The following is a 57,671-nucleotide window of genomic DNA, read 5'->3' as shown; positions in this document are numbered from 1 at the left end:
AATCATATCGGAGTTGGGCAATAACTCCAGCCCTCCATCTGCAACCACGTAGATCCCCCCGGTGGCTTGCAGCGCACCAGGTTCTACCGCAGCAACGGCAAAACGATACCAGTTATCGCCCAGTTCCGGTCGTGGCAGGCCGAATATTTCAACGGCTACGCCAAATTCAAAAGTACATAGCCCGTCATAAGCCAGTGCAACGACCAGCGGACGTTGTAATGTTGTCATCATTTTGCTCTTTTCTGGCATATCGGAAGGCGGTCAGTGAAAAGTAGATTGGTTACATTATTGTTAACACAACAAACCAAAAGGAAAAAGCACTATGCGTTATGTCACTGAATTTACCACCGCGAAGCCGGAAGTTGCTGAGGCGCATTTTCTCGCACGCTTGAGTGTCGAAACGGATTGCGCCGATGTTCATGACTCTCTGGCTTACATTGGCGATGATTTCGTTCTACTTCATGTGGTTGGACGTGAAGAGGACTTTGCGCGTCGGCATATTCCTGGCGCGATCCATCTGCCCCATAAGCAAATGACCGCAGAGAGAATGGCCGAATGGCCGGGCAATACTCTATTTGTGGTGTATTGCGCGGGGCCACATTGTAATGGCGCAGATCGTGCGGCGCTCAAACTAGCTCGACTCGGAAAGCCGGTTAAAATCATGCTCGGCGGGGTAACCGGCTGGGAAGATGAAGGCTATGCCTTTGCCTCAGAATAATGATTAGCAAAGCCGTGCCAGTAGTGGCACGGCACGTCCGTCAACAGAGTGCTGGCTGCCCCTGGGGTCTGGCGTTAATACCTTTTAACATCAGCGCCCACGCGGCAATGATGACTAACGCCAGGATGATAAACAGCGAGGAAGACGGGAGGGTGGTAAGCACAACACCACTCACTAATGGATTTACCGCTGCACCCAACCAGCCTAATGACTGAGCGGAAAAATAGCTGGCTTTCATTCCAGGCGGCGCAATATGGTCAATCAACATATACTCGCCAGGAGCATAAATAATTTCACCAACAGTAAATACCGCGGCTGAAATTCCCCACAATAGCAGGCTGTTTCCGGAAAAAATAAAACCGACCAAACCGATGACAAAACAGAGTGTGCCTACCGTCATTAGTGCGCGGATGTTGGTCGGGTTAATACGCCGCCCAACGGAATACTGCAACGTAACCACCATCGCGGCATTAACAGGCAGGACCACTGCGACCACTTTTTCAGCAAAGCCACTATCTGCTATGACCATCACATATTGCGAGATACAAGAGGCAAAGGCACCGCTCACGAAAGAAGCCAGAAAGGCAGAGCAGGTGAACCACAGCAGCGCTTTATCCCGTAACAAAACCTTTGGCGACCAGACGCTGCCTGTTTCTGTGGAGATGATTTTCTCGCTGCGCTTTACCCAAATTTGAATGAAAAGCATGGGAAACGCAGAGCAGATAGCTGCCAGCCAAAAGGGCAGATTGATGCTCTGCATGACCAACAGCGTGCCGAGTGGCGGGCCGACGGTCCAGCCAATGTTGAGCATGGTGTAGTTGATCGAGAAGATCTTCGTTTTGCTGGTGGATGAAAGATTGTCGGCAAACCAGGCTTTCAATACGGTGGCAAAAACGGAATAGGCGCAGTTGATGAGCGCGAAAAACAGCACCACCAGCGTGACGCTGTCTACCAGGGGAATGACAATAAAACCGCTGGCGAAGGCCGTAATTGCTAGTAACATATAGCGTTTCTTGTCGAACTTATCCGCCAGAATACCAAAACCGAGGCTAAAAACGACGCCAATAGTGAGCGCAATTGTCATCGCATAACCAATGAGATCGACACTCAGGCTGTACTGGCGACTCAAGTAAATAGTCATAAATGGCAGCGTGGCGCCGCGTCCGATAGTTAATAACAACGACGAGGCGAGAAGGGCGCAAGTAGAGCGTCTCAGAGATAAGTTCATTTGGCTGTCCGACAGTGCATTTCGTTATGTTTTGTTTTGGAGATGTAAAGAAATAGCATGGCAAAAATCCGAAGTATAGTGACTTATTTGCCATTAATGCCGTGGTAAACGGTGATTAACGAATGAACTGTTAAAGAAAAGTAAATTCAGCTAAGTTGATTGCTGACAAAAAATGAAAATTCATAGGCGGGAAAATGTCGCGGAAAGATGGGTTGTTGGCGCTATTAGTCGTCGTTGTATGGGGGCTTAATTTTGTGGTCATCAAAGTGGGGCTCCATAACATGCCACCCCTGATGCTGGCCGGTTTGCGTTTTATGCTGGTCGCCTTCCCGGCAATCTTTTTTGTAGCACGACCGAAAGTACCGCTGAATTTGCTGCTGGGGTATGGTTTAACCATCAGTTTTGCGCAGTTTGCCTTTCTGTTCTGCGCCATTAACTTCGGTATGCCAGCAGGTCTGGCCTCGCTGGTCTTACAGGCTCAGGCATTTTTTACTATCGTGCTCGGTGCTTTTACTTTTGGCGAACGGCTGCACGGTAAGCAACTGGCGGGGATTGCGTTAGCGATTTTTGGCGTACTGGTGTTAATCGAAGATAGCTTTAACGGTCAGCATGTGGCGATGCTCGGTTTTATTTTGACCCTGGCAGCAGCATTTAGTTGGGCGAGTGGCAATATCTTCAATAAAAAGATCATGTCTCATTCATCCCGTCCGGCGGTGATGTCACTGGTAGTGTGGAGCGCATTAATCCCAATAATTCCGTTCTTTGCTGCCTCGCTCATTCTCGATGGTTCCGCAACAATGATTCACAGTCTGGTCACTATCGACATGACCACCATTCTGGCGTTGATGTATCTGGCATTTGTGGCGACGATAGTTGGCTACGGGATCTGGGGTACGCTGCTTGGACGCTATGAGACATGGCGTGTCGCACCATTATCATTACTGGTACCGGTAGTCGGTCTGGCAAGTGCAGCGATACTGCTGGATGAACGCTTAACAGGTCTGCAATTCTTAGGGGCCGTGCTCATTATGACCGGACTGTATATCAATGTGTTTGGTTTGCGGTGGCGTAAAGCGGTGAAGGTGAGAGGCTAACAAGCCCCGAGATATCGGGGCCAGAATTAACTACATAGCGTGCTGATTATAATAGGGCACGCCCAGCGCATCCGACTTATCACTGCCTGTACCCATGTGATTTAAATCGAACGGTGGTTGTTCCTGCGATGGGGGAACAATCACTTCATCACCACAGGGAATAACGACCGGCTGCGTGGTTTGTTCCGCAAAGCCCTGCGCAGAAAAGACCATAAGCGCGGTTACCATTGCGGATAAAAGTGGTTTCATGATTGCCTCTGTGACGTTGTCATGTTTCAACTAGCTGTTGTAATGATTCAATGGATGTAAAAAGCGCGATTCGCCCTGAATATTAGCCATCCGGTATTTATGCGGCGGAACATCAAAGTAGTTTTTGAAGGTACGAGTCAGCGTTTGCTGTGACTCGAAACCATAACGTTCTGCCAGATAGAGGATTGGCTCGTTGCTTTCTTTTAGCTTTTGCGCGATTTCTGTCATCTTACGGCTGCGGATGTATTGACCTAATGAATGGCCGGTTTCTTTTTTAAACATCCGTTGCAGGTGCCATTTGGAATAACCTGAACGCTCTGACACTTTCTCCAGTGAAAGTGGTGATTCCAGGTTGTCCTCGATCCAGTCCAAAATGCTATGAATGGTAATAGCGTCAGTGTTGCGTCTGGACATCGTCATACCTCTTTTTTTTGTTTACGGCAGGACTTTCTTAAGCAAATGCTCAAGCGTTGCCACTTCGTCCGCCGTCAGGTTTTTTGTTAATTCTTGATGCAGGTCCTGGCCAACCAGTTGATGGCATTGTTCACAAATCGCTGCGCCGCTGGTGGTGAGCTTTACCAGCACGCCGCGCTTGTCATTTGGGTTCGGCAACCGCTCAATCCAGCCTTTGCAGACCAGGCGATCCAACATGCGGGTCAGCGCGCCAAGATCAACCGAAAGGACCTTTTTCAGCTCAACTGGAGTAATGCACGCAGCGCAGCGGATAGAGCAGAGCACCTTAAACTGTGCCGCGGTGATATCCAGTGGTGACAGATACTCGTTAAGCAGACGGTCTTTCTTCTGATTAACCATATGGATTAAGCGACCTAATGGGATGATTTCATTGAACAGGTCACTGGTACTTTTCACAATGGTTGCCCTGGCAAGTAATTAGTTACTGGCGATAATATTGCCCAGGCAAGTATAAGTCAAACAAATGAATCCCTGGATGCCACTATTTGCTAAATCGGTTCAAGTATTGCGCAGTGTGGTACAAGATTAGTTAAAGAGTGAAACTTTCTCTTTGTTTACCCTTTATACTTTTCGCAGATAACTAGCGACACAGGATGACAACCACCAATGTTAGAATTGTTTAAAGCGATAGGCCTGGGGCTGGTGGTGTTATTGCCGTTAGCTAACCCGTTAACTACCGTAGCGTTGTTTCTCGGGCTTGCGGGAAACATGAACACCGCCGAACGTAATCGTCAGTCATTAATGGCCTCGGTATATGTTTTTGCCATCTTGATGGTGGCGTACTATGCCGGGCAACTGGTGATGGACACATTCGGGATTTCGATTCCCGGTCTGCGTATTGCTGGCGGCTTAATTGTCGCTTTTATTGGTTTCCGCATGCTCTTCCCCCAACAAAAAGCGATTGACTCACCTGAGGCGAAAAGCAAATCCGAAGAGCTGGAAGACGAACCCAGTGCCAACATCGCCTTTGTTCCACTGGCAATGCCAAGTACCGCCGGACCGGGGACCATTGCGATGATCATTAGCTCGGCGTCCACAGTACGTCAGAGTTCAACCTTCGCGGACTGGGTATTGATGGTTGCGCCGCCGCTGATCTTTTTTCTGGTTGCGGTTATTTTGTGGGGAAGTCTACGTAGCTCTGGCGCAATTATGCGCCTGGTGGGTAAGGGGGGAATAGAAGCGATCTCCCGCCTGATGGGCTTCTTACTGGTGTGTATGGGGGTGCAGTTTATTATTAACGGCATCCTGGAAATTATTAAAACTTACCATTAAAAAAGCCCGAATGGGTCTGAGACAGATGACAAACGCAACATTGCCTGATGCGCTGCGCTTATCAGGCCTACGTAATCTCTGCAATGTATTGAGTTTGCGTACTTTTGTATTTACCGACCCGAACAAAGCGGCCTGTTCGGGTCTTTAAACTACCGTGTTTGTTCTTCGAGTTTCACAGGCCAGCGGCGGAATATGACGATTGACCATATTAACGCAGCGAGAGCAGGCACCGCGCCAACATAGCCAATCATCGACATCGACCAGTGCAGACTCACCTGATTACCCACCAGCGCCCCGGCGCCGATACCAATGTTAAATATCCCGGAAAATAGCGCCATCGCAACGTCAGTAGCATCCGGTGCCAGCGCCAGCACTTTTACCTGCATCCCAAGGCCGATGATCATCATCGCAATCCCCCAGAAAACGCTCAGTACGCCGAGGTGCATCTCACTGTTCGCCGCAGGTAACAGTAGCGTCAGACACACCAGTAACAGCGCAATCGCCGTACTCACCAGCGTAGACGCATACTGATTGCCGAGCTTGCCAAATATGACGCTACCAATAATGCCTGCGCCTCCGAGCATTAACAGCAATGCCGTGGCAAAATTGGCGCTGAACCCAGCTACGTTTTGCACAAAAGGCTCAATATAGCTGTATGCCGTGTAATGCGCGGTAACCACCACTACCGTCAACAAATAAATGCTCATCAATGCCGGGCGGCGGAACAGTTGCGGAAGACTTTTCAACGACCCGGAATGCTCGCTGGGGAGTAATGGAAGCAACTTGATCAGGCATAACAGGGTGATAAGCGCCCCAACACCGATGGCAAAAAACGTAGTTCGCCAACCGAAATATTGCCCCACAATTCGACCAATGGGTAAGCCTAATACCATTGCCAGTGCTGTACCGGTAGCGATTAAACTCAACGCCTGCGCTCGTTTACCTGCAGGCGCCATGCGAATCGCCAGAGACGCCGTTATCGACCAGAAAATAGCATGTGCGAAAGCCACGCCGATTCGACTGATTACCAGAACGGTAAAGCTCCACGATAAAAACGACAGCACATGGCTGGCGATAAACACCACAAACAGGCAGATCAGCAATTTGCGACGTTCAACCTGACTGGTCATTAGCATAAAAGGTAGCGACATCAGCGCCACCACCCACGCATAAATGGTCAGCATGATACCCACTTGTGCGGTTTGCATATGGAAACTTTGCGCGATGTCAGAAAGCAGGCCAACAGGGACAAACTCAGTAGTATTGAAGATGAAGGCGGCTACTGCCAGCGTAACTACCCGTAGCCACGCCACTTTGCGGGAAACAGTGTTTGTTGTCATAACAGATTATCGGGTGAGTTGCGAAAAGGTGATGAAATGATCTTAAAACGGTTAATGATGTGAATACAATGACTTTGTGATCTACGTCTCATTTTGCCGTTTCATGCTGTTCCAGCGACGTGTCCAGGAGTGCAATAAACGCCTCAAGCTGACGAGTCTTCGCGCCACGACGCCAGACCAGCCATGTTGTTAACCAACGCCATTGCTCACTCAATGGCCAGGCTTCAACCTGATGATGCCCCGGCATACTTTCCAGCATGGAACGGGGAATAAGCGCAATTCCTGCCCCGGCGATTACACAGGCCAGCATACCGTGGTATGACTCCATCTCATGAATTGTCCCCGGCGCTGCGCCGTCGGCATGAAACCAGCTCTCAAAGTGGCGTCGATATGAGCAGTTAGCGCGGAAGGCATAGATATTACAACCATTAACCTGACTGGCGCGGGTAACGGGTGTATGCCCTTGCGGCGTAACGATCATCAACTCCTCGCGGTACACCGGCATCCCGTCAATGGCTGTATGGTTAATCGGACCATCAATAAATGCCGCATTCAGTTTTCCCTCAAGTACACCGTCCAGCATAGTTCCGGAAGGGCCGGTGGAAAGGGAAAACTGAATTTTCGGATAACGACGGTTAAATTCTGCCAGTGTAGCTGGGATGCGTACCGCTGCGGTGCTTTCCAGCGAACCGAGAGAAAACAAGCCTTGTGGTTCATCGCCAGCAACAACATTTCGCGCTTCGTCGACCAATGCGAGAATTTGTTGGCTATAGCGCCAAAAATTATGCCCGGCAGGAGAGAGACGTAAACGCTGATTCTCGCGAATAAACAGTTCAACGCCGAGTTCTGTTTCCAGCTGGCGGATGCGGGTAGTCAGGTTAGATGGCACACGATGCACTTTTGCTGCCGCCTGGGTAATGCTGCCTGCTTCGGCAACGGCGTTAAACATCTCCAGCTGGGTAAGATCCATGGCATTCTCGATTCGTGAACAAGTGACTTAATATTATTCATTTTCACGAAAGAGTAAATCTGCGTATCTTCACACCATAACTCATGAAGGAGATACCCGGATGACCATTACTCCGCTTACCCATGCCATTTCAATAAATCCAGCCAATGGCGAACAACTTTCTGCGCAGCCCTGGGCTGGTGCTGACGATATTGAAAACGCACTTTGGCGCGCTGCGGAAGGCTTTCGCGACTGGCGCGTCACAAACGTAGATTATCGCGCAGAAAAACTGCGTGATATCGGTAAGGCTTTGCGCGCCCGTAGCGAAGAGATGGCGCAAATGATCACTCGTGAAATGGGGAAGCCGATCAAACAGGCGCGCGCCGAAGTGGCGAAATCGGCAAACTTGTGCGACTGGTATGCAGAGCATGGCCCGGCAATGCTGAAGAGCGAACCGACGCAGGTAGAAAATCAGAAAGCGGTTATTGAATATCGTCCTATGGGGACGATTCTGGCGATTATGCCGTGGAACTTTCCGTTATGGCAGGTGATGCGAGGAGCTGTTCCCATTATCCTGGCTGGCAATGGTTACTTACTTAAGCATGCGCCAAATGTGTTGGGCTGTGCACAGTTAATTGCCCAGGTCTTTAACGATGCAGGTATCCCACAAGGTGTATATGGCTGGCTGAATGCCGACAATGACGGAGTAAGTCGGATGATTAAAGACCCGCGCATTGCTGCGGTCACAGTCACCGGAAGTGTCCGGGCGGGCGCAGCCATTGGCGCACAGGCTGGAGCGGCACTGAAAAAATGCGTACTGGAACTGGGCGGTTCGGATCCGTTTATTGTGCTTAACGATGCCGATCTGGAGCTGGCCGTCAAAGCCGCGGTTGCCGGACGTTATCAGAATACCGGGCAGGTTTGTGCGGCAGCAAAACGCTTTATCATCGAAGAGGGCATTGCCTCTGCATTTACCGAACGTTTTGTAGCGGCTGCGGCAGCATTGAAAATGGGCGATCCCCGTGACGAAGAGAACGAGCTTGGTCCGATGGCACGTTTCGATTTGCGTGATGAGTTACATCATCAGGTTGAAAAAACACTGGCACAGGGCGCCCGTCTGTTACTGGGTGGGGAAAAGGTAGCTGGCGCAGGTAACTACTATCCGGCAACGGTCCTGGCAGACGTCACGCCAGAAATGACCGCGTTTCGTGAAGAATTGTTTGGACCCGTCGCGGCAATCACCATTGCGAAAGATGCTGAACATGCGCTTAAACTGGCTAATGACAGCGAGTTTGGACTTTCTGCAACCATTTTTACCTCTGATGAAGTGCTGGCGAAACAATTGGCTGCACGTCTGGAATGTGGTGGGGTATTTATCAATGGTTTCAGCGCCAGCGATGCGCGGGTAGCGTTTGGCGGTGTGAAGAAGAGCGGCTTTGGTCGTGAACTTTCTCATTTCGGGTTACATGAGTTCTGTAATATCCAGACAGTATGGAAAGACCGGATCTGACGTCACATATTTAGCTCTGTTATACTCGCAGGTCTTTTCAGACCTGCGAGCAAGGAGCAGAGAGTGGCAGTCGCCATGGATAATGCAATTTTAGAAAACATCTTGCGGCAAGTACGGCCGCTAATTGGTCGGGGCAAAGTCGCGGATTATATTCCGGCACTGGCAACGGTAGAGGGTTCCCGACTGGGCATTGCTATCTGTACCGTTGACGGACAGCTGTTTCAGGCCGGAGACGCGCAAGAGCGTTTTTCAATTCAGTCTATTTCCAAAGTGCTCAGTCTCGTTGTTGCAATGCGTCATTACTCCGAAGAGGAGATTTGGCAACGTGTCGGCAAAGATCCATCGGGATCGCCATTCAATTCCTTAGTGCAACTGGAAATGGAACAGGGAATTCCGCGTAATCCGTTTATTAATGCAGGTGCGCTGGTGGTCTGCGATATGCTGCAAGGGCGATTAAGCGCCCCACGGCAACGTATGCTGGAAGTGGTGCGTGGACTAAGCGGCGTGTCTGATATTGCCTACGATACGGTGGTAGCACGTTCCGAATTTGAACATTCTGCGAGAAATGCGGCGATAGCCTGGCTGATGAAGTCATTTGGCAATTTCCATCATGATGTGACAACAGTACTGCAAAACTACTTTCACTACTGTGCACTAAAAATGAGCTGCGTTGAGCTGGCCAGAACGTTTGTCTTTCTGGCGAACCAGGGGAAGGCTATTCATATCGATGAGCCCGTGGTGACACCAATGCAGGCGCGACAAATTAACGCGCTGATGGCAACCAGCGGTATGTACCAGAACGCAGGCGAGTTTGCCTGGCGGGTGGGACTTCCGGCGAAATCTGGTGTTGGTGGCGGTATTGTGGCGATCGTTCCGCATGAAATGGCCATTGCAGTCTGGAGTCCGGAACTGGATGACGCAGGTAACTCTCTTGCCGGTATTGCAGTACTTGAACAATTGACGAAACAATTAGGGCGCTCGGTTTACTAATGCAGTCTCTTGAACCACTCTTCGCGCGTTTATCTCGTTCAAAATTTCGATCCCGCTTTCGTTTAGGCGTGAAAGAGCGTCAGTATTGTCTGGAGAAGGGTGCACCGGTTATCGAACAACATGCGGCGGATTTTGTCGCTAAACGTCTTGCCCCGGCCTTACCAGCGAACGATGGCAAGCAAACTCCCATGCGCGGGCATCCGGTGTTTATTGCCCAGCATGCTACAGCAACATGTTGTCGCGGCTGTCTGGCTAAGTGGCACAACATACCGCAGGGTGTTTCGTTAAGTGAGGAACAACAACGTTATATTGTGACGGTTATCTACCACTGGCTGGTTATTCAGATGAATCAGCCATGAGAATGATGGTAAAAGCCAAAAGATCATCTGATTGATATCTTTCTTTGTCGCCGCTGTCAGTGAACATGCTATCCTTTATGAGAATTTACTTATTGCGTTGAGATAATTGCCACTCGCAATTGTATGGACAGATAATTAATGCATGTACACTCCATATCCACTTTCCGTTTGTTCCAGGATGGTCATCTACTACGTAATAGCATTGCAATTTTTGCGCTAACGACGCTGTTCTATTTTATAGGTGCAGAGCTACGCCTGGTTCACGAACTTTCTCTTTTCTGGCCGCTGAATGGCGTGATGGCAGGGATATTTGCCCGCTACGTCTGGCTTAATCGTCTGCATTACTATGCCATCTGTTACGTGGCAATGCTGGTTTATGACGCCATGACCACCGAATGGGGGCTGGTTTCACTGGTTATCAATTTATCCAATATGATGTTTATCATAACTGTCGCCTTACTGGTTATGCGGGATAAGCGTCTGGGGAAAAATAAGTATGAGCCAGTAAGTGCACTACGGTTATTTAATTACTGCCTGATTGCCGCTTTATTATGTGCCATCGTCGGTGCGATTGGTTCGGTCAGTATTGATAGTCTGGATTTCTGGCCTTTGCTTGCTGACTGGTTTAGTGAACAATTCTCAACAGGTGTGTTAATTGTTCCTTGTATGCTGACGCTGGCAATTCCTGGGGTATTGCCGCGCTTTAAAGCAGAGCAGATGATGCCGTTTATTGCGCTCATTGTATCGGTCATTGCCTCTGTGGTGATTGGTGGGGCGGGGAGTCTGGCGTTCCCACTGCCTGCATTGATCTGGTGTGCGGTACGCTATACGCCGCAGGTAACGTGTTTGCTGACCTTTTTGACTGGAGCGGTGGAAATCGTGCTGGTGGCAAATTCGGTGATAGATATCGCCGTCGGTTCGCCGTTCTCTATCCCACAAATGTTCTCCGCTCGTCTGGGGATTGCTACCATGGCAATTTGCCCGATCATGGTTTCCTTTAGCGTGGCGGCAATTAATTCGCTGGTTAAACAAGTTTCTCAGCGTGCCGATTTTGATTTTCTCACCCAGGTTTACTCGCGCTCAGGTCTTTTTGAAGCGTTAAAAAATCCGTCACTACAACAGACACAACATCTGACGGTGATGCTGCTTGATATCGACTATTTCAAATGCATAAACGACAACTATGGCCATGAATGTGGTGATAAAGTTCTAAGTGTGTTTGCCCGGCATATACAGAAGATAGTTGGTGATAAGGGGCTGGTGGCGCGGATGGGCGGTGAAGAATTTGCTGTTGCAGTACCTTCAGTGAATCCTGTTGATGGTCTACTGATGGCGGAAAAAATCCGTAAAGGCGTAGAAATACAACCGTTTATCTGGCAACAAAAAACGCTTTATTTGACGGTTAGTATCGGTGTCGGAAGTGGGAGTGCAACATTTCATACGTTAATAGATGATTTCAACAAACTAATGGTAGAAGCCGATACTTGCCTTTATCGCTCGAAAAAAGATGGGCGAAATCGTACCAGCACTATGCATTATGGCGAAGAAGTTGTCTGACAGGTTTGTAATATTTTGTGGGGTGGCATCTGATTTATTCTACCAATTTTGTCATGCCACATTCTTACCGTGACGCATGATTAAAAGCTTTAACTTTTCGGAACCTTGACCAGCAGCACATTTTTCGCCAAAAACTGTGAATTGTTCACCGCGAGTTGATCAAAACAGGGGTTCAGCATTTCAAAGTTTGCTAACCTGTCGTACCAATTCAAACAGGTTGTATGACTAATCAAAAGGGAACCCATTGTGAAAACACTAAATCGTCGCGATTTTCCCGGTGCACAGTATCCAGAACGTATCATTCAGTTTGGTGAAGGTAACTTCCTGCGCGCCTTTGTTGACTGGCAAATTGATCTCCTGAATGAACACACCGATCTGAATTCTGGCGTGGTCATTGTTCGTCCGATTGAAACTTCATTCCCGCCGTCACTGAGCACTCAGGATGGTTTGTATACCACCATTATTCGTGGCCTGAATGAGAAGGGCGAAGCGGTAAGCGATGCGCGTCTGATTCGTTCTGTAAACCGTGAAATCAGCGTCTACAGTGAATACGATGAATTCCTGAAGCTGGCGCACAATCCGGAAATGCGCTTTGTTTTCTCTAACACCACCGAAGCAGGCATCAGCTACCATGCGGGCGACAAATTTGATGATGCGCCAGCGGTAAGCTATCCCGCAAAACTGACTCGCCTGTTGTTCGAACGTTTTAGCCAGTTCAACGGTGCGCTGGATAAAGGTTGGATCATCATCCCGTGTGAACTGATCGACTATAACGGCGATGCGCTGCGTGAACTGGTTCTGCGCTACGCACAAGAGTGGGCGCTACCAGAGGCGTTTATTCAATGGCTGGATCAGGCTAACAGCTTCTGTTCTACGCTGGTGGACCGTATCGTTACCGGTTATCCGCGTGATGAAGTGGCGAAGCTGGAAGAAGAACTCGGTTATCACGATGGTTTCCTCGATACCGCTGAACACTTTTACCTGTTTGTGATTCAGGGGCCGAAATCTTTAGCATCAGAACTACGTCTGGACAAATATCCGCTCAATGTATTGATTGTCGATGATATTAAGCCATACAAAGAGCGTAAGGTTGCAATCCTCAACGGTGCGCATACGGCGTTAGTGCCAGTGGCGTTCCAGGCAGGGCTGGATACTGTAGGCGAAGCGATGAATGATGCAGAAATCTGCGCATTCGTTGAAAAAGCTATCTATGAAGAGATTATTCCAGTACTGGATTTGCCGCGTGACGAACTGGAATCTTTCGCCAGTGCGGTAACCGGGCGTTTCCGTAACCCGTATATCAAACATCAGTTGCTTTCCATCGCGCTCAACGGTATGACCAAGTTCCGTACCCGAATTCTGCCGCAGTTGTTGGCAGGTCAGAAGGCGACCGGCAAACTTCCGGCGCGCCTCACTTTTGCCCTGGCGGCGTTGATTGCGTTCTATCGCGGTGAGCGTAACGGTGAAACGTATCCGGTACAGGATGATGCTCACTGGCTGGAGCGTTATCAGCAACTCTGGAGCCAGCATCGTGAGCGTATCATCGACACCCAGGAGCTGGTCGCTATTGTGCTGGCAGAAAAAGATCACTGGGAGCAGAACCTGACGCAAGTGCCTGGTCTGGTAGAGCAGGTTGCCAATGACCTGGATTCCATTCTGGAAAAAGGCATGCGCGAAGCTGTACGTCCGTTGTGCTAAATAGCTACGCAAAAAAGTAGAATCATTTAAAGAGAACTCAGTCCGGTTGTGTGATTTGACCAATCAGCAAACATCATAAATCACCAACCGGACCGAGCGATACGGAAGAGCTGTCGATCTGAAAACGAAGGGCTTCTTATGGGGGCAAACTTCCTGAAGTCATGTGGTTTTTTGCCAGATGGTGCTACGCTTATCCAACCTGTAAGGGCAAAACCAAAATTCAGACTGCTTCATTCTGTGAAAACAGATCTATTTTAATTAGAATTCCCGCTTGTCAGAGGGCTCATGATTTATCGGCCCTCAAAAAATTAACAAGGAATAAGTGGGAGTAATAAATGGATTTTAGTCGCCTGTTATGTGTTGTCTGCCTTCTTGGCTCGCCATGTTTTTCTTCTTTCGCCACTGCGCGTGAGCCTCTATCGCAACTCCCGAAAACTGCTTCTATCAACCCGCAATGGGAAGGGCGCTACACGTTGAGGCTGGAAGGGGAGACGCTTAATGATGGCAGCACAGTTTCACGCACCTGGGACATCAAAATCGATCCTGTATCGTCAACGGCGAATATCGATATCACAACATGGCATGCTCCATATTCGTGTCGGGGGGACTATGTCGTGCAGGATACGGGCGCAACGTTACTGTTTACCCATCGCGATGAGCATGAGGAATGTATTTATTCAGCCCCCCAGTTTGAGATGAAAAAACAAAGCGACGGCTTTTATGTTAAGGGCAAGATGTTTGATGGGGATGAGAATCAGTGGCAGCGACTGGTGAAGAGAAACCCACGTGTTGATGCCCTGATTCAAAAACTGGATAGATCATCCTGGAAGTATGAATCGGTGACTGCAGGGATTGTCAACGGGGAGTCCGGGCATCCCGAATCGTTTTATAAACAAACATTTGGTGATAAACCCATCTCAGTTATGGGCAATGAAGTAAGATTCAGTGATGACTGTCGTCTCTCTTTCAGCCCCTATTTTCAGAAACCGATTAATTATTACCATAGCGCTAAATCTGTTGAGTTCTATACCGCACTTTTTACCCCTGCGGGAATACAAATGCCGGAAGAACTGACACTGCTGGCAACGAAGTCATCGTCGGGCGAGTGCATTATAGACAAACCCGAGTTTATTTATTTGGGTAACAAACTGGCCTTTTTCTATGAAGATAAGATGGTTATCTATTCCCGTGTTGATGGGGCTACAGCCGCTAAATCTGTAATTGAGAAGTGTGAATCTGTGCCACAAAACAGTGATGAATATCACTCACAAACACGCTGTTTTTATCCCGCAATGTCCCTTGAAGAAACGTATAAGCGCTATAACAGTGAAAATCTGGTACCCACATTGAAGCCGGGTGAGGATTTTGTAATAGAAAAACTGGGGGACACGGACTCTGTTGAATATACCTGGGACGGCAGCCAGGTGTTAAAGATTAAGCAAAATTTTCCTGGCGGTATAACCGAGTTTTTGTTTGTCGCAGATAAGTCGGGTACCACCGTAACCAAAAACGACTACCCGGATTAGCGCTTATAGTTAGCAGGGCCATTGGTTGGCCGGATAAGGCGTTTACGCCGCATCCGGCATGAACAAAGTACACTTAGCCAATAACGGCGTAATCTCTGAACCCGTGTTCGATCGTTTTTTACCGAGACGCATTAGTTACAACATCCTATGTGCTTTTTACATAACCAGGTGCCAAATGTCAAACCTGTAAACGTTGTAGCTTTGTAGGCTATTTGTGAATTGATGCTTGAGAACGTGATCGCAATCACGTTTAATAGGGCGACTTTTCCACGCCTGAAGATAACCATGATTGTTCGTCCACAACAACACTGGCTGCGCCGTATTTTTGTCTGGCACGGTTCAGTATTATCCAAGATATCCTCACGCTTACTACTCAATTTTCTCTTTTCTATCGCCGTTATTTTCATGCTGCCCTGGTACACGCATTTGGGCATCAAATTCACTCTCGCGCCGTTCAGCATTCTGGGTGTCGCCATCGCCATCTTTTTGGGCTTTCGTAATAACGCGGGGTATGCCCGTTATGTTGAAGCACGCAAACTTTGGGGGCAGTTGATGATTGCTTCACGGTCATTATTGCGTGAGGTAAAAACGACTTTGCCAGACTCAGCAAGCGTAAAGGAGTTTGCCCAACTTCAAATCGCCTTCGCCCATTGTTTACGGATGACGTTACGTAAACAGCCACAGGCAGAGGTGCTGGCGCATTATCTCAATGCCGAAGATCTTCAGCGTGTACTGGCTTCTAACTCTCCAGCTAACCGTATTTTGTTGATAATGGGGGAGTGGTTGGCGGTTCAGCGACGCAATGGACAGCTTTCGGACATTCTGTTTATTAGCCTCAACGAGCGGCTTAATGATATTTCAGCGGTTCTGGCAGGCTGCGAGCGTATTGCCTATACGCCAATTCCCTTTGCCTACACACTGATTTTGCATCGTACCGTTTATCTGTTTTGTATCATGCTGCCGTTCGCGCTGGTCGTGGACCTGCATTACATGACGCCTTTTATCTCTGTGCTGATTTCCTACACCTTTATTTCGCTGGATTGTCTCGCGGAAGAACTTGAAGATCCGTTCGGTACAGAAAATAACGATTTACCACTGGATGCCATCTGCAACGCCATTGAAATTGACCTGTTACAGATGAACGATGAAGCAGAAATTCCAGCGAAGATTCTTCCCGATCGCCATTACCAACTGACGTAACAATTACTCTATACGCCGGGCAACAATAAACAGTCGCGGAAATGCCAGCAGTATCTGCCCGTTCTCCTGGAGTGGATACTGTTCTTCCAGCATCTGATGGTAGCGAGTAAGAAAATGCTGCTGTTCGCTCTCGGTCAGATCCTGCAACCACGGGCGTAATCCGGTGGCGGTCACCCAGTCAATAATCGCCTGATGCGACGGCATCTGGTGATAATAAGTGGTTCGCCAGATATCAACCTCGCATCCGGCTTCGCTCAGAATATCGTAATAAGCATGAACACCTGCCAGCGGTTCACGCCCGCGATCCGGATAGTTTTGCTCCCAGGCGACTTCGCGCATTAGCACATGGGTCGGCTCCAGCCAGTTATCTGGCATCTGTACCGCCAACACGCCACGCAGTTTAAGTAACGAAACCAGATGAGGAAACAGCTCGTAGTGGTCAGGCAGCCACTGCAGCGAAGCATTGGCGAAAATCAGATCGAGCGCCTGTTCCGGTTGCCAGTTACGGATGTTTGCTTCCATAAATTGACATTCCGGAAGAGCACTGCGCGCTTCGGCAATCATCGCCGGGGACGAATCGATGCCAGTTATCTTCGCTGCCGGCCAACGATGATGCAAAAGGGCGGTGCTGTTACCAGGCCCGCAGCCCAGATCGGCAACATATTCGGCGTTCTCCAGCGGAACTCTGGCAAGCAACTCCACCGCCGGACGCGAGCGTTCAGCAGCGAAGTGCAGATATAAAGAGGGGTTCCAGTCAGACATTTTTATACTCCCGTCAGCGCGTTACCCCAAGTGTAGATAAATCTGATGAATTCGCCTCACGGCATCAATCCATTGAACACGCGTTTTTTACGCGGCCCGGTCATTAGTGGTTCAAGTTTCTCGACACAGGTTTTGTAGTGGGGCGTAGTTTTATGGAACGCCACTGCATCTTCATCTTTATAGGCTTCGTAGATATAAAAGCGCGAATTTACTTCCGGGTCCTGTAAGACATCGAAGCGCAAATTGCCTTCTTCCTGTACCGAGCCCAGATGATTCTGGCGAAAGACTTCGATGAACTCGTCAACCTTGTCTTCATGAACGTTAATTTCAACCAGTGTGACGTGCATAATTCTTCTCCTTAATCCGCAGTTACTGTTTTTCACTCAGATAGAGTTCATATGCCCGATCAGCCGTTTCGTTATGGTGAACCACCGCCTGTACGGCTTTCATCATTGCCACCGGATGGTCAGACTGGAAAATATTGCGTCCCATATCCACGCCAGATGCGCCCTGATCGATAGCCTGCCAGCACATTTCCAGCGCCTCACGCTCCGGTAATTTTTTGCCGCCAGCAATAACAATCGGCACCGGACATCCAGCAACAATCCGTTCAAAACCTTTATCGACATAATAGGTTTTAATAATCTGCGCCCCCATTTCAGCGGCGATTCGGGTCGCGAGAGAGAAATAACGCTGATCGCGCACCATATCTTTACCCACGCCAGTCACAGCCATGGTCGGCATTCCCACTTTCATTCCGGCATCGACCAGTTGAATAATATTTTTGATCGACTGATGTTCATATTCGCTGCCGATATAAACCTGCGCCGCCACCGCGCAACTGTTTAGCCGTACGGCGTCATCCATCGATAATGCCACCGCCTCATTGCTTAATTCCGCCAGAATAGAGTTTGCACCTGACGCCCGTAGCACCACCGGTTTATTGGTTGCCGGAGGCACTACGCTGCGCAAAATACCGCGTGTACACATCAATACATCGGCATGTTCAAACAGCGGGGCAATATTAATATCGATACGTTCAAGCCCGGTAGTCGGCCCCTGAAAATAACCATGATCAAAGGCCAGCATCACGGTTTTACCCGTTTTCGGATTAAATATCCGCGATAAGCGTGACTGCATTCCCCAGTCCAGCGCACCGCAACCTTTGAGGGTAAAAGGGATATTTTGTTGCGGTTGGTCGGTGCGAAAATCTTTACCATCTTTAATGTCATCTAAATCTGCCATAACTTACTCCGGTTAAGTAATGCCCATCAGAAATCGTATTTGCCGATATTCTCTTTATTGAAAACCACGCGCTCCGGTAACAGTACAATGCCATTACCATCCGCTTCGTAGTCATAGCCCTGAACCCTATTTGGCGAGACTTCCACTTGACCTACGCCCTGAATATCCAGCTTGTCGCCAGTTTTCATTGCACCTTTTTTCAATAATGCATCCGCGACATATACCGAAATTTTGCCTTGCTGCACCACATCCCACAGGCCAAATTCTTTCACCGTGCCGCGTTCTACATACGGGCGCATTACGTTTGGCGTGCTAAATCCCACAATTGCAACTTTGTCATTTTTCAGGTTTTCAGCGGCTTGCGCGGCGGCGGGCAGGGCGTTGGCATCGGGGGCAATGATGGCGTCGAGATCGCTATAGGCTTTTAATATCCCTTCGGCGGTTTGTAATGACTTGGTGGCATCGTTATAGCCAAACTGCGTAGTGACGATTTCCCAGCCTGGATGCTCTTTGGCGATTTTCGCTTTCGCTTCTTTCACCCACTGGTTTTGGTCAGTAACGGTGGGGCTGGAGTAGAAAAACGCAATTTTGGCTTTGTCTTTATTCACCTGGCGCGCCGCCATATCAACCAACATGCCACCCAACTGCGCTGGTGTTCCCTGGTTAATGTAGTAAGAACGGCACTCCGGTTTGGTGTCCGAATCCCAGGTTAGTACTTTCACTCCACGCTGCATGGCACGTTTCAGTGCCGGGCATAAACCATCTGGCGAAACGGCAGAAACAATAATGGCGTTATACCCCTGGTTGACGAAGTTATTGATCAACTGTACCTGACCAGAAACACTGGGTTCTGTCGGCCCGTCGTAGGTCACATCAACACCCAACTCTTTACCGGCTTGTTGGGCACCATTACCGCCACTGGTAAAAAATCCCACACCAACCAGTTTGGGAATAAAAGCAATACGCTCTGCGGCCTGCGCATTTATAGAGATTGCCGCAATGCCAAGGGCGCTAAGTAAGGCGATGTTCTTAAGGCGATGAAGTGTCATGAAGATATCCTTTATGGCTATGGATTATTGGCCCGGCGCGCCAGCCACTCTTTAATTTGCTGGCGATGCAGGCTAACGGAACGACCAACGACAACGACGATAAGCAGCGCACCGGAAAGGGCGCTGGACACCTGATTTGGCACTCCTGCCATTTGCAAACCTTGTTGCAAATATCCCACTAATAAAACTGCAATAGCGGTGCCGATAATCGAACCGGAACCACCATAAATATTGGCACCACCAAGCACCACGGCGGTGATGGCGGGCATCAGAAACGACGCACCGAGATCGGAACGCGCAGAACCAAAATACGAAACCAGCAGCACGGCGGCGACCGCAGACGCCAGACCCGTCATGGCATAGAGCGCGCATAAGGTACGGTTAACCGGAATCGCGCTATAAAGCGCCACACGTGGACTTTGTCCAATCAAAAACACATTACGTCCGGCATGGGTTTTATGCAGCCACAGCCAGAAAACGATGAGACATATCAGAAAGATAATCAGTGGAATGGGGATGCCCAGCACGGTGAGGTTAGCGAAATCAGTAAACGCCATCGGGAATCCGCCAATACCTTCGTACCCCGTCGCCCCCGCCATCCCGGAAAGCAGCAGGGCGCTTCCGGCAAACAGATACAGCGTGCCAAGCGTAATCACCAGCGGGTTGACTTTGGTATAGATGATTAATCCGGCGTTAATCAGCCCACACAATGCGCCGAGCAGTAACGTCAGGATAATCGCCAACGGAATCGGCACGCCGCCTTGAAACAATACACCCAATGCGATGGCGCACAGGCCGATGGTTGAACCAAACGAAATATCGATCCCGCCACTGACAATCACCATCGTCAGTGGCAGGGCGACAATGCCAATACAGATAAAATCACTGGTACTGAACAGCAACACGTTGAGATCTAACATCCGCGGGTTAATTACGCCAAAAGCGACAATCTCAATGACTAATAGCGCAGCGAGTGCCAGTTCCCAACCATAACGAATATGCATCACGCGGCCTCCCGTTTTTTACCTGACGACGCGGGTTTAACGGCTGGCGGTGGCGTCATAAAACGAGCATATTTTTGCCGCCGCAGATTACGTTCCAGCGCGCAACGCAGGCGCCCATCAAACACCAGCACTGCCAGCAGAACCAGGCCAGCGATGAAATCATTCCACCATGCAGGAATTCGCAACAGCACCAGTACGCTATCGATCTGCGTCAGGAACCAGGCACCGAGTACTGCGCCGATGATCGCGCCGGAACCGCCGAGCAAACTAATGCCGCCAAGCACGCAGGCAGCGATAGCTTTCATCTCCAGCCCGGTGCCGGTCTGATTAGGGATAAAACCAATCTGCGAAGCAAACACAATTCCCGCCAGCGCCGCCATGCAGCCATTCAACGAAAACGCCACAACCCGAATGGCTTCCGTACGAACGCCCAGTTGACGAGCCCCCTGCAAATTATCACCCGTGGCATAAAAACTGCGTCCAAACGCCGTCTTTGCCAACAGCCAGGCCATAAATGCCACCAGAATTAGCGTCAACCAACCAATAGCCGAAACGCCAAACAGCAGCGGGACGGAGAGCTGTTTCAGTTCGGCGGGTAACCCTTCAATCCATTTACCGCCGGTCCAGAGCAACATAATGCCCCTGTACAATCCTAAAGTGCCGAGCGTGGCGACAATGGCTGGGATCTTTAGCCACGCCACCAGTACACCGTTGAAAAATCCCGCAAGCAAGCCGAGCAGTAACGTCGCGACACAAGCAACAGGCAGTGAATACCCCGCGTTCAGTAACATCCCCAACAGCACCGCGCACATTCCGGTAATCGAACCCACTGAAACATCAATATTGCGCGTCAGCATCACCAGCGTCGCGCCCATTGCCAGTAGGATCAGAATTTGCGCGCTGCTATAAACCATTGTCAGCGTTTGCAAACTTAAATACTGACGGTCGAGAAAACCGGGTAATACAAACAGCAGCGCCGTTATCTCTCGGTTATTCTGGATAAGTTTCAGCATGCTGCCTCCTTGCGCTGACTATCACCGAAGGCGACGCGCATAATGGTATCGACATTAATATCGCGCCCGGTCAGCGCAGAATGGGCAATTTCACCCTGATGCATCACATACACGCGGTCAGCCATCAGTTCGATCTCTTCCAGATCGGAGGAAATAAGTAGCACCGCCACATTTTGTGCGGCGATACTGCGCAGCAGCTGGTAAATATCATTACGCGCCGAGACGTCGACGCCGCGCGTCGGTTCATCAACAATCAATACTTGCGGTGAGGCCTCCAGACATTTGGCAATCAGGATTTTTTGCTGATTGCCACCGGATAATGTCCGTACAGCTTGTGCAGGTTGGTTAAATTTAATGTTCAGCGCCCGACGATATCGTTCCAGCGTGGCGTTATCTTTCGCGGTTTTTGCCCAGAATCCGCGTTGATTATGGGTGAGGGCGCAGACGTTCCACACCAGCGAAGCATCGAGATTCAGTCCTGAGGACTGGCGATCTTCTGGTAGATAAACCAGACCGTGATGCAAACGTTCTCCGGTGGATAATTTATTGACCTCTTTTTCATTCAGCATGATGCGCCCACCACGCAAAGGCCGCAGACCATATAACGTTTCCGCCAGTTCCGTACGCCCGGCACCTACTAGTCCAGCCAGGCCAAGAATTTCTCCGGCATTGAGCGTAAAACTGACATTCATAAAACCTTCGCCAGTCAGATTTTCGAGTACCAGTACCGATGTTCCGGCTGCATGTTGTGGGCGATTACCGGGTAACTCCAGCCATAACTTTTGACTGGCTGAGAGGGATTTTTCCCGCGTTGCTGGCGTGATGGCCTGAATGATGTCGTCGGTAGACAGCTCGTTAGTTTTGCCACTTAACGCGATAATTCCGTCGCGCATCACGCTAATACGATCGGCAATCTGGCGAATTTCCGGCAATTTATGTGAGATAAAAACAATACCCACGCCAGTGGCGAGCAGTTCCCGCAAGCGGCTAAACAAGCGTTCGGTTTCCGCAGGGGTAAGCGACGCTGTAGGTTCATCGAGAATAAGAATTTGCGAGTCGCGCATCAGACCGCGCAATATTTCCACCATTTGGCGGTCGGCAACATCCAGTGAGCCCGCCAGACTATGGAGATCAAACTGGCAGCCCAGTGCCGCCAGCAAGTTATTCATCTTTTGCATGGAGATCTGTTTTTTTGCCAGACCAAACAGAATGTTTTCTTTTATCGACAGACTGGGAAAGAGCAACGGTTCCTGGGGAACGAGATAAATCCCCAGTTGGTGAGCATGTACAGGCGTTAATCTGGCGTAGCTATTGCCACCAATCTCCAGCGTGCCGCTATCAGCGGGCGTAATACCGGCGATGATTTTCATTAGCGTCGATTTACCCGCGCCGTTACCGCCGAGCAGGGCGTGGACCTCACCTTGATGCAACGTAAAATCGATGCCTTTCAGGACATTAACGCCGGAATACTGTTTATAAACCGAGCGGGCGCAAAGTAGCGGTAACGCGCAGATATCACTCGTTTGCATATTTTCCCCCGTTCAGTTCTGTAGGTGAGTTTTGAACAAATGTATTTTTGCTTTTAATTTGTTCATAACCTTAGGTGGCTATTGCGCATAATTCCGACGAATAGATCACAATTTATGCTATTTTGATTTTTATGGTTGCGTTTGTTCATTGCTGTTTGACCAAACTGTGGTGGCTATCACAGATATAAGCGTGCAATAACTGAACAATTGCATTAAAGATTTAAATATGTTCAAAGTGAAGAATGAATTATGACAATCAATGATTCGGCAATTTCAGAACAGGGAATGTGTGAAGAAGAACAGGTCGCGCGGATCGCGTGGTTTTACTATCACGACGGGCTAACCCAGAGCGAGATCAGCGATCGCCTCGGGCTAACGCGTTTGAAAGTGTCGCGGTTACTGGAGAAAGGGCATCAGTCCGGCATTATTCGCGTGCAGATTAATTCTCGCTTTGAAGGCTGTCTGGAATATGAAACGCAATTACGTCACCAGTTTTCATTACAGCATGTCCGGGTGATCCCTGGACTCGCAGATGCTGATGTCGGCGGGCGCTTAGGAATCGGCGCAGCCCATATGTTGATGGGATTGCTCCAGCCACAGCAAATGCTGGCGATTGGCTTTGGCGAGGCAACGATGAACACGCTGCAACGCTTAAGTGGTTTTATTTCGTCACAGCAAATTCGCCTGGTAACACTCTCCGGTGGCGTCGGCTCTTATATGACAGGCATCGGGCAACTTAACGCAGCGTGCAGCGTTAACATAATTCCGGCGCCATTACGGGCATCTTCGGCTGAAATTGCCCGAACGCTGAAAAATGAAAACTGCGTCAAAGATGTCCTGTTAGCCGCGCAAGCTGCGGATGTGGCAATTGTCGGTATTGGCGCCGTGAATCAAAAAGAGGATGCGACTATTATTCGCTCCGGTTATATCAGCCAGGGCGAACAGTTAATGATTGGCCGAAAAGGGGCCATTGGCGATATTTTAGGTTACTTTTTTGACGCAAAAGGTGACGTTGTCACGGATGTCAAAATACATAACGAACTGATTGGCTTACCTTTAACCGCGATGACAACCATTCCAATTAGAGTAGGTGTGGCAGGGGGAGAAAACAAAGCCGAAGCGATCGCCGCTGCGATGAAGGGCGGTTACATCAACGCACTGGTTACCGACCAGGATACTGCTGCTGCAATTTTGCGTGGTTAATTTTGCATGACCTTATTACCGGGAACGATGGAGAACGTATAGAGGAACAGACAGAACGCTTAAGCCGAGGACAATCTAATGGCTCGACTCTTTACCCCTTCAGAATCAAAGCATTACCTGATGGCGCTAGACGCAGGCACTGGAAGTATCCGGGCTGTGATTTTCGACCTGGAAGGCAATCAAATCGCAGTGGGACAGGCGGAGTGGCGGCATCTGGCAGTACCTGATGTTCCCGGTTCAATGGAATTTGATCTGAATAAGAACTGGCAACTGGCGTGTGAATGTATGCGCCAGGCGTTACATAATTCTGGTATCGCGCCGGAATACATTGCTGCCGTTTCGGCATGTTCGATGCGCGAAGGTATTGTTTTATATAACAATGAAGGAACACCGATCTGGGCCTGCGCCAATGTGGATGCCAGAGCGGCGCGGGAAGTCAGCGAACTTAAAGAACTGCATAACAATACCTTTGAAAACGAAGTGTATCGCGCGACTGGACAAACGCTGGCATTAAGCGCTATTCCCAGATTACTTTGGCTGGCGCATCATCGTTCCGATATCTACCGACAGGCGTCGACCATTACCATGATCAGCGACTGGCTGGCCTATATGTTAAGTGGGGAACTGGCGGTAGATCCGTCTAACGCTGGCACCACAGGACTTCTCGATCTAACCACCCGTGACTGGAAACCTGCATTGCTGGATATGGCCGGACTGCGGGCCGATATTCTTTCTCCTGTCAAAGAAACCGGCACATTACTTGGCGTTGTGAGCACGGACGCTGCGGACCTTTGCGGTCTGAAGGCTGGCACTGCGGTGGTTGTGGGAGGAGGGGACGTGCAACTCGGTTGCCTGGGATTAGGCGTTGTGCGTCCGGCACAAACCGCTGTTCTTGGCGGAACGTTCTGGCAGCAAGTAGTGAACTTAGCCGCAACAGCGACCGATCCGGAAATGAACGTGCGCGTCAATCCTCACGTTATTCCTGGCATGGTACAAGCTGAATCTATTAGCTTTTTTACCGGACTCACCATGCGCTGGTTCCGCGATGCCTTTTGTGCCGAAGAAAAATTAATTGCCGAACGTTTAGGTATCGATACTTACACACTGCTTGAAGAGATGGCCAGCCGGGTACCGCCAGGATCGTGGGGCGTGATGCCGATATTCTCCGACAGAATGCGCTTTAAAACCTGGTATCACGCTGCGCCTTCCTTTATTAACTTGTCCATTGATCCGGATAAATGTAACAAAGCGACGTTGTTCCGTGCACTGGAAGAAAATGCGGCGATTGTGTCGGCATGTAATTTGCAGCAAATTGCTGATTTTTCAAATATTCATCCCACATCGTTGGTTTTTGCTGGCGGAGGTTCAAAAGGGAAATTATGGAGTCAAATTCTCGCTGATGTCACAGGATTACCCGTCAACATTCCGGTGGTCAAAGAAGCCACCGCATTAGGGTGTGCCATTGCAGCTGGCGTCGGTGCCGGGATTTTTTCATCCATGGCAGAAACCGGAGAACGCCTGGTGCGCTGGGAACGGACGCACACATCAGACCCGGAAAAGCATGAGCTTTATCAGGATTCACGCAATAAGTGGCAGGCTGTTTATCAGGATCAGCTAGGGCTTGTTGATCACGGACTGACGACATCGTTATGGAAAGCGCCAGGATTGTAGTGACATGATGAAAGCCACATTCTTATGGGTGTGGCTGCCAGGCTTCAGAGTTTGAAGACTCAGACGAGCAATGGCGACTGCAAAGATCGCTGTGGTGAAACTGTAGCGCAGACATGTCTATTTGGTCAGGATTGGTCAGAGACGGACATTAGGATATTGCAGCTACAATCTTGGTGCGCATAATGTATATTATGTTAAATAGCCTACGATGGTAAACAACTTCATAAATCTCCATTGCCTTTCACGAAATCAACAGGTTAACGATTTCTAACATCCCTCCCATTTCTTGCGTTAGGTGTAGAGTACATTTACTTCATGTCCGCATCAACAATGAGGTTATCTATGTACTCGCTCAACCAACTAGTTGCCATCAACCACAAACGGCAATGGATTCTGATGGACACGGAAACCTGCTTACCGTTGTTGTACCCACTCAGATATCACATCGATCATTTGGCTTTTCGTTCATTGTCCACGCAGTCTGCTTCGCTGCAGGCCGTTAAGTTCTTTTACGAATTTTGGTTGCAGAAACACGGCGTCACGTTTTGCTATAGCTTCTATGCTTCTGGCCACAACCCGTGCATTGCTATTGAGGAAATGTCGGCATTTTCTCACTATCTGGAGAATGGTCGCGTAAGCCAATCAAATTTATTGGCATTCACTCCAGTCTCCACTTCCCATAGTTTTATCAACGCAGCGCGATTTCGTGCAGTAGCGCAGTTTATTGCTTTTTTGATTAACACGTATGTATCGCCGGTATATCGGGATGATTCTCCCAAAGCATTATCACTCCAGGCTTCCCGGTTACATACTCGCCTGCGCTTTTGTCGTGACAGTTATCGAGCGTTAACACCGGGAAAGCATTCTAACCATCGTCATATCCATCAGGGGTTTCAGAGTATGAACCGTGAAATGGTGATCAGTCTGTACACGATTATTGCTCCCTGCTCTAGCCAAAAATATAACCCATTAAATCCCTTCCCCACCAGAAACACCCAGTTTCGCAACTTTTTGATTATTCGCCTGTTACTGAATTATGGATTGCGAATAGGTGAATTATTGCTGTTGGAATGCAATTCTATAAAATCAAATATAAAAAAGGATAAGTTTAGTTTGATTGTAACTACAACTGATGAAAACATGACCCCAGAAGATGTGCACCTTCTCTTAAAAATGTATGGGCAAATCGTGTATTAGAGCTTGATAAGCAGGATTATAATTTCCTAAAAATTTATATAGAAAAAGTGCGTCCTAAAACCGACAGCCACGACTTTATATTTACATCGAGCCAAGGTGTAGGTAAACCATTATCTTATACTGCAGTTCATTCGATGTTTTCAAAAATTGATGACGTATTGAGTAAAAAATTCCCCGAATACAAATCACATTCGTACTTTGACGCACTACAACGTTTAACTCCGCATGTAACCCGACATACCTGGGCTTACCTGACCCTGCAAAAAATCTATCATATAAAATATTTAAAAAGCAAATCAACAAGAAAATACGCTTCTATTGCTCTCCCTGACACGGGATTGATGGAAGAAGCCAAGGAAGAATTGCGCCTAATGGGTGGATGGAGTCCGAAAAGCCAAATGCCTGATTTTTATGCAAGGCGGTTTCTATCCGAGCGGGCCAATACAGCAAACACCCAGCGCATTGCTCAGGATAATATTGATCTGAGTGAAATGCTTAGTATTGTAATGGAGGTATGTAATAATGAGCCACAATAAAAATGTACTTGTTTCTGATAATGGAGCATCAATCTATCCTTCTGAATTAATGAATTTTATCTGTCACCTAAAAATTCCTGAGCGAATTTATCTAAAAACAGCAAGAGAATTTGACGACCGATATATCATCAACGCAGTAAATAAATGGACTTTCGATTATTCTGGCAGTCGTCGTTACCTATGCTTTAAACAGGATGAGGTATCAAATCAACTAACTAAATATTTTTGTTTCAAATATGCGTCAACAAGATTTCCAACACATCTTCCGTTGTTGTTGCTTGATTGGACATATGCTATTGATTACTGTAGAAGTCATGGCGGTTTTTCTTTCACTGTGTTACTCAGTTTTCTGGAAAAAGTCATTATCCACCGCAGAACCTTTTATTCAATATCATTCGGCCTAAAAATCCTCTGCGCCGAAGACTTCCCCGGCTTCACCATCGACGATTACGAAGAACTTGAATTCATCCCTCATCCGCATTCCCGCGACTGGGGCATCTATCAGGAAATCGATAATATCCTTGATCCACTCGAAAAAAACATGATCAGTGCAGGACTGTTTGAAATGGCTGCGGCGATTCGGCATGGCGAAAACTACAGTCTCAGTACTTTGCGAAATGCGGCTATTCTGGGACTGACTTATGTCACCGGTGCCCGCCCTGTTCAGCTAGCCAGGCTGGCGACAAAAGATTTGCGCATTGATACCCGAAATCCAGAAACCGGACTGATTCGATACAGCGTACTTCTGCCCTATGCCAAGCAGCGGCGCGTGACGCCCGAGCGTCTGTTTTTGGCAATTCCGCCGGAAATCGGCGCGTTGATCATGCACTATATTGCGCGAGCGCAACTAAAACCTGATGGCAAGCTATTTGAATTTAGTCACTCTGCACCGTTTTATGTGTCCAGGTCGATTAACCAGGTCATCCTTAGTTTCAGTCCGCCAGATTATCAGGCCGCCGTAGCGCGTGGCGAAGCGGCTCTACCAATTATTACGCCGACCGACTTGCGCCACAACGTGGGGCACTCACTGGCTATGCAAGGGGTCAGCGCCGAGGAAATCGCGCATATTCTGGGACATACCTCCCTTACTGTTGCCAAGTATTACATTTTGGCGACACCTGCGCTGGCACTGATTCGAGCCAAAGCGTTGGGTACCAATCCGGTATGGCAAAATATGGTAGCTATGATGTTGACTGGTGAACTGACCTCTTCAACGAAATGGCAAGGCCAGCGCGTGGTCGGCATAATCGGTGATCAGTTGCATGATGGGATTGGTGGTTGCTCCAGAGATAATGGCGACTGCCCGTTCAGTGAAGTACGCTGCTGCTACGGCTGCCTGTATTATCGCCCCTTTACTGATGGTGACCATCAGGCTGTGCTGGAGAGTGTAGTTAAAGAAGTCGATGAATTGATCTCCATTTCAGACAGTGTTGGTAACGCCCGCAATCCACTTATTTCCATCCATGAAACCACACAATTTGAAATTCAATCCGTGATTGCCCGTTGCCGCTTTCGTCAGGAAAAAGGCGGTGTGCGATGAAAAAATATTTTGCGCAGTTTCACGCCTTTATCACCGAGCAGCAAAGCTGGTTTGAACAGCATCTGGCGACAGACTTCGAGCAGTCATGGGATGATCCTGTCTGGGTCTGCGGCAGCAATGGTAGTGGCTGGTTACGTGGTAATGGCAAAAATAAATTACGCTTTGATGAAATCAGCCGTACCAAAGGTATTGAGGGGCGCCATGCAGTGGCAGAAGACTATGCCCGGTTTATGAAAGCCCTGCTGGTACTAGTGTATCGGAGGCGAAATCGTAGCATATCCCCAGCGGTGGCTGTGGCAACGCTGATGATTTTGAAGCGCTGGTACCACTCGCTATTTGAGATGTCCGGGCAAACTCACCCAGTGTATCTAACCACCGGGGTAATTCAACGGTCAATGGATAGCCTCAGCGCAGCTTCGTCTCCAGGGGATCCCAATACCGCCAATTACAAAGGACGCTGTGTCAGTCTGCAAAAAATGGTTAATCACCAGTCATTCACGCTGGTGACACTGCAATATGTGTCTGATGCACAATATACCAATCAAACCAACCTGACCCGCAAAGCCCGGGAAACCATGGCTCTGAAACAGCAGGACAAGCTGACAGATACCACTACCGATGGTGAAGAGGCGTTGATTACCATTCGCGGTTTTCTGAACATCGTCGAATTAATCCAGCGGGTGGAAAGTGATGCTGAGAAAATTGCGTTAAATTGCCTGTTGTTATTGGTTATCACCGGCTTTCGCTCCATTGAAGCGTTTAATCTCAGACAGGATGCGCTGTTTAAACGCCAGATTGATGATCCGGCAATCCGCAAGCGGTTTCAGGACAAGGGATTACCCGATTATTTCCTTGGTATCCGTTATATTGGTGTCAAAGGTGCTGGGGAGCGAACGCATTGGGTAGAACCGCTGGCTGTACCGCTGGTCGAGAGTATATTCAGTTCCGTTAAAATATTGACCGCACCAAAACGCAGTCATCTGACCTATCTACGGGAGAAATCTTTTACTGATTACCTGCCACAGGCCATCAGCGCCCTACCCGGTGAACAAGTTGAACTGGATGATGTGGTGACGTACATCACACAAACCGCCTCAAGTTTTCGTGGCCGGGCAGGACAACGAGACAAAACATCCAAAGCCCTCAACAAACGAGGTGTGCTGCCCGTTCTAGAAATGCCAGGGCCGAAAAACAGCAAATCTATCTATTATTCCAAGACTGACCTTAATCATTACATCAAGACCGAATTTGGCCTGACGGATGCCAACGAACCCTGTACGCACGCCTGGATGGAAAATGGCAAACGTTACGAAGTTAACTACGAAGACCTGTTATTTCTACATGAGAAGGGTTCGCTGGCATTAAAGCGCACACTGGCTTTGCTGGCTATACCGATACCATTCACTAACACACTTATGAATAAATTTTTAGGCAATGTTGAGCCTGATGGATCAGTATTCAGCAAATATCAATTACTGGAAGAGAATGGTACCCCCACCCGGATGCGTACCCACATTCCCCGGCACAACATTAATACCTTTCTTGCTATTGCGGATATCTCTGACCACTTACAGGCAATGTTGATGGGGCGAGTGGACATCACGCAGAATCAGCACTATCAACATCTGGCGCTTGCAGAACGGCGAAAAGCAGCCTCGTTGGTGCCCTTGCAGCCGATATCGACAGCACTAACTGCCGCGCCCTCTTCGTCCTCCATTGCTACGCCACTGGAAATCGTCAAACGGACCGGCCAACTGGCGGTCACGAAACACATGACTTTGGACAATACCATCAAAGCCAACCTGCATACTTTTGACGATCGGGATGATGTAGCCAAGTTTGTCGAGGCGTCATTTGCTGACGGCTTCTTTGAAGATGTTGCTGCCGCCTTTGAAGAAATCCGCGACGCAGAAGGACCAGAGCAAGCCTCTGCCATGGTGGCAAGACATGCCGTGCTGTATCCGCTGAAATTTGGCTCCTGTATGCGGGAAGTTAACCTCTGGGGATGTCCTTATCGACTGAAATGTCAGAGTGCTGCCTTTTGTGAACATTTCACGCTGACAGGCCGGATAGATGAGCTACCCAATCTGATTGCCAAAAAACAGGTGTTACAGCAAGCACATTCGAAGTTGACCCAACTAACACAACATCAGCCTGACTACCAAACCAGACTGGCCGACATCGAACGACGGTTACAGCAACTCGAGGCAATACAAGCACAATGGCAGCGTCGTGCCAAGACTCAACAACTGGTTGCTGCGGAGAGTGTGTTGTCTGGTGGAGTAATCACCGAGGGCAAAGTCCGTACACTGGCCCAGCTTTTTGCACTTGAACAACAACAATTGATGCAGGAGAACGACTGATGCGCGGCAAGGAACTGGACACACTGATCGAGCACGAATTACAACTGATGCTGGTTGAAGGCTTTGACAAGTCCCCTATTTCCGCCAAGGCCCTGCATATTCGGCTCAAGGCAAAAGGTATCGTTAACGGTGGTTTAAGTACGCTGAGCAGCCTTGAGCGAAAACGCCTAATTGCTGCCTATGTTGATCAGCAACTTGGCCCATTGAATCTACGCCCAAAAGAAAAACAGCAATACGTCAACCGCAAAACCCGTCAGGCCTTGCTGGCCAGAAACCAACAGTTGCAGGCGGAAGTCAGTGAGCTGCGAGACCAGCTGGCGCAGAATACCCTGTCGTTGATAGAAATTGTCAAAGCGGTAAAAATCAATACAGTTATTCCGGTGGAAAGTCTGTTGGCTAAACATGTAATTCGGGAGTTACACAAGTCGTTATAATGCTGACATAGGAATATTTCGCCGACAGTTTCCCGGTTGTCGGCGAAATGCTGATTGTAATTTTTCGGCAAAGGGCATGGACGATTTCTTTTCGTTATTCTGCATATTGCTTACCTTCCCAAATTTCTCCAACCGTTAGTTGGAGAAATTAGATGGGTCGTAAATCATGAATAAACGCCTTGATCTATTCGAAAAATGAGAATTGCAACTTTCAACGCCCCCTCTTCTGAGTCCATTATCTCAGAGGACGCTTTCCACTGTAATGCTCTGTTTGGTTCATTGCACCAGTTTAATGCTGCACTTTCGTTACCTTCAAAAAGATCAATAGCCTTTTGTATAACATCATTTTTTGTCAGCATGTTTTACACCTGAAGTTGTGGGAATTCTGCTCAAAGTGCCGCTGGCCAAAACATATTGGGCGCTGGTCTGTGGCGGCAAAATGGTGTCACGTAAAAGATACAGATGTTCCCGTCTATTTTTGCCCAATAACGTGCCCCGGGTTCAGTTTTTTTGCTCGGGACTAAAACGCTTATCCAGATCAGCCGCCAGCTGTTCAATACTCTTCGTTGAGCCTTTATAAATATACCAATCAAACTGTTAAAAACTCGTTCAAATTCGACCAAATATTATTACTGGCTGATATTAGTTCGGTTAGGCAAAGCGCAACAAACAACTAAGAAGTGCGCCTCAAAAAATTAATTGTAAGGCGCCCCCCTAAAACACATTTATTCTGTTATATTTCTTGGCAACATAGAAAAAGATGCTTGAGACAATCCTGCGCGCTTGAATTTATACCGTATATATGTTGACACTTCCATCTCATGGTTTGACAACAAAATCTGACGATCTGAAAGCTCTACCCGTAACAAATCACTCAATGAAGCAATGTTAATCTCATCCATTGACTGTACTGGATCATCAATCAGTATAAATGGATTAAGCGCATATACCCTATTCAATGTTAGGAAAAATGCCAAACCTAATGATGCGATTTGCCCACTACTCATAGACAGGATTGCATCATGATCAGACTTCAGCGCAGTATTGAATTTGAGTATATCTCCTTTACCGCTCACTATAAACAAACCTAACCCACGCTGATAATTCTGTATGAGTCTTCCACTATATATATGGAATAACAGCTCTATATCACCAATAGTCTTTTTCGCATACTGTTTCGCAGTGTCGTCCAATTGCCGCCTAAGATTAACAATTTTTGCTTTTATTTTTTTGCCAGCTTCAATCCTAGAACTGAGCTTATCAAGCTCCGCTACTTTGGACTTGTACTCTTCGCTTTTGAATTTAGAATGAGCGGCTCTGAGATAGGATTCTTTATTTTCAAAATCTGAAACACTAAGTGAGGTTATATCTGATGCGTTCAAGAAAGCCATCTCTAAGCTAGATGACCAGTCTAAAGGGAGCACATCCTTTTCTGGTTTTTTAGCTGTAGCAATAATCCCTTTTGCTTCATTAAACCGTAACAGCAGAGCTGCATCATCAGCCGTAAAACTAAGATCTTTTGATACGCCATAATTTACCAACTGCAAAGCCACTTCACTTATGATTGAGAACTTAGATTCTGCTGCTGTGAGAGCCTTAAAAAGCACACTATCGAAATCTTTTGCAACTAGGTCACGCTGCTGTGTGAATGCTGTTATCTGTAAATTTAGTAAGTCCTGTATTGACCTTACTGTCTCCTCCAACTTCTGGGCAGAAGCATCTATTTCAGATCGAATTCTTTCCGCATTATTTACAGCGGCTTCCTCTAACGCAGCGTAAGTCGCCCATGATAACCCACAGAATGGACAACCGGAAATTTCCAAATCTTCACATTCTTGGTGTCGCCGCAGCAACTCTGCATGAGCATTTAGTAAATTTACAAGCTTTGCGTTCTTAGCTGCACTATCAGATTTAATTAGATCCCGTGCCTCAATGAGACTATTTACACCAACCAAATCAGCAGCGTTCTTAAGACCGTTTAGGTCTACTTCATTTATCTCTGAAGCTGGTTTTCTGAATATCAAAAGATCATGATCCAGCCCAACTAGCGTTGACTCCTTTACTTTCAGACCTTCATATCCAGCTACTTCAGAACCCAACTGAAGAGCCAACTTTATATCGACCTCTCTTTTTAAAAACGCATCAATATTACTATTAGCCTTTCTCGTCAGAACTTCATCAAAGTTCTGATATATTCTAAATATATTCCGTAATTCACGTATCAGAGTTTCAATATCTGTATCATTTACAGCCGATAGAGGCTGTTCAACATCCCAACCAGGTGACGGCGTCGCGGTACTTAACCGCTTGAAGTCAAAGGAATTCTCGGCATCTTGAAACTGACCACTAAGCTGTTTAATTTTTTCATTCAACTCAGCCTGGAGGTCAGTATGCACTTTCCCCGTATAAGATTCCGTAATAATACTTTCTAACTCGGAGCAATATGATATCTGTCTCGTCAATTTATCGGTATTAATAAGATGCTCAATGCCTTTTTTTCTTTCAGTGGCATCCGTCGAGTACAGGTATCTATTCTGCCCTTGCTCAAGATAGTTCAATAAAGAGAAATTTTTTAAGAAGTTCTCTCCTAGAATACTCTCTAGTGCTTTAGAATCAAGACTCTCTCCAAACTTATCGGAGTCTATACTGCTTATTTCGTAAAGCTTAAAAATAGAGAAGTTATCAGGTGCATTATTATCCGGGTTCGATAAATCCGCTATGGTAGCAACACGAGCTAGGAAAATTGACTCTCCTGAATCTTGATTTATGAGCTCAGCTCTAATAGCGATGTCGCCCTCTTTATTTCTATTCCAGTATATGTTTTCTTCAAATTGTTTTTTGCGCGAACGTTTTGCAACTGTTGCATCATTTGTATTGATAATTCTTTGTATAACGCCAGTAAACAAAAGCTCCAACGCATCAAATATGCTAGTTTTTCCAAAACCATTGGGGCCATCCAAGGTAATCATGGAGGCAGATCGAAAATCAATAGATGTATTTTCAAATGGCTTGAAATTTTCAATCTTGAGGCTGGATATTTTCCATTTCTTCATGAATCAGAGTCTCGATTAGTTTGTCTGCTTCAATCCCAGATGCAGAAGCATTAAAGATTTTGAGATGAAGACCGGTCAATTTTTTCTCGGCGAGTGCTTCCTTTACATAAATATCAAGCGGCTTTAGTGAGCTTTCCTTAACAGGAACCTTTACAAATGGAAGCTTTATAAAAATTCTCGCCGCGACGCTATATAATGTAGGCGATAGTGGTTGATCTCGATATTCTGCAAACATCCTATCATCGACAACAATCGCTGAAACGCTTTCGAAGTTGTGCCCTTCTAACAACCTAAGCTCTTCCTCGCTGTAATAAAGAAAATATTTTTTAAAATAATATGGATTCTCTTCAATTCCAAACACCTTACTCTCAATTCCATTAAAATCAGCTCGGTGCCTTAATTTATGCAAAATAATCAGATCGGTATTTTTATCGAAAGCAGGATCAGATTTGAATGTTTCAGGAGCATACAGTAACACTAATTTATTCAGCACCTGCGGTGATGGTATATTTTCACACTCAACCACAGCGAGGAATCGCTTCCTATCTCCACTATCCTGACTAAAATAAGTCAAAGACTTATAATCAACACCTTCAAGACCAGCTAAAGTTTCTCCTGCCGAATACTCTATGGTGACGTCATCTGCTTTAGAATAGTCGCCTGTATTAAACAAAGTAAACTCATGTTTCAAGGCAGCCTGTAGAACAATATCTTTAATCATTCAACTTCACCCTCGCCTCTTCCTTTGAAATTATTTTTGCATCAAAGGCTTTAGTTATTTTGTTACGATCCTTACCCATCAATGAAAACTCATCTTCTACAGCATCCCGCGAAGCTCCGGTAGCTGCACAAAATCGCTCAGCGGGTGAAAAAATATTTGCTCTAGCTGCGATTAGCCATTGATATTCAACTAAGATATCTATCAGCTCTGGATCGCTTTTCAGCTGCTCTATTAGATCTTCAGCAAACCTATGCTCCCGTCGAGCATTGTCTGCCGAAATTGCTGTTGGCAAATAAAAATCTCCGGCAGAGCACCTATAGTAAGGAGGCTTTTGCTCACTCAGTGGCGCTTTATCTATATCGTAGATCACATCCACATAATCATAAACACTGTTCTCACTCACGACCATTGTGGAAGATCCAAAACATAACGACTTCCACAACCATATAAATGGAGTATCACCCAACTCTTTAATCTGATCGTAAACATTTGCAACTTTTTGAATAACAGTTCTATCTGCTGTTTTTTCCATTGTATTGGTATACCCATACAATGATTTACAAACGGCCATCCTGGCTTGGAACATTTTGTATACAATGTCGTCTTCATGGGTAGCGGTGAGGCTTAATAACTCTACAATCTTCTCACTTTTTAAAGTTTGAGTAAACGCGGCTTGTGCGGCGCTCATTAACCCATCCTGATTGCACGCGTGTATATATATTACTTGAGCGGCAATATGACTCTGCAAAGCCTCGAACTTCAAATTCACTAAAAAATCACTGCAAGGTAACTCTTCGGAAACCAGGTACTTCTCAATTTTTGATTTCGTTTTTTCTTCAACATCTTGGAGATAGCAGTAAGGCAGTCCATCGTAAGTATAAAATTTAACGACATTCCCATTGCTGCCAACAAAATCAGAAGCATCATCAAGGCGCGCAGATGTATGAAAATATCTTTTGGTAGTCTTATCACACAACATATATGTAGATGCAGCTTTTTCGAGAGCCTCCCTATAGGCAGCTCTTTTATCATCTGCTAGCGCTTTTACCTGATGCGTAGAAACTGCAACTCCATTTTCAATTATCGAAAAATCATCAATGCTGTCGATTTGCAACTCAAACGACATTTTATTGAGCACACATTCTATGGAATGATAAAGCGCTAAATGCCCTTGATAAATAAACCCACTCCATGTAGGTGCAGCTGTATGAGGATGGGAGGAAGCCGATTTCGACATGCAATATGTCCTAGGCAAATTTAGAGACAGAGTCAGAAGTAACCTTCTAACTCAGTAGAATATGATCTTAATTTCTGTATCCGATGTTTATATTTTTTGTTGAACGCGCCCAGCGGCGTTATGAAAACTTCCTTGATTGTCATTTTTATGCATTCTCTTGAGCGATATCGCTATGATATCACCGAATGTAACATACCTGTAGGGTCAAAAAAAGGGTCAGCCAAACATTCTGGAGTGTTCGGTATCGTTGGTACCATTCATGCAAAATGGACTTAAATCTTAAGAAAGACACTCCATTAGCTTAAGCTTCCCTACCTTACCCTACCAATACACCTAGCCAGCCGTGAGAACGCTACCGCCATCAGAGGCATTAGTCCCGATTAAGTATCGATGCAACCAAATGTTACCAAAATTCATGAATTGTTCAAGAAGGCAATCAGATAATCCCTAAAGCTTTATGGGCCTGGTTATGCGATTACATTGGGAAATGGTTCATGAACAGAAGTAGAGCAAGCTGCCAAGAAATGCTCATAAGAGGCGAATTTCCTGTTAGTTCATGAAGCCACCTGGAAGTGAATTCATCTTTCTATTAAAAATATTCATTTAAAGCAAAGAGATATGTCATCTGTGGTTTATGAACTGGATTCTCGCTCAACATAAGTTAAATGGTCAATTGAATTGGATAAGCAACGTTTTACACCCACGTCTCGCCTCGTAGAGTCAGCAAATTACTACCCTACTGTCAGAATCTTGATTCCCCAGGATGCTGGAGCTCTTTTTCGATTTTTTAAGTAGCTACAGCTGATGGTTATCCCCCAGCCTGTATGGCTGGGGATCCCCTGGAGGGTAACTAGATATTCTTATGGAAGAAAACGTGTAACTTTTGCGTCGCCTGATCAACGTATTCAGGCACCCAATATGTCTCAATGTGAGTAGCACCATCGATCAGGAAGAGTTCTTTGTCCTTCGTACCGGTAGCTTTAGCGAACGCATCTTTAGTCATATAGAGCGTATCCGCTTTTGAACCGGCAATCATTAGCAGAGGTTGGTCCGTCACGTCAAAGTTCATCAAGTCTAACAGACTGCTCGTGGTGTATTTAAACGTTGAGTTTGGATGTGCGTGGGTTTTCCAGTAGTACTCGTAGCCCTGGCGATATAACGCAAAAGGTAATTTAGCGATCTGTTCATCAGTCAGGTTGGCATCACCGGAGTAAAGCACTTCGCCACCGGCTACTTCCTGAGCTCGTGCATCTGAAGCCTGCTGAAGACGTTGCTGAATAGTATCCAGCTGTGAATCCTGCATACCATTGCGCCGTACAAGTCCTGAATTAAACATGCTAATGGTTGCAATCGATTTGAATCGTTTGTCCGTCTCGGCAGCAACAAGTGAATACCCTCCTCCCCCGCAAATCCCCAACAAACCAATACGGGTGCTATCAACACTGGGATACTGGCTGATGAAATCAGCCATACCGTGGATATCTTCAATACGATTCGCAGGTTTGTCTACGTTACGTGGCAGCCCTCCGCTGGCCCCTTGATAAGCAGCATCGGCGGCGATGGTAATATACCCGTGTTCAGCCAGGCGTTGGGCATATAATCCGGCGACCTGCTCTTTTACGCCACCATTAGGGTGAGCCACCACTATTGCCGGATATTTTTTCGCAGGGTCATAATTAGCAGGTGTATACACATTCGCTGCAATCTGAATGCCATGCAGATCATATTTCACAGGATGGATATTGACCTTGCCTGAGACATTTTCGGTGATAGCCCCGTCATAGACGAGAGTAAACGGGTTCTTTTTGTAATCTGCTGCATTTGCTGAAGTGATACCGACGACTGCCGTCATCAGCATTGCACTTAAAAGTGTCAATTTCATGGTTTCTCCCGATAAAAATGCGTGTTCATGAGGCAACCGAGATGGAACATTCAGACACAGAGTAGAGAGAAAAAGCTGTCAGCATCATGACCGCTAAATAACATTTTTGTCAGGAAACCCCCAGCTCATCGTGTTTTCCGTTGACGACGGTTGAAATACGCTTTCCCGGGTCTGATTTATGAATCAGACTGATTAACCCTATCGGTCAGGCTCTCTCAAATGAACATAAATATGTTGCTATACTCATTCTGACTTAAGCGGCTGTGATATACCCCGTATAAAATAAGTCACTTATAACAGTTCGACAAATAAAATTCGCAGCTTCTGAGTTGATAACTATTATATATACCATGGCAAGGATATTAATATGGCGACACTTGAGCAAGTTATTATTTTCTTTCTTCTTATTGGCATTGGCGTTATAGCACGTAAAGTGGGAGTTATTACACAGGGAAATACGCCCCAACTCACATCTCTTGTTTTTAACTTTGCGATGCCAGCCATTATACTTTCCGGTGTTACGACTGACCAGCCACATATTTCCGGAAAGGAACTTTCCATCGTACTTGCATCCGCATTCACTACGCTTATTTTACTGATTATTTGCAGTCGTATGCTGGCAAGAATTTTACGCTATGAAAGAGAATACCATGGTGTGATTACTGTTATGACAACATTTACTAATGTTTCCATGATGGGGATCCCAATGATTTATTCTTTATATGGCGCCGAAGCCATGATTTATATCACTGTATTTTTACTCCCATATAACTTGTTGTTCTTTTCATATGGTTATTACTGCATGAAAGACCAGAGTGGTAATGCTGAAACTCTTAGCTTTAAAAATATGTTAAACGTTATCAATCCGGGGATTGTTGCCTGTATTCTTGCTTTGCTTTTATATATTTCAAATGTGCATATTCCTTACATCATTGCACAACCAATAAAAATGCTGGGCGCAATAACTGGCCCGGTTTCAATGCTACTGATAGGCTCATTCCTGTTAGACATCGAATGGAAATCTGCCTTTAAGGATGTGAAAGTATGGATATTCACTTTTTTTAAAATGGTCATCATTCCGCTTGTTATTATATCAATAATGAAGTTATTCATTAACGATGGGCTACTGTTGGGTGTCCTGCTTGCTGCGGTAGCAACGCCAGCTGGTGCAGGAACTCCCTTATTAGCTCAGATGTTAAATAAAAAAGTTTATCCGTTAGCTCTTAAAGGTGCGACATTAACCACACTGGTGTCACTTATTACGATGCCTCTCGTGGCAATGATGACAGGTATCGGATAAACCAGGAACGCTATTTTAAACCATAATAAAACATCAGAGATAATATATGAACCATAACACTCTATTCAAAAAAACGGTCGGTAATATCTTGTTGTCCGGACTAATATTTGCCGTTTCTGGTTGCGCAACGCACAGCATTCAGAGTCAAAGTACAGAACCGCATATTGTATTACAAACTCAGGGAAGCTTTGCTGTGGGAGGCACTACAGTCAAGCATTCAGGAACATTTTCAGAACAAAATTTTCTCTCCCCTGATGGTCAAACCGCTTATGGCGATCATGCTTATGTCTTCTACCAAATTCCGGTAAATGCACATAAATATCCGCTGGTCTTCCAGCATGGCGGTGCTCAAACAAAAAGAACATGGGAAAGTACACCAGATGGACGCGATGGATTTCAGAATATTTTTCTGAAAAAAAATTATAGTGTTTATCTCGTTGATCAACCCCGTATGGGGGAAGCCGGTTTATCAACCAAAGATGATACAGGTAAAAATCCCTGGGCGGGCAATCCTATGTATGCCGACAAGACGTTTTTTCTGTTGTCCCGCGTTGGCAATGAACATGGCGTATTTAAAAATTCGCAATTCCCTGACAATCCTGCAAGTATTGAAGCATTCCAGCGTTCCTGGAATCCCTATTCAGGGGAACTTGATAATGACCTGAATGCGAAAACACTTGCACAGTTATTTGAAAAAATTGGTCAGGGTATTTTAATCACTCACTCGATGGGCGGTACTATTGGCTGGAGAACGCCCTTTTATACCGACAATGTAAAAGCCATTGTTGCTTATGAGCCAGGCGGAACACCTTTTATCTTCCCGGAAAATGAGATGCCTGTACCGGTGAAGACGACATTTGCACCATTGAGTGCTTCCGCGATGGGTGTTCCCATGAACGAATTTCTCAAACTCACGCGAATCCCAATCGTTATCTATTATGGCGATTTTATTGCTGAAAAACCGGATACTGCCGTTGGCCCGGATAAATGGAGAAGTGAATATGAAATGGCAAAGCAATTTGTTATGACAGTCAATCGTCACGGTGGAGATGCCACCCTTGTCCATCTTCCTGATATTGGTATCAAAGGCAATTCTCATTTCCTGATGGCGGAAAAAAATAATCAGGAGATTGCCGGGATACTTGCATCGTGGTTACACGATAAAGGACTCGATAAATAAATCAGCACCCTAAAACCATTGATGGAGAGGGATAAATATTATGCGCCTTTTACTTATAGAAGATGAAGAGAAAACCTCGACGTATATCAGTCGTGCATTGAAAGAATCAGGGTTCATCGTTGATATTTCAGCCGATGGTCCTGAAGGGCTTCATTACGCACTGGAATTAGACTACGACGCGATAATTCTTGATGTGATGCTACCGGGAATGGATGGTTATCAGGTACTGGAAGGCGTCCGGGCCAGAAAACAGACCCCCGTGCTGATGTTGTCAGCACGGGGCTCGGTCGACGAACGTGTCAAAGGGCTTCGTATGGGCGCGGATGATTATCTCCCTAAACCCTTTTCTCTCATTGAATTGGTGGCGCGTATTCAGGCGTTGGTGCGTCGCCGCCCTACTGATGGCGCAGACATCACCCAACTGCACATTCAGGATCTGCATCTCGACTTACTGGCGCGCAGGGTATTTCGCCGTGGAACGAGATTGGAACTAACTGCGAAAGAGTTTTCCCTGTTGAGCCTTCTGGCCCGGCATCAGGGAGAGATTCTGTCAAAGATGATGATTGCTGAACAAGTCTGGGACATGAATTTTGATAGTGATGCCAATGTGGTTGAAGTCGCTATAAAACGTCTACGCGCCAAAGTTGATGCCCCATTCGATGTTAAGTTGCTTCATACCGTTCGCGGCATGGGGTACGTCCTCGAAGTCCGGCCTGAGTGAATAAAGGGGATAAGCATGCTCAAGCGTTCCATCTCTGTCCACCTGGCGCTGATGTTTGCTTTATCCGCGCTGCTGATTGTTTCCGTTATTGGTATCCTGCTCAGAAGCTCTTTGCATGATTCCTTGCAAAAACAGATGCACAACGAACTGTTGTTCAGGGAATCATTGATGAGTCCGTGGATCACCGCGCGAACCTCGGCCGATGGTTGGTCCACGCTTGCCAATAAATTCACCGTATTAACCAATTCCGAAGGTGAGCGTGTTCGCTACTGGATTGTCAGCGATAACCCGCGTTTTAGCGTGGGAGGAATGCCGCCGGTGGGAGTTCAGTGGTCTTCTTTACGGGAGGGATTTAATAAAGTGCCCGGCACATCAGAGGGCGCATGTTCACTGTTTTTGTTAGTGAAAACGATCCCGGCAAACGGTGAAAGACCTGAGTTACGTTATGTGGTCGCCATTGATTCCACGCCGTACATGGGAACGCTCAATGCCTTTACGCGGACACTGCTGATCATTGCGGCTCTGGGCGTAGCGATTGTCGCCCTGCTGGGCTACGTTGTTTCAAAGATTGGCCTGCGTCCGGTTGGTATGCTCAGTAAGCAGGCGCAACATCTCGCCCCTGGGGACCATAGTCAGCGACTGGACGCCAGAGCCTTGCCCGAGGAGTTGCAGCAACTGGCATCATCATTTAATGGCGTGCTGGAGCGCCAGGAAATCGCCTGGCGGCAACTCGAAAGTTTTAATGCCGATGTTGCTCATGAACTCCGCACGCCGCTGACTAACCTGATTGGCCAGACGCAACTGGGGCTGTCACGACGACGCTCTCATGAGGAACTGGAAGAATTATTGGGCTCGAATCTGGAAGAGCTTGAACGTATGGCATCCATCGTCAATGACATGCTGTTTCTGTCTCATGCCCACGCGGGAGAACAGGCTTCTCAGCTTAAACAAGTCTCCTTGCGAGAAGAAACCCTCAAGACAGCAGAATATGTCGAGCCTTCTTTTACAGAAAAACAGCTTTCGCTGGATGTTGAAGGCGATGTCATTGCGCTTATCGATCGACGGCTGTTCCATCGCTCACTGGCCAATTTACTGGAAAATAGCGCAAGACATTCCCCCTCCAATAGCGCGATTACCGTCCGGTTAAGCGAAAGGGATAATCAGGCCTGTGTTGAAGTTTCCAATCCAGGCGATCCGATAGCACCTGAGCACTTACACCGGCTTTTTGAACGGTTTTATCGCATCGACACCTCCCGAGCAAGAAGTGATGCCCATCATGGGTTGGGTCTGTCGATTGTGCGCGCCGTCGCTATTATGCACCGGGGAGATGTCTTTGCCCGTAGTGAAGGTGGCATCAATACATTTGGCCTCACGTTTGCGATACAAGCGAATAAAACGGCGGGCAATTCGCCTTCAGGCACTGAGTCTGGAGCAACGTTAACTGACAAAATTGTCAGCGAGGCGTCAGCCTGACGACATGTCACGCTGATTAGAATCATGGCATCCCCTCCCATCACCGTAGATAAGGACGCTTTGTATGATCAGACAGTTACGTTATCTCGGGCTACTACTGCCTCTCTTCACAACTTCATCCTGGGCTGCGGAGCAAAATTCCGCTGTCCATATCGCTCCTGCCGGAAGCCAGACGGCGGTGTATGGCTCGGCGGAGAACTTTACCGGTCGTGTCCGGGTTGATCCGCTGTTCAGCGCTGACAACGACATCCATGTTTCCGCGGCTTATGTCACCTTTGAACCAGGTGCCCGCTCCGCCTGGCATACGCATCCGGCAGGTCAGCGGCTGATAGTGACCTCTGGTGTTGGACTTACCCAACAAGAAGGCCAGCCGGTACAGGTGATCCGTGCTGGCGATGTTGTCTCTTGTCCGGCGGACATCAAACACTGGCATGGGGCGGCTCCCGGTAGTGCGATGACACATCTGGCAATAACCGGCGTGGTGGATGGCAAAAGCGTTAACTGGAAGGAGTTAGTGACAGATGAACAATACCCCGCCCATTAGGATATTAACGGCAGCCGTGCTGCTAACCTTTGGCTTTGCGCTTACCGCAAATGCTGCGCTCATTAATAAAGGAGTCACCGAAATGAATCATGAATACACGGTTTCGGATACACTGTCAGCTCGCCAGCAGGCTATTCCGTTGATTGCCGTATCAATGGCCAGCAGTCAGATGGATAAGCTGAATACAGCGATTAATCAGGGACTTGATGCAGGACTCACGATAAACGAAGCTAAAGAAATTCTCATCCAGCTCTATGCCTATACGGGATTCCCCCGCAGCCTGAATGCACTGAATGAGCTGATGAAAGTCGTCGAAACACGTAAACAACGTGGCATCGAAGACATTGAAGGGAAATCGCCGATCGCCCCGATTCCCGTCGGGGATGAGCTTCGCCGTGTCGGTACCGCAAACCAGACGAAAATTTCAGGCGCGCCTGTTCAGGGGCCACTGTTTGATTTTGCGCCAACGATAAATCAATTCCTGCAAACACATCTGTTCGGCGATATTTTCGCTCGCGATAACCTCGACTGGCAAAGCCGTGAACTGGCAACAGTTGGCGCATTAGCAGCCACGCCAGGCGTTGAAGCCCAGTTACTGTCACATACGCGAGCAAGTATGCGAGTCGGTCTGACGGCAGCACAGTTACGACAGTTGGCACAGGTTCTGCGTGAACATGGCGACAATGATGCAGCTATAAGGGCTGAAGAGGCATTGCAAAAAGCGCTTGCGAACAAATAGAGACGGACTTCATGCAGACTCTCCCCCCGATCAGAGCACATACGTGATTCATCCTCCGCATTTATGAATCCGCCAAATAAAGGCAATCAAGGGGGCGAAATAATTAACGCTGGCAACTCAGATATGATTAAACGGCAACCATAACAGAGGATGTAATCTTGAAAACGGTCTTAAAAATGCTGGCCATCTGCATGATGGCAGGTGGCCTGGCGGCGCAGTCGGTATACGCCGAACCATTGGTCATTCGGGAGCAAGGAAGTTTTTCTGCCGGGGGTACCATCATCACCGCACCGGGAACATTTGACGCGAAAAAGCCGTTGGACTCAGCAGGTCAAACTTATCATGGCGATCATGCGTCGGTGTTCTATCAAATACCGGAAAATCCGCATAAATATTCCATAGTTATGCTGCATGGCGCAGGCCAGTCTTCCCGCACCTGGGAAAGTACGCCGGATGGTCGTGAAGGATTCCAGAACATATTCCTGCGCCGCGGATTCTCCACGTATATTGTCGATCAGCCGCGTCGGGGTGATGCCGGACGTACCACTGTAGAAGGTACGGTTACACCAAAACCAGATGAGCAGATGTGGTTTAACCAGTTCCGTGTTGGCGTCTGGCCAGAGTATTTTAAAGGCGTCCAGTTTCCCCACGACAAAGAGGCACTAAATCAGTATTTCCGCCAGATGACTCCGAATACAGGGCCGTTTGATGTCAATGTCATTTCTGATGCGATGTCTGCCGTAGTGGATAAATCAGGCCCGGCAATTCTCTTTACTCACTCTCAGGGTGGTGGACCAGGCTGGTATACCGCGATGAAAAACAACAAGGTCAAAGCCATTGTCGCCTTCGAGCCTGGTAGCGGTTTTGTGTTCCCGGAAAAAGAACTCCCTGCCCCTATGCCAAGTGCGTTCGACACGCTGAAGGGGGAATCCGTGCCAATGGAACAGTTTATGGCGCTGACTAAAATCCCGATTTTGATTATTTACGGCGATAACATACCGGATAAGCCTGTAGCCATGCCAGCCCAGGACAGCTGGCGAGTACGCCTGGCAATGGCGCGTAAGTGGCGTGACGTGGTTAACATGCATGGCGGGGATGTGACGGTGACGCATCTGCCTGAGGCTGGAATCAGAGGTAATACCCACTTCCCGTTCTCCGACCTGAATAATGTGCAGATCGCTGATTTGGTGAGTCGGTTTTTGAAAGAGAAAAATCTGCAATAGCTATTTTAGAAGATCACCTTAACCGTTTAATAGAGCGCCTACCTTCAGTGGGCGTTCATCGTATTGTTTAGCTATCAGGCTCGCGTAGGCCGTTAATGCTCAAACGGAGCCACAGTAAAATGCGGCTCCGTTACTCTGAATAGCGAAGTGCATCGATCAACAGCGCAAAAGCTGGCGGATGCTGCTTACGGCTTGGATAGTAAAGGTAATATCCGGGAAAAGTTGGACACCACTCCTGTAAAACCTGAATAAGCTCGCCTGACTTTATATGATCCTGAACCGCGTTTTCGGGAACACAGGCGATCCCAAATCCTGATAATGCTGCATCAATTCTTTCTGGCAGCAAATTAAACGTCAGCTGACCATCAACTCTGACCCGTAACGGTTTCCCTTCTCGCTCAAACTCCCAGTGATAAAGTCCACCGGCAGTTGGCAGACGCATATTGATGCAGCGATGATTTTGTAGTTCGTGAGGCGTTCCAGGCGCAGGGGTTGTAGCGAAATAAGACGGTGCCCCCACCACGGCCATCCGCATATCTGGCCCAATCCGCACTGCAATCATATCCTTATCCACACTTTCACCCAGACGGATCCCGGCATCAAAGCGGCCTTCAACAATATCGACAAAACCGTTATCCACCACCAGTTCGACATTGATTTCGGGATATTCCCTGAGGAACGGTTTTAGCTTCGGCCAGACCAGACTGCGCGCAGCATGTTCCCCGGCTGATAAACGAATATTCCCGGAAGGTGTGCCATTCAGTTGGATAAGTGATTCCAGCTCCTGTTCAAGCTCGTCAATACGAGGCTCAAGACAGGCAATTATTCTCTCCCCTGCTTCCGTCGGGGCCACGCTACGGGTCGTTCGGGTTAAGAGGCGGATATTTAGCCTTTCCTCCAGGGCCTTAATCGCATGGCTGAGAGCAGACTGAGAAACACCGAGTTTGCCCGCTGCTTTGGTAAAACTTCGCTCCCTTGCCACCACAAGAAAGATTTGCAGTTCGTTGAAGTTTTCTTTGAGCATTGGCGATTTCCTTATGGAAGCATTCCCTTCAAAACGCACTCATGAAGGGTGTTCATAGACACAATCATTTTAGCCCCATTACTGACAATAATGATAATTGATATTCTGGCTGTATCGAAAATAAGTCTGAATTATCAGAAGGTTTATCATGAAAATACTCGTTGCAGGAGCGACAGGAAGCATTGGCATTCATGTTGTGAATACTGCTATTGCAATGGGCCATCAGCCCGTGGCTCTGGTCAGAAATCGGCGCAAAGTAAAATTGCTCCCTCGTGGGACTGATATTTTTTACGGCGATGTCTCAATGCCTGAAACACTCACCGATTTACCGAAAGACATTGATGCCATCATTTTTACACTCGGTTCCGATGGTCAGGGACGCATTGGTGCCAGAGCGATAGATTACGGCGGTGTACGTAACATTTTGCGAAGATTCATGGATACACCTGTTCGCATCGCCCTGATGACAACAATTGGCGTTACTGAGCGTCTCAGTAGCTGGAATCAACGTACTGAAGTTCATGACTGGAAAAGACGAGCTGAACGCCTGGTCAGAGCCAGTGGGCATACCTACACTATCGTCAGACCCGGCTGGTTTGATTACAACAATGATGATGAGCACAGAATCATTATGCTTCAGGGAGACAGACGCCATGCGGGAACACCGGAAGATGGTGTTATCTCCCGGGAACAAATCGCCCGGGTACTGGTAACGGCCCTTAGCAACGATGCGGCAAAAAATAAAACGTTCGAACTGGTCGCAGAGCGAGGAGAAGCACAGCAGGATCTCACCCCTCTGTTTGCAGAGTTGCAAAGTGATAATCCCCAAAAAAATGATGGGGTTTTCGATATAAACAATATGCCCCTTACTGAAGAACCGGAATGCATTATTAACGACCTGAATCTGTATTCGAAAAAATTACCAAATAGTATTTAAACGCGGGCGGAAGTCTTTCAAGTTCCGCTCGCAGCGCATGGTTTAATCCCTGCTGTGTTCAGAGCATGGTTCAGAAATTAAAACGGAACCCGACACTGCCCGTGACCGGAGACTCGGTCTGCTTACCGTTTTCATAACGAGCTTCAGCCCAGACGCCAGCATTTGGGGTCAGTTGCGCACTGACGCCCAGTCCGTATTTACCGGTCGTCCCGGAGATGTCGTTCCTGAAGCCGTAGGTGTCATTGATTCGGACTTTGTTGTTGTCCGAAAATTCATGACTTACCGCCGCCGACAGATACGGTTTGACCTCTTTTCCTGCAACGTCCAGGGTCATCCCCAGCTTCACGCCAGCCTCAGCCTGCAGGGATTTGGTCGCACCGACTTTGGCCTTCATACCGTTATTCAGGTGAATATCCTTCTCATCCGCCCTGAACGCCGTTGTCCGCACGTATGGCTGCGCCCATGCATTCTCATTCAGACTGAAGGTTCTGCCCGCTTCGAGGCTACCGCCGAAACCGTTCTGGCTGTAATCGCCCTTCACCGCCGTACCGTCACTCATCCAGGTACGAAGCTCATTATTAAAACGGTTGTATTTCAGCACACCGTCCACGTAGTAGCCGTCATTATCAAACCAGGTCGCGTACAGACCACCACCGGTGCTGTCGACTTTACTCTTTCCTCCACGGGCATGTTTAATGCTGTTGTCGCTGTAAGAGAAGAAAGTACCTACAGCTAAACTGCTGTCACTCAGGTCAAAGACCATATCGGCGCCGGTTTCGAAACCGTTCTGAGTCAGGGTATAGCCCGAGCTGGCCCCGCCGCTGATGCGGTTGTCTGACCCGGTATAACGGCCCCATACGCCCCCTGGTGCACGGGTATTCTGCATCACATCACCATGACGGAAACGCAGATTATCCAGCTCGCTGTTGAAGACGTATGCCGGTGCTGTCGCCATGCCCAGTACTGCGTCGGCCGATTTTGTTGTGCGACGCACCGGAGACGACGATGTACCTGCATCTGGCTTACCTGCGTCAGGGTTACCTGTACCTGGGTTACCTGCATCCGGGTTAGTCGGCGGAGTAACCGGAGGCGGAGTATTAACCTTCAGATACCAGTTGGTATTTTCCTTGCTCAGGCCGTATTCCCAGGTACCGGCATCGACTTTCCCGCCTTTCAGGGTAAACGCAGCATCACCGCCACCGGTTTGCACCACCTGAAGCGGCGCACCTGCAGATACTGGCTCCAGACCGGTGTTTTTGATATCCAGCACAAAGTTACCGCTGGCATTGCCCGCGACATTCAGCATATCTCCGGTATGTGATGCGATATCCGTGTTCATCCGGAACGTCCCGCTACCCGACAGGCTCCCGAGCGCCAGCGACACCGCCTGGAAGGCTGGCGTCAGACGCGTGGTTGCTGACGGACGGAAATCAACGGTCCCGTTATCCAGCGTTAATGCGCCGACAGTGGAGTCACCATCGAGATGCCAGACAGAAGCACCTTTAACCGCCATGTCACCTGCACCGGTGTTGTCTCCCGCAACGTTCCCCGTCAGGATGGTCCCGTTATCCAGTGTCAGGGTGGTGCCTGACTGTGTCGTCACATTAGCGTTCGCCTGAAGGGCGTCCATCGTCATGGCCCCGCCACTCTTAAGGAAAATCCCACCGTCCTGAGACAACAGGCCGCTGAAACGGGTACTACCGCCTTCCTGCGTCAGGGTACCGGTCCCCGTCAGGGTGCCTGCGAAAGTCGCAGCACTGTTGTTGAGGAAATACAGGTCCCCTTCATTTGTGACAACGTCACCGACGAGCGTCCCTTTATCAGTCAAGGTGGTGGTGCCAAAGAGCACACCGCCGCTGCGGACATCCAGCGTACCGTCACTGCCAACCATCGTATCGCTGGCCTGATGACCGTCAAACACCGTCAGGTATCCGCCGTTTTCCAGCAGCATATTGGCTGCACTGCCGCCAGCGATACTGAAACTGCCTTTATCGTTGATACCACTCAGGAATGCACTGGTATTGGTGACTACTGCCCCGCCAATGTTCTGGGTAACCTTAGAGGCTGAACCACCGGCCTCAACCTGCAGCATGCCGCCGCTTGTAATAGTCGTTTCTGTGACATTACCGTCGATGTAAACATGTTGACGTCCACCACTGTTAACGATTGTGTCAGTGGCACTGCCGCCACTGGAGACGTACTGGCGTCCGCCGTTGTTAACTGTAGTTTTCGTGGCATTTCCGGCGTAGAGATACTGCCCCCCACCGGAATTAATTGTAGTGTTAGTGGTACTGCCGCCGCTGGAGATAAACTGGCGCCCAGTATTGTTAATTACGGTGTCCGTGGCACTGCCGCCGATACGGACATACTGGCGACCGCCGCTATTAATAGAAGTAGCAATGGCGATACCGCCTTTGGAGACAAACTGACGCCCACCGTCATTAACAGAGGCGTTCAACGCATTGCCGCCGCTGTAGACATATTGGCTCCCTCCGTTGTTAACGAGGGTGCTCGTAGCAACACCGCCGCTGGAGACTGCCTGGATACCACCACTATTAAGGGTAGTGCTCGTAGCACTGCCGTCTGAATTGATATTCTCGCGGCCACCGTTATTAACGATGGTGCCAGTGACACTACCGCCGCTGGATACATGCAGTAAGCCATCGCTGTTAATGGTTGTGTCAGTAGCGATGCCCTCGACCATCACATTTCCACCACTGTTAATAGTGGTATCTTTGACCTGATGCCCATTGAGTACAGCGAGAGAACCACCATTCTCAAGCAACATATTGCTGGCACTTCCGCCGGCAATACTGAAGCTGCCCTTAGCGTTGGTGCCATTCATGAAAGAGTCGGTATTAGTGCTAATGGCGCCGCCGCTGTTCTGAGTAATTGCAACAGCACTTCCTCCAGAGTACACCACCAGTAAACCATCACTGTTAATGATGGTGCTCGTTACACTGGCACCGTCGTAAACATATTGCATCCCACCATCGTTAATGGTAGTGCTCGTAGCACTGCCGTCTGAATTGATATTCTCGCGGCCACCGTTATTAACGATGGTGCCAGTGACACTACCGCCGCTGGATACATGCAGTAAGCCATCGCTGTTAATGGTTGTGTCAGTAGCGATGCCCTCGACCATCACATTTCCACCACTGTTAATAGTGGTATCTTTGACCTGATGCCCATTGAGTACAGCGAGAGAACCACCATTCTCAAGCAACATATTGCTGGCACTTCCGCCGGCAATACTGAAGCTGCCCTTAGCGTTGGTGCCATTCATGAAAGAGTCGGTATTAGTGCTAATGGCGCCGCCGCTGTTCTGAGTAATTGCAACAGCACTTCCTCCAGAGTACACCACCAGTAAACCATCACTGTTAATGATGGTGTTCGTTACACTGGCACCGTCGTAAACAGATTGCATCCCACCATCGTTAATGGTGGTGCTCGTTACACTGACACCGTCGTAAACATATTGCTTCCCACCATCGTTAATGGTGGTGCTCGTTACACTGGCACCGTCGTAAACAGATTGCATCCCACCATCGTTAATGGTGGTGCTCGTTACACTGGCACCGTCGTAAACATATTGCTTCCCACCATCGTTAATGGTGGTGCTCGTTGCACTGGCACCGTCGTAAACAGATTGAATCCCACCATCGTTAATGGTGGTGCTCGTTGCACTGGCACCGTCGTAAACAGATTGCATCCCACCATCGTTAATGGTGGTGCTCGTTGCACTGCCACCGTCGTAAACAGATTGATACCCACCATCGTTAATGGTGGTGTTGGTAGCAGTGTCACCTACATACAGGGACTGGTGCCCACCACTTCCAATTGTCTGATTGTCATAGGCTGCCGCCAGTACAGGCTGTGACGGCAAAAGCAAACCGGCAATCAGCCCTGCCAGCACGCTACGCTTGATTTGCCGGGGGCGCTGACCTCCTTTACGGGTCAGTTCTGAAGTGACCACCCACATCCCGGTGGATTCATTCCAGACAGTGTTATAAACCTTATTCATTGCTTACTCCTTTCTCCAGAGTGTCCTCAACACCCTGTTCAGTTAAAGAACGGTGAAGTTTATTGATGACGCCATTGACCTGAGCGCCAGTTATCAGCCGAGTACATTCAAATTGCCGGTCAGTGTTTTTATGTCTCGGGCACCACAGAAAATCGTGGTGGTCAAAATTCAGCGATGTATCGTCCCAGCACCCATAACAGCCATGGGAGTTGAATACCCGCCACGGGGTATAAAACTCACTGTTGGGCAGGCTGAAGCCGCTTATCAGCACCACCGGAATGCCGGTAGCCCATGCCAGCCATGACAGACCGCTTGGCAGGCCAATGAAGAATCTGGCATGCCGCAGTAGGTTCACCCTCTCCTGCAGCGGAAGCTTGCCGGTAAAGTCCTCTGCGCCCCACGGGATGTGATTCCAGACAAAGCCCTGGCCATAGTGGGCATCCCGGTCAATGCACAGCACCCGGTAACCCAGTGATTTCAGGTGTGCGATAACCTCACTCCAGCCGGTGCCGTTGTTCCAGTATTTCGCCTGACAGGTGGACTGCGTTGCGATGCACACATAAGGCTCCTGGATAACCCGGGGCGCAGACAGGTCAAGCCGGACGGGGGCTTCACGCGGGTCAACGCCCAGAATGTAGCCCGCAGAGCGGTGGAAACCGACCTTGCGGAAATCCACAGGCTGATTGTTTGTATCGCCACCGAAATAGAGCCCCACACGATAGGTGGCATAAGGCGCTACAGTGCGCGGCTTATCCGGCGTGGAAAACTGTATCTGCGGATACTGAGGCGCCAGCAGATCAATAATGTCCTGCGCCATCGTGCATTCCAGACGGCACTTATGCAGGGACTGGAAGCGTTCCGCATAAGGAAACCACCCGAGCAAATCGCCCAGCGTCCCGGTCGGGAATGAAATTAGTACAGGCCGGTCTTTTAATTTCAGGGTTTCATCCAGCAGGGGCGTTTCTTCCCCCTGACGGAATACCTGAATACGAAAGCGCACAAAATATTTCTTACTGCTGGTTACCCAGCCTTTATCCACATCGCAGCAAAAAAGAATATTTTCTGAATCTGCATCCAGCAAACGCACGTGCCATTTCCCTTCAGGAAGCAATACACGTGCACCATCATTAAAGTCATAAAAAATATTTTCAGGCCCTGCCTGCGTCGGCGTATCAGGTGGAGGGATAAAAAATGTATTCTTCAGCGTTGACATATTTTTACCTTCAAAAATATATAAGCGTTGAAAAGCACGATGAGTACGCTAAAAATATAACTGAAGTATCTTTCTTATGATGAGTAACACCCATCGCACGGTTCTGATATTCTTCTGTAATAGCAGAGAGGAGCTCACATATTACATTCTCACGATGTCACACATCGCGCATTCCATTATAGTTATAACGACTTTAGTCGTTGCCGATGAAATGCTCTCTGCATGACTTCCGGCTACGCGCAGGAGTTAGTTTACAGTTTACGTGCGGAAAGACTTATCAATTTCGGAAGTGTATCCGGTCAGTACGTACCATTACAGTGCTTACAAAAACTTCCCGTTCATAATCCATGCAATATCATTCCGGTTTCTCAGACCGATTTTAAATATTGCCTTTTGTCGGTAGTAACACACATTGCTGTAATGTATCTGCATACGCTTTGCAATATCACTTACAGCTTCCCCACTAAGAAGTGCATTTATCACCTGTCGCTCATTAGCACTTAAACGCTGAAATCCATACCCACTATTTATATAGCGAGAAGGCACGGCCAGAATGCGCTGAAAAATATTTTTCAATTGATGGAAATTTTGTGACGGAGAAATCCAGGTAAAAGGATATCTGATATTATTCCGCCCTTCCTGATGGCCAAATAAAATGCATGGAGTCCCTCTCAGTTCGTGGCGTTCAGAATAAAGGACTGACAGATTCCACAAAAACCACAGCGCCCTCACAGTTACTGATGACTCATGGCAGGTCAGATCTACCACAATGACACGCTGTTTCCCGGGGATGTGTCTGTCAGACAGAATATGCGACACAATCTGCTCCGGTGTTTCCACGGAAATAACCTGAACAGCATGTTGCCCGGCACTTTCCATCACTGCAAAAAGCCCGAGGCGGGTGTACTGACACTGACTCATCAAAAATATCTGTTTCATCCGTATTCTGTCAGCTCCAGAGGAGCCTGTTCATTCTGTTTTCTCGATACCATCCACTGACGTAGTTTCTGAAATTTTGTCAGTGGCCTGAGTGACTGCTTTGCTGCGGGGGCAACAGGTTCCAACTGAACATCCAGTTCTGCTCCTGAACTGGCCGGGATTTCCTGCGGATCCTGTATATCCAGGATCCGCAGTGCGCGTCTTCGTCCCGTTGTCGGTTCGTTTTGTATAAAGCGCCTGCTGCGGATATGGTTTCGTCCCTCGTGCTCAATGTAATACAGAATATTTTTTGCTGTTCTCTGGGGTATATGAAACTCCCGGCTGACCGCCTCAACTGTCAGTAACCTGCCGGTTCGCATCCCCCAGAAGGTCACGATGATATACAGTGGTCGAGCCTGCATGTCCTGAACACACTCAGGACAGAAAAAATGTCTCTTTATTCGTCTGCGCCTCTCAGGCATACCCGCCACCTGAATATCTCTCCGTCAGAAGTATGAATTAAGAAGCACTGACATCCCTCCCCCCAGTAATTACAACAAACATCTGTTGCCGCATGTGTCGGGTTATCAGTGCTGAGTAACGCGCAATACAGGTGCACAAGAAGAGGATCTGTTGTTGTCAAAATGACCCATTTTGACAACAACAGATTAAAAAACTAAATTGTAGCTTTTTCCTGGTTTTATTTTCTTAGTTATGTGGCATTTTTGGCCATTCATACTGATAATGGAGTTTTGGAAAATTCAGAAAACTGACAGACATCAATGCCATATTGTTACAGAAGGGAATTGATACGGGGATTTTATTGATTTAAATCAAATAATTTTTAATTAATTGTTGTTTGCATAACCTGTGTTTTTTAACATTTGTAACCGCAATACAGGCAGTTTACAGTTTGGGTCAAAAAGTTGCTTTTTCGCCCTTTTTGACGGCTTCCATAACCGTTCAAAGCGGGCCGAATTTGAAGCTGTATAAATCACCGTATGCCGGATATTCCGGTGTCCCAGGTAATCCTGAATCAGGCGTGTATCGATGCCGTTATCTGCCAACGCGTAACCACACCCATGTCTCAGCATATGTGGATGGACAGCAACAGTCAGCCCGGCATTTCTTCCTGCTTCAGCCAGCAAGTTATAAAATCGTTGACGGGTAAGCGGACGCCCTGATCTGGACATAAACAGCCAGTCCCTCTCTTCTTCTGCTGCAGGCAATTTTATGGTTTCCCGGGCTTTGAGCCAGTTCCTGATACATCGTACTTCTTCAGTCAGTAAGGGATGCACGGTACTGAAGCCGTTTTTCAGTCGCCGAACGCACAGCTTTCGGGACTCGAGCTCAAGGTCAGCAAGACGTAACGAAAGCATTTCGCTGACCCTGAGTCCGTGGATAAAAGCAAGAAGAATCATGCAGGCATCACGTTCCGGGTGGCGCCCCTTCAGCACCGCCCGTAACAAAAGGCTGACTTCATGGTGAGTAAGAAATTTTCGGGAAGACATTAATAGCTCCGGTCAGATGAAACAGAGCGGTCAAGAGTGACACGATGCCCCCATCAAGCTATGGCTAAACGTGCTAAAGTCAGGAAAGCAGAATAAAACTCCGATTGCTCTTAAGAACAGTCAACTGGCATGGACCCACAGGTATATCAAATGAATTTAATCCAGCAACTGGCGGGAATTATCGAAGGGAATCTGAACAGTCCACTGTCAGTAAAAGTTCTTGCTGAACGTTCAGGCTATTCAGAACGCTGGCTGTACAAACTGTTTCAGGATGTAACGGGGATCAGTGTAGCGCAGTACATACGTCGCAGAAAACTAACACTTGCCGCTTTACTTTTGCGCCATACCAGTCGCCGGATAACAGACATATCACTAATGTATGAGTTCAGTTCGCCCCAGGCTTTTTCCCGTGCTTTCAGGCAACAGTTCAAGGTGTCACCAGTGCAGTATCGCAATGCGGATGCCTGGGATATGCAGTATGCCCAGCCCGTATTGTACAGAACCACACCGTGCACAAAATTCAGAATGATTGAGATAGCTGAGGGCAATCATCCTTCTGTTCCAAACCTTAAAATGCCTGTGAATCTGGGAATGGACTTTATCCATACCCAGAGCGGCGATCATTTTATTTATAACCGTAACCTTTTTGAGTCCATAATATCAATTTATGGTCCTGTTAATGAAATGTCTGACTTTATGATTTCAGGCGAAATGATACCCTCCAGAGAAACGGATTCTGAACTAATTTATACTTTTAAAGAAATAAAAAGTTTTTCCCTGCCAGAGACGCTTCTTCCTGATGGTTTATATGCCAGCCAGGAATTTACTGGGACATACAAAGAGATTTTTGATTTTCATATATATGATGCCATGGGTGCGCTGTGTATTAATAAATGTGTTATGAAAAGAGGACCTATATATACACTATTTCACAGAACAGATAATAAAAATATTATGGATATGCAATTCCTCATTCCTTGCGTAAAAATTTAACTTCGCCAGACCCGATTAAAACGACCAGGATTACTGGCTGTATACAGTACAGTATGATGAATGTTCCTGTGTCCCAGATAATCCTGAATCAGACGAGTATCCAGTCCCTGATTAGCAAGAGCATAACCACAGGCGTGACGCAACATGTGTGGATGCACCTTAATTCTCAGACCCGCACGTTGACTATATCGTGCGCAGAGTTTATAAATCCATTGTCTGGAAATTTTTTTCCCATGGCTTGACAGAAAAAGATAATCATCCTGACTACCTTTAGCGTATCTTTTTCTGATAAGAAGCCAGCGTTGCAATAGTTCTATTGTTTCTGGCTGCAATGGATGTGAAGTTGATAATCCGTTTTTCAGCCGCCTAATAAAAACAATTTTTTCAGTCATATCAAAATCTCCCAGTCTAAGGTCTATCAATTCACTGACGCGAAGTCCATGAATGTAAGTTATTTGCAGCAATGCTTTATCACGGATTTCATTGCGCGTACCCGTTATAGCATTAAAAAAAAGCGCCCATTCGCTGTTGGTGATGTATTTACGCATATTTCCTCCTGTCAGAGTTATACCTAAATTTTACACTATTAATTAAAAGGAAGACTTATCAGTTTCGGAAGTTGGCGTGTAAACGTTCCCCGAACGCCGTATTGACGTTATCTTCCCTGGCCTCCAAAGATATTTACATCCAGGGCAACAACTCCTTCACGCGGTTACCTATATCAGAGTATTACTACCGAAATAATAACTTACCCCATCAACATCGTTGGCAGGGGTTATGGTAATTAACTATTTTTCCGATAATCTTTAAAGACGTTTTAAAAATTAACCGCTAACTAATAATGATATTTTACTGGCTAATTTTTACGTGCTAATCACGGCAGACGAAATAACACATTAAAATAACGCCAAAAACCTCGATATTATCAGCAACGCATGTTGCATCTCTTTGTTTTGTATAATAAAAACATGATTAAATAATTGCAAGAAACAAAATAAAATTAGGATTTTTTTATTTAAAACTCAGACCTTAGAGCTTGCTTAGTTTATCGATAAATCCTACTTTTTTATTGCGATCCAATCATTTTAAGGAGTTTGAAATGGATAAGAAGCAAGTAACGGATTTAAGGTCGGAACTACTTGATTCACGTTTTGGTGCAAAATCTATTTCCACCATCGCTGAATCTAAACATTTTCCGCTGCATGAAATGCGCGATGATGTCGCATTTCAAATTATCAATGATGAATTATTTCTCGACGGTAACGCTC

Annotated in this window: 50 protein-coding genes and 2 pseudogenes (1 of these 52 running past the window's edge); 26 read left to right on the top strand and 26 right to left on the bottom strand. The window is 47.6% G+C overall.

What is annotated here, in order from left to right; genetic code table 11:
• Positions 1-228, bottom strand: partial view of a transcriptional regulator FtrA gene (gene ftrA, locus H9644_RS03015; RefSeq protein WP_191773673.1) — the start only. It extends 744 nt beyond the left edge of the window; only the first 228 of its 972 coding nucleotides appear in the window; its start codon is at positions 226-228; its stop codon lies off the left edge, out of view.
• Positions 229-322: 94 nt separating this feature from the next.
• Between ftrA and H9644_RS03010 the strand changes: the two genes are divergently transcribed.
• Positions 323-718, top strand: a complete 396-nt coding sequence (locus H9644_RS03010) for a rhodanese-like domain-containing protein (RefSeq protein ID WP_191773104.1) — start codon at positions 323-325, stop codon at positions 716-718.
• Positions 719-758: 40 nt separating this feature from the next.
• Here the strand turns inward: H9644_RS03010 and ydeE are convergent, their stop codons facing one another.
• Positions 759-1,946 (bottom strand): efflux MFS transporter YdeE, encoded by a 1,188-nt coding sequence (ydeE, locus tag H9644_RS03005; RefSeq protein WP_191773102.1) that lies wholly within the window; start codon positions 1,944-1,946, stop codon positions 759-761.
• 194 nt (positions 1,947-2,140) lie between these two features.
• On the opposite strand from ydeE, the gene eamA reads away from it, so the two are divergent.
• Positions 2,141-3,040, top strand: coding sequence for an O-acetylserine/cysteine exporter (eamA, locus tag H9644_RS03000; protein ID WP_191773098.1), 900 nt, complete (start codon positions 2,141-2,143; stop codon positions 3,038-3,040).
• A 30-nt stretch (positions 3,041-3,070) separates the two neighbouring features.
• On the opposite strand, the gene marB is transcribed toward eamA, so the two are convergent.
• Genes marB through marR form a run of 3 tightly spaced genes read right to left on the bottom strand, consistent with a single transcriptional unit; the run spans position 3,071 to position 4,159 of the window.
• Entirely contained in the window at positions 3,071-3,289 is a 219-nt protein-coding gene (marB, locus tag H9644_RS02995) for a multiple antibiotic resistance protein MarB (protein ID WP_064529963.1), read from the bottom strand.
• Between the two features lie 30 nt (positions 3,290-3,319).
• Positions 3,320-3,703, bottom strand: coding sequence for an MDR efflux pump AcrAB transcriptional activator MarA (marA, locus tag H9644_RS02990; RefSeq protein ID WP_000091195.1), 384 nt, complete (start codon positions 3,701-3,703; stop codon positions 3,320-3,322).
• Positions 3,704-3,724: 21 nt separating this feature from the next.
• Positions 3,725-4,159: a multiple antibiotic resistance transcriptional regulator MarR gene (gene marR, locus H9644_RS02985; protein WP_000843411.1), complete on the bottom strand. Its 435-nt coding sequence runs from the start codon at positions 4,157-4,159 to the stop codon at positions 3,725-3,727.
• Positions 4,160-4,369: 210 nt separating this feature from the next.
• Between marR and marC the strand changes: the two genes are divergently transcribed.
• The gene (gene marC / locus H9644_RS02980) at positions 4,370-5,035 is read left to right on the top strand and encodes an NAAT family transporter MarC (protein ID WP_064529962.1); all 666 of its coding nucleotides are present in this window, start codon (positions 4,370-4,372) and stop codon (positions 5,033-5,035) included.
• Positions 5,036-5,184: 149 nt separating this feature from the next.
• On the opposite strand, the gene ydeA is transcribed toward marC, so the two are convergent.
• The gene (ydeA, locus tag H9644_RS02975; protein WP_064529961.1) at positions 5,185-6,375 is read right to left on the bottom strand and encodes an L-arabinose MFS transporter; all 1,191 of its coding nucleotides are present in this window, start codon (positions 6,373-6,375) and stop codon (positions 5,185-5,187) included.
• 88 nt (positions 6,376-6,463) lie between these two features.
• A complete protein-coding gene (ptrR, locus tag H9644_RS02970; RefSeq protein ID WP_191773095.1) occupies positions 6,464-7,345 on the bottom strand; it encodes a putrescine utilization regulator PtrR in 882 nt (293 codons plus the stop codon).
• Positions 7,346-7,445: 100 nt separating this feature from the next.
• Between ptrR and sad the strand changes: the two genes are divergently transcribed.
• From sad to H9644_RS02935, 7 genes are all read left to right on the top strand, one after another.
• The gene (gene sad, locus H9644_RS02965; RefSeq protein WP_191773093.1) at positions 7,446-8,834 is read left to right on the top strand and encodes a succinate-semialdehyde dehydrogenase; all 1,389 of its coding nucleotides are present in this window, start codon (positions 7,446-7,448) and stop codon (positions 8,832-8,834) included.
• A 63-nt stretch (positions 8,835-8,897) separates the two neighbouring features.
• The gene (gene glsB / locus H9644_RS02960) at positions 8,898-9,824 is read left to right on the top strand and encodes a glutaminase B (RefSeq protein ID WP_130260621.1); all 927 of its coding nucleotides are present in this window, start codon (positions 8,898-8,900) and stop codon (positions 9,822-9,824) included.
• Positions 9,824-10,183: a DUF4186 domain-containing protein gene (locus H9644_RS02955; RefSeq protein WP_135405890.1), complete on the top strand. Its 360-nt coding sequence runs from the start codon at positions 9,824-9,826 to the stop codon at positions 10,181-10,183. Before glsB ends, H9644_RS02955 begins: the two co-directional genes overlap by 1 nt.
• A gap of 138 nt (positions 10,184-10,321) precedes the next feature.
• Entirely contained in the window at positions 10,322-11,740 is a 1,419-nt protein-coding gene (locus tag H9644_RS02950) for a sensor domain-containing diguanylate cyclase (protein WP_064529956.1), read from the top strand.
• A 246-nt stretch (positions 11,741-11,986) separates the two neighbouring features.
• Positions 11,987-13,438 carry a tagaturonate reductase gene (uxaB, locus tag H9644_RS02945; protein WP_064529955.1) on the top strand — a complete coding sequence of 484 codons (1,452 nt, stop codon included), beginning with the start codon at positions 11,987-11,989 and terminating at the stop codon, positions 13,436-13,438.
• A 335-nt stretch (positions 13,439-13,773) separates the two neighbouring features.
• Positions 13,774-14,964, top strand: coding sequence for a hypothetical protein (locus H9644_RS02940; RefSeq protein ID WP_064529954.1), 1,191 nt, complete (start codon positions 13,774-13,776; stop codon positions 14,962-14,964).
• Positions 14,965-15,249: 285 nt separating this feature from the next.
• Positions 15,250-16,164: a bestrophin family protein gene (locus H9644_RS02935; protein WP_064529953.1), complete on the top strand. Its 915-nt coding sequence runs from the start codon at positions 15,250-15,252 to the stop codon at positions 16,162-16,164.
• Between the two features lie 3 nt (positions 16,165-16,167).
• Here H9644_RS02935 and tam read toward each other — a convergent pair whose 3' ends face one another.
• The 7 genes from tam to lsrA are packed head-to-tail and all read right to left on the bottom strand — an operon-like array spanning position 16,168 to position 22,766.
• Positions 16,168-16,926: a trans-aconitate 2-methyltransferase gene (tam, locus tag H9644_RS02930; RefSeq protein WP_191773088.1), complete on the bottom strand. Its 759-nt coding sequence runs from the start codon at positions 16,924-16,926 to the stop codon at positions 16,168-16,170.
• A gap of 56 nt (positions 16,927-16,982) precedes the next feature.
• Positions 16,983-17,273, bottom strand: coding sequence for a (4S)-4-hydroxy-5-phosphonooxypentane-2,3-dione isomerase (gene lsrG, locus H9644_RS02925; RefSeq protein WP_064529951.1), 291 nt, complete (start codon positions 17,271-17,273; stop codon positions 16,983-16,985).
• A gap of 22 nt (positions 17,274-17,295) precedes the next feature.
• Positions 17,296-18,171 (bottom strand): 3-hydroxy-5-phosphonooxypentane-2,4-dione thiolase, encoded by an 876-nt coding sequence (gene lsrF, locus H9644_RS02920; RefSeq protein ID WP_000774178.1) that lies wholly within the window; start codon positions 18,169-18,171, stop codon positions 17,296-17,298.
• 26 nt (positions 18,172-18,197) lie between these two features.
• The gene (lsrB, locus tag H9644_RS02915; protein WP_191773085.1) at positions 18,198-19,220 is read right to left on the bottom strand and encodes an autoinducer 2 ABC transporter substrate-binding protein LsrB; all 1,023 of its coding nucleotides are present in this window, start codon (positions 19,218-19,220) and stop codon (positions 18,198-18,200) included.
• 17 nt (positions 19,221-19,237) lie between these two features.
• Complete coding sequence (gene lsrD, locus H9644_RS02910; RefSeq protein WP_191773671.1) at positions 19,238-20,224, bottom strand: autoinducer 2 ABC transporter permease LsrD; 987 nt, start codon at positions 20,222-20,224, stop codon at positions 19,238-19,240.
• A complete protein-coding gene (gene lsrC / locus H9644_RS02905) occupies positions 20,224-21,237 on the bottom strand; it encodes an autoinducer 2 ABC transporter permease LsrC (RefSeq protein WP_191773081.1) in 1,014 nt (337 codons plus the stop codon). Before lsrC ends, lsrD begins: the two co-directional genes overlap by 1 nt.
• Positions 21,231-22,766 (bottom strand): autoinducer 2 ABC transporter ATP-binding protein LsrA, encoded by a 1,536-nt coding sequence (gene lsrA, locus H9644_RS02900; RefSeq protein ID WP_191773078.1) that lies wholly within the window; start codon positions 22,764-22,766, stop codon positions 21,231-21,233. The genes lsrC and lsrA overlap by 7 nt, the downstream gene beginning before the upstream one ends.
• Positions 22,767-23,015: 249 nt before the next feature.
• Between lsrA and lsrR the strand changes: the two genes are divergently transcribed.
• The 6 genes and pseudogenes from lsrR (at position 23,016) to H9644_RS02870 (ending at position 31,710) form a co-directional block, all read left to right on the top strand.
• Positions 23,016-23,969: a transcriptional regulator LsrR gene (gene lsrR, locus H9644_RS02895; RefSeq protein WP_191773075.1), complete on the top strand. Its 954-nt coding sequence runs from the start codon at positions 23,016-23,018 to the stop codon at positions 23,967-23,969.
• 78 nt (positions 23,970-24,047) lie between these two features.
• Positions 24,048-25,640, top strand: coding sequence for an autoinducer-2 kinase (gene lsrK, locus H9644_RS02890; RefSeq protein ID WP_191773072.1), 1,593 nt, complete (start codon positions 24,048-24,050; stop codon positions 25,638-25,640).
• A 342-nt stretch (positions 25,641-25,982) separates the two neighbouring features.
• Positions 25,983-27,373: pseudogene (locus H9644_RS21890) on the top strand (site-specific integrase).
• 49 nt (positions 27,374-27,422) lie between these two features.
• Complete coding sequence (locus H9644_RS02880) at positions 27,423-28,913, top strand: site-specific integrase (protein ID WP_375374241.1); 1,491 nt, start codon at positions 27,423-27,425, stop codon at positions 28,911-28,913.
• Complete coding sequence (locus H9644_RS02875; protein WP_191773069.1) at positions 28,910-31,276, top strand: hypothetical protein; 2,367 nt, start codon at positions 28,910-28,912, stop codon at positions 31,274-31,276. Before H9644_RS02880 ends, H9644_RS02875 begins: the two co-directional genes overlap by 4 nt.
• A complete protein-coding gene (locus H9644_RS02870) occupies positions 31,276-31,710 on the top strand; it encodes a hypothetical protein (RefSeq protein WP_077884466.1) in 435 nt (144 codons plus the stop codon). Before H9644_RS02875 ends, H9644_RS02870 begins: the two co-directional genes overlap by 1 nt.
• 164 nt (positions 31,711-31,874) lie before the next feature.
• On the opposite strand, the gene H9644_RS02865 is transcribed toward H9644_RS02870, so the two are convergent.
• The 5 genes from H9644_RS02865 to H9644_RS02845 form a co-directional block, all read right to left on the bottom strand.
• Positions 31,875-32,069 carry an MbcA/ParS/Xre antitoxin family protein gene (locus H9644_RS02865; protein WP_047668632.1) on the bottom strand — a complete coding sequence of 65 codons (195 nt, stop codon included), beginning with the start codon at positions 32,067-32,069 and terminating at the stop codon, positions 31,875-31,877.
• A 366-nt stretch (positions 32,070-32,435) separates the two neighbouring features.
• Positions 32,436-34,763, bottom strand: coding sequence for an AAA family ATPase (locus tag H9644_RS02860; protein ID WP_191773066.1), 2,328 nt, complete (start codon positions 34,761-34,763; stop codon positions 32,436-32,438).
• Positions 34,729-35,484 carry an ABC-three component system middle component 1 gene (locus H9644_RS02855; protein WP_100757158.1) on the bottom strand — a complete coding sequence of 252 codons (756 nt, stop codon included), beginning with the start codon at positions 35,482-35,484 and terminating at the stop codon, positions 34,729-34,731. Before H9644_RS02855 ends, H9644_RS02860 begins: the two co-directional genes overlap by 35 nt.
• The gene (locus H9644_RS02850) at positions 35,477-36,721 is read right to left on the bottom strand and encodes an ABC-three component system protein (RefSeq protein WP_124053351.1); all 1,245 of its coding nucleotides are present in this window, start codon (positions 36,719-36,721) and stop codon (positions 35,477-35,479) included. The genes H9644_RS02855 and H9644_RS02850 overlap by 8 nt, the downstream gene beginning before the upstream one ends.
• Before the next feature lie 850 nt (positions 36,722-37,571).
• The gene (locus H9644_RS02845) at positions 37,572-38,579 is read right to left on the bottom strand and encodes an alpha/beta hydrolase (protein WP_404825845.1); all 1,008 of its coding nucleotides are present in this window, start codon (positions 38,577-38,579) and stop codon (positions 37,572-37,574) included.
• Positions 38,580-38,970: 391 nt separating this feature from the next.
• Here H9644_RS02845 and H9644_RS02840 point away from each other — a divergent pair, with 391 nt between their 5' ends.
• The 7 genes from H9644_RS02840 to H9644_RS02810 all read left to right on the top strand — a co-directional run bounded on the left by H9644_RS02840 (position 38,971) and on the right by H9644_RS02810 (position 45,783).
• Positions 38,971-39,903 (top strand): AEC family transporter, encoded by a 933-nt coding sequence (locus tag H9644_RS02840; protein WP_191773060.1) that lies wholly within the window; start codon positions 38,971-38,973, stop codon positions 39,901-39,903.
• A gap of 46 nt (positions 39,904-39,949) precedes the next feature.
• Positions 39,950-41,083, top strand: coding sequence for an alpha/beta hydrolase (locus H9644_RS02835; RefSeq protein WP_191773057.1), 1,134 nt, complete (start codon positions 39,950-39,952; stop codon positions 41,081-41,083).
• A 40-nt stretch (positions 41,084-41,123) separates the two neighbouring features.
• The gene (locus tag H9644_RS02830; RefSeq protein WP_191773054.1) at positions 41,124-41,804 is read left to right on the top strand and encodes a heavy metal response regulator transcription factor; all 681 of its coding nucleotides are present in this window, start codon (positions 41,124-41,126) and stop codon (positions 41,802-41,804) included.
• 15 nt (positions 41,805-41,819) lie between these two features.
• Positions 41,820-43,277 carry a heavy metal sensor histidine kinase gene (locus H9644_RS02825; RefSeq protein WP_191773051.1) on the top strand — a complete coding sequence of 486 codons (1,458 nt, stop codon included), beginning with the start codon at positions 41,820-41,822 and terminating at the stop codon, positions 43,275-43,277.
• 64 nt (positions 43,278-43,341) lie between these two features.
• Complete coding sequence (locus H9644_RS02820) at positions 43,342-43,821, top strand: (R)-mandelonitrile lyase (protein ID WP_191773048.1); 480 nt, start codon at positions 43,342-43,344, stop codon at positions 43,819-43,821.
• Positions 43,799-44,560, top strand: a complete 762-nt coding sequence (locus tag H9644_RS02815) for a carboxymuconolactone decarboxylase family protein (RefSeq protein ID WP_191773045.1) — start codon at positions 43,799-43,801, stop codon at positions 44,558-44,560. The genes H9644_RS02820 and H9644_RS02815 overlap by 23 nt, the downstream gene beginning before the upstream one ends.
• A gap of 158 nt (positions 44,561-44,718) precedes the next feature.
• A complete protein-coding gene (locus tag H9644_RS02810; RefSeq protein WP_191773042.1) occupies positions 44,719-45,783 on the top strand; it encodes an alpha/beta hydrolase in 1,065 nt (354 codons plus the stop codon).
• A gap of 130 nt (positions 45,784-45,913) precedes the next feature.
• On the opposite strand, the gene H9644_RS02805 is transcribed toward H9644_RS02810, so the two are convergent.
• Positions 45,914-46,807, bottom strand: a complete 894-nt coding sequence (locus H9644_RS02805) for a LysR family transcriptional regulator (protein WP_191773039.1) — start codon at positions 46,805-46,807, stop codon at positions 45,914-45,916.
• 148 nt (positions 46,808-46,955) lie between these two features.
• Between H9644_RS02805 and H9644_RS02800 the strand changes: the two genes are divergently transcribed.
• Positions 46,956-47,744, top strand: a complete 789-nt coding sequence (locus tag H9644_RS02800; protein WP_105289297.1) for an SDR family oxidoreductase — start codon at positions 46,956-46,958, stop codon at positions 47,742-47,744.
• Between the two features lie 70 nt (positions 47,745-47,814).
• Here the strand turns inward: H9644_RS02800 and H9644_RS02795 are convergent, their stop codons facing one another.
• The 5 genes from H9644_RS02795 to H9644_RS02775 form a co-directional block, all read right to left on the bottom strand.
• On the bottom strand, positions 47,815-51,768 hold the full coding sequence (locus H9644_RS02795; protein WP_191773034.1) for an autotransporter outer membrane beta-barrel domain-containing protein: 3,954 nt from the start codon (positions 51,766-51,768) through the stop codon (positions 47,815-47,817).
• Positions 51,761-52,981: an autotransporter strand-loop-strand O-heptosyltransferase gene (locus H9644_RS02790; protein WP_191773031.1), complete on the bottom strand. Its 1,221-nt coding sequence runs from the start codon at positions 52,979-52,981 to the stop codon at positions 51,761-51,763. The genes H9644_RS02795 and H9644_RS02790 overlap by 8 nt, the downstream gene beginning before the upstream one ends.
• A gap of 321 nt (positions 52,982-53,302) precedes the next feature.
• Positions 53,303-53,920 carry a LuxR C-terminal-related transcriptional regulator gene (locus H9644_RS02785; RefSeq protein WP_191773028.1) on the bottom strand — a complete coding sequence of 206 codons (618 nt, stop codon included), beginning with the start codon at positions 53,918-53,920 and terminating at the stop codon, positions 53,303-53,305.
• A complete protein-coding gene (locus H9644_RS02780) occupies positions 53,917-54,381 on the bottom strand; it encodes a CaiF/GrlA family transcriptional regulator (protein WP_191773025.1) in 465 nt (154 codons plus the stop codon). The genes H9644_RS02785 and H9644_RS02780 overlap by 4 nt, the downstream gene beginning before the upstream one ends.
• Positions 54,382-54,747: 366 nt before the next feature.
• Entirely contained in the window at positions 54,748-55,410 is a 663-nt protein-coding gene (locus H9644_RS02775; protein WP_191773023.1) for a tyrosine-type DNA invertase, read from the bottom strand.
• Between the two features lie 150 nt (positions 55,411-55,560).
• Here H9644_RS02775 and H9644_RS02770 point away from each other — a divergent pair, with 150 nt between their 5' ends.
• On the top strand, positions 55,561-56,403 hold the full coding sequence (locus tag H9644_RS02770; RefSeq protein WP_191773021.1) for a helix-turn-helix transcriptional regulator: 843 nt from the start codon (positions 55,561-55,563) through the stop codon (positions 56,401-56,403).
• On the opposite strand, the gene H9644_RS02765 is transcribed toward H9644_RS02770, so the two are convergent.
• On the bottom strand, positions 56,400-56,951 hold the full coding sequence (locus H9644_RS02765; RefSeq protein ID WP_137501938.1) for a tyrosine-type recombinase/integrase: 552 nt from the start codon (positions 56,949-56,951) through the stop codon (positions 56,400-56,402). The two genes, H9644_RS02770 and H9644_RS02765, sit on opposite strands and share 4 nt — an antisense overlap.
• 551 nt (positions 56,952-57,502) lie before the next feature.
• Between H9644_RS02765 and H9644_RS02760 the strand changes: the two are divergent.
• Positions 57,503-57,671: pseudogene (locus tag H9644_RS02760) on the top strand (glutamate decarboxylase); the annotation flags it as partial.

Origin of the sequence: Escherichia whittamii, from assembly GCF_014836715.1 — a bacterium.
GTDB lineage: Bacteria > Pseudomonadota > Gammaproteobacteria > Enterobacterales > Enterobacteriaceae > Escherichia > Escherichia whittamii.
Note: the sequence above shows the minus strand (reverse complement) of the source record. Positions and strands in the feature narration are given on the sequence as shown.

Excerpts from the sequence above, each read along its gene's own strand:
- H9644_RS03010 (WP_191773104.1), top strand. The coding sequence starts at position 323 with ATGCGTTATGTCACTGAATTTACCACCGCGAAGCCGGAAGTTGCTGAG.
- ydeE (WP_191773102.1), bottom strand. The coding sequence starts at position 1,946 with ATGAACTTATCTCTGAGACGCTCTACTTGCGCCCTTCTCGCCTCGTCG.
- eamA (WP_191773098.1), top strand. The coding sequence starts at position 2,141 with ATGTCGCGGAAAGATGGGTTGTTGGCGCTATTAGTCGTCGTTGTATGG.
- marB (WP_064529963.1), bottom strand. The coding sequence starts at position 3,289 with ATGAAACCACTTTTATCCGCAATGGTAACCGCGCTTATGGTCTTTTCT.
- marA (WP_000091195.1), bottom strand. The coding sequence starts at position 3,703 with ATGTCCAGACGCAACACTGACGCTATTACCATTCATAGCATTTTGGAC.
- marC (WP_064529962.1), top strand. The coding sequence starts at position 4,370 with ATGTTAGAATTGTTTAAAGCGATAGGCCTGGGGCTGGTGGTGTTATTG.
- ydeA (WP_064529961.1), bottom strand. The coding sequence starts at position 6,375 with ATGACAACAAACACTGTTTCCCGCAAAGTGGCGTGGCTACGGGTAGTT.
- ptrR (WP_191773095.1), bottom strand. The coding sequence starts at position 7,345 with ATGGATCTTACCCAGCTGGAGATGTTTAACGCCGTTGCCGAAGCAGGC.
- sad (WP_191773093.1), top strand. The coding sequence starts at position 7,446 with ATGACCATTACTCCGCTTACCCATGCCATTTCAATAAATCCAGCCAAT.
- H9644_RS02955 (WP_135405890.1), top strand. The coding sequence starts at position 9,824 with ATGCAGTCTCTTGAACCACTCTTCGCGCGTTTATCTCGTTCAAAATTT.
- H9644_RS02950 (WP_064529956.1), top strand. The coding sequence starts at position 10,322 with ATGCATGTACACTCCATATCCACTTTCCGTTTGTTCCAGGATGGTCAT.
- H9644_RS02940 (WP_064529954.1), top strand. The coding sequence starts at position 13,774 with ATGGATTTTAGTCGCCTGTTATGTGTTGTCTGCCTTCTTGGCTCGCCA.
- H9644_RS02935 (WP_064529953.1), top strand. The coding sequence starts at position 15,250 with ATGATTGTTCGTCCACAACAACACTGGCTGCGCCGTATTTTTGTCTGG.
- tam (WP_191773088.1), bottom strand. The coding sequence starts at position 16,926 with ATGTCTGACTGGAACCCCTCTTTATATCTGCACTTCGCTGCTGAACGC.
- lsrG (WP_064529951.1), bottom strand. The coding sequence starts at position 17,273 with ATGCACGTCACACTGGTTGAAATTAACGTTCATGAAGACAAGGTTGAC.
- lsrF (WP_000774178.1), bottom strand. The coding sequence starts at position 18,171 with ATGGCAGATTTAGATGACATTAAAGATGGTAAAGATTTTCGCACCGAC.
- lsrB (WP_191773085.1), bottom strand. The coding sequence starts at position 19,220 with ATGACACTTCATCGCCTTAAGAACATCGCCTTACTTAGCGCCCTTGGC.
- lsrD (WP_191773671.1), bottom strand. The coding sequence starts at position 20,224 with ATGCATATTCGTTATGGTTGGGAACTGGCACTCGCTGCGCTATTAGTC.
- lsrC (WP_191773081.1), bottom strand. The coding sequence starts at position 21,237 with ATGCTGAAACTTATCCAGAATAACCGAGAGATAACGGCGCTGCTGTTT.
- lsrA (WP_191773078.1), bottom strand. The coding sequence starts at position 22,766 with ATGCAAACGAGTGATATCTGCGCGTTACCGCTACTTTGCGCCCGCTCG.
- lsrR (WP_191773075.1), top strand. The coding sequence starts at position 23,016 with ATGACAATCAATGATTCGGCAATTTCAGAACAGGGAATGTGTGAAGAA.
- lsrK (WP_191773072.1), top strand. The coding sequence starts at position 24,048 with ATGGCTCGACTCTTTACCCCTTCAGAATCAAAGCATTACCTGATGGCG.
- H9644_RS02880 (WP_375374241.1), top strand. The coding sequence starts at position 27,423 with ATGAATTTTATCTGTCACCTAAAAATTCCTGAGCGAATTTATCTAAAA.
- H9644_RS02875 (WP_191773069.1), top strand. The coding sequence starts at position 28,910 with ATGAAAAAATATTTTGCGCAGTTTCACGCCTTTATCACCGAGCAGCAA.
- H9644_RS02870 (WP_077884466.1), top strand. The coding sequence starts at position 31,276 with ATGCGCGGCAAGGAACTGGACACACTGATCGAGCACGAATTACAACTG.
- H9644_RS02865 (WP_047668632.1), bottom strand. The coding sequence starts at position 32,069 with ATGCTGACAAAAAATGATGTTATACAAAAGGCTATTGATCTTTTTGAA.
- H9644_RS02860 (WP_191773066.1), bottom strand. The coding sequence starts at position 34,763 with ATGAAGAAATGGAAAATATCCAGCCTCAAGATTGAAAATTTCAAGCCA.
- H9644_RS02855 (WP_100757158.1), bottom strand. The coding sequence starts at position 35,484 with ATGATTAAAGATATTGTTCTACAGGCTGCCTTGAAACATGAGTTTACT.
- H9644_RS02850 (WP_124053351.1), bottom strand. The coding sequence starts at position 36,721 with ATGTCGAAATCGGCTTCCTCCCATCCTCATACAGCTGCACCTACATGG.
- H9644_RS02845 (WP_404825845.1), bottom strand. The coding sequence starts at position 38,579 with ATGCTGATGACGGCAGTCGTCGGTATCACTTCAGCAAATGCAGCAGAT.
- H9644_RS02840 (WP_191773060.1), top strand. The coding sequence starts at position 38,971 with ATGGCGACACTTGAGCAAGTTATTATTTTCTTTCTTCTTATTGGCATT.
- H9644_RS02835 (WP_191773057.1), top strand. The coding sequence starts at position 39,950 with ATGAACCATAACACTCTATTCAAAAAAACGGTCGGTAATATCTTGTTG.
- H9644_RS02830 (WP_191773054.1), top strand. The coding sequence starts at position 41,124 with ATGCGCCTTTTACTTATAGAAGATGAAGAGAAAACCTCGACGTATATC.
- H9644_RS02825 (WP_191773051.1), top strand. The coding sequence starts at position 41,820 with ATGCTCAAGCGTTCCATCTCTGTCCACCTGGCGCTGATGTTTGCTTTA.
- H9644_RS02820 (WP_191773048.1), top strand. The coding sequence starts at position 43,342 with ATGATCAGACAGTTACGTTATCTCGGGCTACTACTGCCTCTCTTCACA.
- H9644_RS02815 (WP_191773045.1), top strand. The coding sequence starts at position 43,799 with ATGAACAATACCCCGCCCATTAGGATATTAACGGCAGCCGTGCTGCTA.
- H9644_RS02805 (WP_191773039.1), bottom strand. The coding sequence starts at position 46,807 with ATGCTCAAAGAAAACTTCAACGAACTGCAAATCTTTCTTGTGGTGGCA.
- H9644_RS02800 (WP_105289297.1), top strand. The coding sequence starts at position 46,956 with ATGAAAATACTCGTTGCAGGAGCGACAGGAAGCATTGGCATTCATGTT.
- H9644_RS02795 (WP_191773034.1), bottom strand. The coding sequence starts at position 51,768 with ATGAATAAGGTTTATAACACTGTCTGGAATGAATCCACCGGGATGTGG.
- H9644_RS02790 (WP_191773031.1), bottom strand. The coding sequence starts at position 52,981 with ATGTCAACGCTGAAGAATACATTTTTTATCCCTCCACCTGATACGCCG.
- H9644_RS02785 (WP_191773028.1), bottom strand. The coding sequence starts at position 53,920 with ATGAAACAGATATTTTTGATGAGTCAGTGTCAGTACACCCGCCTCGGG.
- H9644_RS02780 (WP_191773025.1), bottom strand. The coding sequence starts at position 54,381 with ATGCCTGAGAGGCGCAGACGAATAAAGAGACATTTTTTCTGTCCTGAG.
- H9644_RS02775 (WP_191773023.1), bottom strand. The coding sequence starts at position 55,410 with ATGTCTTCCCGAAAATTTCTTACTCACCATGAAGTCAGCCTTTTGTTA.
- H9644_RS02770 (WP_191773021.1), top strand. The coding sequence starts at position 55,561 with ATGAATTTAATCCAGCAACTGGCGGGAATTATCGAAGGGAATCTGAAC.
- H9644_RS02765 (WP_137501938.1), bottom strand. The coding sequence starts at position 56,951 with ATGCGTAAATACATCACCAACAGCGAATGGGCGCTTTTTTTTAATGCT.